The organism is Burkholderia sp. MSMB1498, from assembly GCF_001526245.1.
GTDB classification, from domain to species: domain Bacteria; phylum Pseudomonadota; class Gammaproteobacteria; order Burkholderiales; family Burkholderiaceae; genus Burkholderia; species Burkholderia savannae.
The window spans coordinates 56,633-100,422 of record NZ_LOYJ01000017.1 but is presented as its reverse complement, the minus strand read 5'-3'; the positions used below and the strand labels follow the sequence as shown (position 1 = coordinate 100,422).

General features: G+C 70.0%; 33 protein-coding genes and 2 pseudogenes (1 of these 35 cut by a window edge). 17 read left to right on the top strand and 18 right to left on the bottom strand.

All coding sequences use genetic code 11. The features are described from left to right. Both WS91_RS04440 and WS91_RS04435 read right to left on the bottom strand, forming a co-directional pair. Positions 1 to 306, bottom strand: a pseudogene (locus tag WS91_RS04440) (EamA family transporter); the annotation flags it as partial. A gap of 508 nt (positions 307 to 814) precedes the next feature. Then, positions 815 to 1,405 (bottom strand): IMPACT family protein, encoded by a 591-nt coding sequence (locus tag WS91_RS04435; protein WP_059582229.1) that lies wholly within the window; start codon positions 1,403 to 1,405, stop codon positions 815 to 817. Positions 1,406 to 1,660: 255 nt separating this feature from the next. On the opposite strand from WS91_RS04435, the gene WS91_RS04430 reads away from it, so the two are divergent. Further along, complete coding sequence (locus WS91_RS04430; RefSeq protein WP_059582225.1) at positions 1,661 to 2,299, top strand: hypothetical protein; 639 nt, start codon at positions 1,661 to 1,663, stop codon at positions 2,297 to 2,299. 86 nt (positions 2,300 to 2,385) lie between these two features. On the opposite strand, the gene WS91_RS04425 is transcribed toward WS91_RS04430, so the two are convergent. The 7 genes from WS91_RS04425 to WS91_RS04390 all read right to left on the bottom strand — a co-directional run bounded on the left by WS91_RS04425 (position 2,386) and on the right by WS91_RS04390 (position 11,230). After that, positions 2,386 to 3,315, bottom strand: a complete 930-nt coding sequence (locus tag WS91_RS04425) for a DUF2894 domain-containing protein (RefSeq protein ID WP_059669821.1) — start codon at positions 3,313 to 3,315, stop codon at positions 2,386 to 2,388. Beyond that, entirely contained in the window at positions 3,308 to 3,955 is a 648-nt protein-coding gene (locus tag WS91_RS04420) for an OmpA family protein (protein WP_059582220.1), read from the bottom strand. Before WS91_RS04420 ends, WS91_RS04425 begins: the two co-directional genes overlap by 8 nt. Next, complete coding sequence (locus WS91_RS04415; RefSeq protein ID WP_059669816.1) at positions 3,952 to 6,528, bottom strand: DUF802 domain-containing protein; 2,577 nt, start codon at positions 6,526 to 6,528, stop codon at positions 3,952 to 3,954. The genes WS91_RS04420 and WS91_RS04415 overlap by 4 nt, the downstream gene beginning before the upstream one ends. A 10-nt stretch (positions 6,529 to 6,538) precedes the next feature. After that, the gene (locus WS91_RS04410; RefSeq protein WP_059669815.1) at positions 6,539 to 7,291 is read right to left on the bottom strand and encodes a DUF3348 domain-containing protein; all 753 of its coding nucleotides are present in this window, start codon (positions 7,289 to 7,291) and stop codon (positions 6,539 to 6,541) included. A 632-nt stretch (positions 7,292 to 7,923) separates the two neighbouring features. Continuing rightward, positions 7,924 to 8,910 (bottom strand): aldo/keto reductase, encoded by a 987-nt coding sequence (locus WS91_RS04400; protein WP_038747911.1) that lies wholly within the window; start codon positions 8,908 to 8,910, stop codon positions 7,924 to 7,926. Positions 8,911 to 8,962: 52 nt separating this feature from the next. Beyond that, positions 8,963 to 10,237: an MFS transporter gene (locus WS91_RS04395; RefSeq protein WP_059582203.1), complete on the bottom strand. Its 1,275-nt coding sequence runs from the start codon at positions 10,235 to 10,237 to the stop codon at positions 8,963 to 8,965. Positions 10,238 to 10,345: 108 nt separating this feature from the next. Further along, positions 10,346 to 11,230: an MBL fold metallo-hydrolase gene (locus WS91_RS04390; RefSeq protein WP_059669813.1), complete on the bottom strand. Its 885-nt coding sequence runs from the start codon at positions 11,228 to 11,230 to the stop codon at positions 10,346 to 10,348. Between the two features lie 115 nt (positions 11,231 to 11,345). On the opposite strand from WS91_RS04390, the gene WS91_RS04385 reads away from it, so the two are divergent. Further along, positions 11,346 to 12,284, top strand: a complete 939-nt coding sequence (locus WS91_RS04385; RefSeq protein ID WP_059669812.1) for a LysR substrate-binding domain-containing protein — start codon at positions 11,346 to 11,348, stop codon at positions 12,282 to 12,284. 193 nt (positions 12,285 to 12,477) lie between these two features. Next, on the top strand, positions 12,478 to 12,810 hold the full coding sequence (locus tag WS91_RS04380; RefSeq protein WP_038747902.1) for a DUF2322 family protein: 333 nt from the start codon (positions 12,478 to 12,480) through the stop codon (positions 12,808 to 12,810). 61 nt (positions 12,811 to 12,871) lie between these two features. Here the strand turns inward: WS91_RS04380 and WS91_RS04375 are convergent, their stop codons facing one another. Then, entirely contained in the window at positions 12,872 to 14,809 is a 1,938-nt protein-coding gene (locus WS91_RS04375) for a M66 family metalloprotease (RefSeq protein WP_231751971.1), read from the bottom strand. Positions 14,810 to 15,179: 370 nt separating this feature from the next. Here WS91_RS04375 and WS91_RS35470 point away from each other — a divergent pair, with 370 nt between their 5' ends. The 10 genes and pseudogenes from WS91_RS35470 (at position 15,180) to WS91_RS04320 (ending at position 27,476) form a co-directional block, all read left to right on the top strand. Further along, on the top strand, positions 15,180 to 15,443 hold the full coding sequence (locus WS91_RS35470; RefSeq protein WP_145986877.1) for a hypothetical protein: 264 nt from the start codon (positions 15,180 to 15,182) through the stop codon (positions 15,441 to 15,443). 1,252 nt (positions 15,444 to 16,695) lie between these two features. Then, entirely contained in the window at positions 16,696 to 17,853 is a 1,158-nt protein-coding gene (locus WS91_RS04370; protein ID WP_059582195.1) for an iron-containing alcohol dehydrogenase, read from the top strand. Between the two features lie 82 nt (positions 17,854 to 17,935). Then, complete coding sequence (locus tag WS91_RS04365) at positions 17,936 to 18,973, top strand: NADP-dependent oxidoreductase (protein ID WP_059582191.1); 1,038 nt, start codon at positions 17,936 to 17,938, stop codon at positions 18,971 to 18,973. A gap of 173 nt (positions 18,974 to 19,146) precedes the next feature. Next, the gene (locus WS91_RS36685; RefSeq protein ID WP_197422207.1) at positions 19,147 to 19,833 is read left to right on the top strand and encodes a putative quinol monooxygenase; all 687 of its coding nucleotides are present in this window, start codon (positions 19,147 to 19,149) and stop codon (positions 19,831 to 19,833) included. After that, positions 19,830 to 20,285 carry a (2Fe-2S)-binding protein gene (locus tag WS91_RS04355; protein ID WP_059582187.1) on the top strand — a complete coding sequence of 152 codons (456 nt, stop codon included), beginning with the start codon at positions 19,830 to 19,832 and terminating at the stop codon, positions 20,283 to 20,285. The genes WS91_RS36685 and WS91_RS04355 overlap by 4 nt, the downstream gene beginning before the upstream one ends. Position 20,286: 1 nt before the next feature. After that, on the top strand, positions 20,287 to 22,527 hold the full coding sequence (locus WS91_RS04350; RefSeq protein ID WP_059669811.1) for a xanthine dehydrogenase family protein molybdopterin-binding subunit: 2,241 nt from the start codon (positions 20,287 to 20,289) through the stop codon (positions 22,525 to 22,527). Positions 22,528 to 22,542: 15 nt separating this feature from the next. Beyond that, complete coding sequence (locus tag WS91_RS04345) at positions 22,543 to 23,841, top strand: c-type cytochrome (RefSeq protein WP_059669810.1); 1,299 nt, start codon at positions 22,543 to 22,545, stop codon at positions 23,839 to 23,841. 716 nt (positions 23,842 to 24,557) lie between these two features. Then, entirely contained in the window at positions 24,558 to 25,973 is a 1,416-nt protein-coding gene (locus WS91_RS04330) for a CoA transferase (protein WP_059669809.1), read from the top strand. A gap of 138 nt (positions 25,974 to 26,111) precedes the next feature. Next, positions 26,112 to 26,472 (top strand): annotated as a pseudogene (locus WS91_RS04325) (aspartate/glutamate racemase family protein); the annotation flags it as partial. 104 nt (positions 26,473 to 26,576) lie between these two features. Then, a complete protein-coding gene (locus WS91_RS04320) occupies positions 26,577 to 27,476 on the top strand; it encodes a LysR family transcriptional regulator (RefSeq protein ID WP_059669808.1) in 900 nt (299 codons plus the stop codon). On the opposite strand, the gene WS91_RS04315 is transcribed toward WS91_RS04320, so the two are convergent. The 4 genes from WS91_RS04315 to WS91_RS04295 all read right to left on the bottom strand — a co-directional run bounded on the left by WS91_RS04315 (position 27,382) and on the right by WS91_RS04295 (position 31,369). Further along, positions 27,382 to 27,807 (bottom strand): hypothetical protein, encoded by a 426-nt coding sequence (locus WS91_RS04315; RefSeq protein ID WP_156432282.1) that lies wholly within the window; start codon positions 27,805 to 27,807, stop codon positions 27,382 to 27,384. The two genes, WS91_RS04320 and WS91_RS04315, sit on opposite strands and share 95 nt — an antisense overlap. Positions 27,808 to 27,818: 11 nt before the next feature. Next, positions 27,819 to 28,631 (bottom strand): glycine betaine ABC transporter substrate-binding protein, encoded by an 813-nt coding sequence (locus WS91_RS04310; protein ID WP_059669806.1) that lies wholly within the window; start codon positions 28,629 to 28,631, stop codon positions 27,819 to 27,821. A 57-nt stretch (positions 28,632 to 28,688) separates the two neighbouring features. Beyond that, positions 28,689 to 29,702: a zinc-binding alcohol dehydrogenase family protein gene (locus WS91_RS04305; protein WP_059582170.1), complete on the bottom strand. Its 1,014-nt coding sequence runs from the start codon at positions 29,700 to 29,702 to the stop codon at positions 28,689 to 28,691. A gap of 695 nt (positions 29,703 to 30,397) precedes the next feature. Next, a complete protein-coding gene (locus WS91_RS04295; protein ID WP_197422206.1) occupies positions 30,398 to 31,369 on the bottom strand; it encodes a LysR family transcriptional regulator in 972 nt (323 codons plus the stop codon). 168 nt (positions 31,370 to 31,537) lie between these two features. On the opposite strand from WS91_RS04295, the gene WS91_RS04290 reads away from it, so the two are divergent. The 3 genes from WS91_RS04290 to WS91_RS04280 are packed head-to-tail and all read left to right on the top strand — an operon-like array spanning position 31,538 to position 35,274. Further along, entirely contained in the window at positions 31,538 to 32,857 is a 1,320-nt protein-coding gene (locus tag WS91_RS04290) for an MFS transporter (protein ID WP_038747872.1), read from the top strand. Positions 32,858 to 32,879: 22 nt separating this feature from the next. Further along, on the top strand, positions 32,880 to 34,226 hold the full coding sequence (locus WS91_RS04285; protein ID WP_059669804.1) for a Zn-dependent hydrolase: 1,347 nt from the start codon (positions 32,880 to 32,882) through the stop codon (positions 34,224 to 34,226). A 25-nt stretch (positions 34,227 to 34,251) separates the two neighbouring features. Continuing rightward, a complete protein-coding gene (locus WS91_RS04280; protein ID WP_038747866.1) occupies positions 34,252 to 35,274 on the top strand; it encodes a histone deacetylase family protein in 1,023 nt (340 codons plus the stop codon). Between the two features lie 476 nt (positions 35,275 to 35,750). Here WS91_RS04280 and WS91_RS04275 read toward each other — a convergent pair whose 3' ends face one another. The 4 genes from WS91_RS04275 to cobA all read right to left on the bottom strand — a co-directional run bounded on the left by WS91_RS04275 (position 35,751) and on the right by cobA (position 41,821). Further along, complete coding sequence (locus tag WS91_RS04275; RefSeq protein WP_059669803.1) at positions 35,751 to 37,928, bottom strand: hypothetical protein; 2,178 nt, start codon at positions 37,926 to 37,928, stop codon at positions 35,751 to 35,753. Between the two features lie 1,285 nt (positions 37,929 to 39,213). Next, complete coding sequence (locus tag WS91_RS04265) at positions 39,214 to 40,275, bottom strand: CmpA/NrtA family ABC transporter substrate-binding protein (RefSeq protein WP_059669801.1); 1,062 nt, start codon at positions 40,273 to 40,275, stop codon at positions 39,214 to 39,216. A 17-nt stretch (positions 40,276 to 40,292) separates the two neighbouring features. Further along, the gene (locus WS91_RS04260) at positions 40,293 to 40,889 is read right to left on the bottom strand and encodes an ANTAR domain-containing response regulator (protein WP_038747855.1); all 597 of its coding nucleotides are present in this window, start codon (positions 40,887 to 40,889) and stop codon (positions 40,293 to 40,295) included. Positions 40,890 to 40,993: 104 nt separating this feature from the next. Beyond that, complete coding sequence (gene cobA, locus WS91_RS04255) at positions 40,994 to 41,821, bottom strand: uroporphyrinogen-III C-methyltransferase (RefSeq protein ID WP_038747853.1); 828 nt, start codon at positions 41,819 to 41,821, stop codon at positions 40,994 to 40,996. Between the two features lie 793 nt (positions 41,822 to 42,614). On the opposite strand from cobA, the gene WS91_RS04250 reads away from it, so the two are divergent. Further along, positions 42,615 to 43,790 carry the 5' portion of an MFS transporter gene (locus WS91_RS04250; protein ID WP_059582147.1) on the top strand. 150 nt of this gene lie beyond the right edge of the window, so only the first 1,176 of its 1,326 coding nucleotides appear in the window; it begins with the start codon at positions 42,615 to 42,617; the stop codon falls past the right edge of the window.

The window sequence follows — 43,790 nt, the reverse complement described above, 5'->3', positions numbered from 1 at the left end:
CGGCGTCGCGAGGCCGAGCATCAGCAGCGCGGGGCCCGCGACGCCGCCTGCCGCGACCGCGCCCGCGAGCCATGGAAGCTCGGCGGGCGGCACTCGCGACTGCTCGGCCTGCGACGCGTCGGCGCCGCGCGCGAGCCGGCGAATCAATATGAACGTCGCGAGGCCGATGCCGCTGCCGAGATAGAAGAGGCCTGCGACCATGAACGGCGTGAGCGAGCCGAGCAGCGTCTTCGCGAGCGGCGTGGTGGCGCCGAACAGCGCGGCGGCGAGGAGTGCGGTGAAAGCCGCGTTCATGCGTGCGGACATGGGCGTGGCGCGGGCGGCGCGGATCGACGTGAAAAAGTGACGCCACGATAGCGCAAACCGGGGGCGGCGGCCATTCGTTTCGTGGCGGGCGGGAACGTCGGCGGGGGCGTTGGCCGGATCGATCCCGCCGTCGTGCGATCGATTCTGACGGGACGACGGACTGAGGAGCGGATGGGGCGGCGAATCGGCCGAGCGGTGATTCGGCAAATCGTTGGGCTGGCAGGCTGGTGGATCGGTGGATCGGCGAGTTGGCGGGGGCGCAGGGCGACGAGGCGACGAGGCGACAACAGCGGCAACAGCGGCAACAGCGGCAACAGCCGTCGCCGAATGTCCGCTTCGAATCGTCGACTGCGCGTTCCGTGCTCGCCGACGCCCCTGGCTGACCGCTGCGGCGCAAAAATGCCGCGTGGCGCGGCACGGCACGGGATGCGCCGCGCATCCATCCGGCGCAAGCCCATCGCCGGCACCCGTCGCATCGCCCGGCGTTCCGTGCGCGGCCTCGCGCTCGTCAGTCGACTGAAGGAAACCCGGCGCGCCCTTGCGTCAGATCGAACAACGTGTCGCGCGCCGCGCCGAGCGCATTCGCGGGCAGCCGGATCACGAGCTTCACCGTCATGCCGTACGCGCTGTCGACGAGGTCGTGGCCTTCCTGCTCGATCCAGCGGCGCACGCGCGCTTCGTCCGGATAGCCGGTCTCGATCGCGAGCCGCGCGTACGCGATGCGCTCGATGCGCTCGGCGTCGAGGAGCGCGGCGGCGATCGCGTCGGTGTACGCGCGCACGAGGCCGCCCGCGCCGAGCTTCACGCCGCCGAAGTAGCGGACGACCGCGCCGAGCACGCCGTCGAGATCGTGATGGCGCAGCACTTCGAGAATCGGCCGGCCGGCGGTGCCGGACGGCTCGCCGTCGTCCGACATCCCGGACTGGCCGCCCGCGAGCAGCGCCCAGCAGACGTGCGTCGCGCCCGGATGCTCGGTGCGCAGCCGCTGCAACTCGGCCATCGCCGCGTCGCGGCCCTCGACCGGGATCGCGTATGCGATGAACCGGCTCTTGCGGATCTCGAGTTCCCGAATGTAAGTGGTGGCGAGTGAGTAAGTCATGTTCGGGATGCCGTTGAATCCAGAAAAATCGATGAAGCCGGGAACGTTGCGCCCCGATCGGCGTTGACCGAGACGAATGCGTTCGGGGCCGATTCGCCTGCATGGCGTCTGCCCGCGCCGCGCATGACGAAACGGAAGAACGGGAGAATTTTACAGTGGCGAGCATCGAGGCATTTCGCGGCCGCGAACGCAACGCGGACTACTTGCCGTATCGCCCGCGCCTTCGGCGCGAGCAAGTCGAGATGGCGTCGCTCGATGTCGAGTCCGGACAAGCCGGCGAACCAGGTGCCCCGGCTCGGCGGCGCATTTCTCTGGCGGCAGGTGTATAACGCGGTGTCGAGCGGCGCGTCGGCGATCAAGATCGCGATGTTCGACGAAGTCAACGAGGGGACGGCGATCTTCAAGGCGGCCGGCAAGCGAGGCGATGCGCCCGACCAGGGATATTGGCTGACGCTCGATGCCGACGGGCGCGCGCTCCCGAGCGACTGGTATCTGCGATTCGCTTACGAGGCGGGGCGCGTGGTGCGCGGCGAATCGCCCGCGACCGACGTGGTGCCGGCCAATCCCGGGCCGCAGGCGGCCGGCGTGCCCGCGTGCGGCGCGCTCGGGCCGAACCAGGGGCTTGCCGTGGGGCCGGCGCTCGTGTCGTGCGACGGCCGGTTCAAGCTCGTGCTCCAGAGCGACGGAAATCTCGTCACCTACCAAGGCGGCGCGGCGGTGTGGAGCAACGGCGTGTCGTCGCAGATCGCCGCGCGGGTCGTGATGCAGGCGGACGGCAATCTCGTCGAATACGACACCGCGGGGCGGCCGCTCTGGAACAGCGGCACCGCCGGCCGTGCCGGCGCATACGCGCAGTTGCAGAGCGACGGCCGGTTCGTGGTGACGGGCGGGTAGCGTTCCGGGGGGGCGCGCGGCCGGCGCCGCGCTGCGGCGCGGTTTGCGCGGCTCGTGCGGCTCGCGCGGCGCGCCGAAACGCGGCGTTACCGCGATTTCCTTCGCGCGCCCTTCTTCGTGGCGGCGCTTCCGGCGCGCGCCGCGTCGCCGCTCGCGGCGTCGTCGTCGCCGTTCATCTGCTCGAGCCACGACAACGCATCGACATACGAGAGGAACTGCCGCAGATACTCGGGCGACAGCTCGCGCATCAGCGACAGCGACCGGTGCACGAGGCTGCTCGAATTGAGCGGTCCGGCGTTCTTCGGCACTTGTTCGAGCGAGGCGAGCAACTGGCTGTCCGCGCTGACCTTCGACCAGGTTTGCCGGAAGTAGTCGAGCATGTCCGGTTCCGCGCGAAGGGCGCGGCGGTTGCGGTTCGCGGCGTCATTGGCGTCATTGGCGCCGGCGGACGGGCCGCCCGCGTTCGGGCGCGCCTGGCCGCCGATGTAGTCGAGCAGTGCGGCGAGCGGCCCGCGTGCGGGTGCGGGCGGCGCAGGCGTCGGCGTCGATGCGGGCATCGACGCCGATTCCAATGCCGGCGTCAACGCTGGAGCCGAAGCCGAAGCCGAAGCCGAAGCCGAAGCCGAAGCCGAAGCCGAAGCCGAAGCCGAAGCCGGAGCCGGAGCCGGAGCCGAAGCCGGAGCCGGAGCCGGAGCCGGAGCCGGAGCCGACGCCGAAGCCGAAGCCGAAGCCGAAGCCGATGCAGAAGCCGATGCAGAAGCCGATGCCGATTCCAATGCCGACGCCGCGTCTTCGGCCGCATCGGCGGCCGAAGACGCGCGCCGAAGATCGTCCGCGTACGCATCGATCAGCGCCGACAGCCGCGCATCCAGAATCCGGCGCGCGTCGCCGGTGTGGTCGGCCGCGCGCCGCCGCAGCGCATCGATGAAGCGAAAGCGCATGGGGTCGAGCCGATCCGCGCCGCGCGTGCGCCATGCGTCGAGCGTTTCTTGCGCGCGGGCCGCAGCGTCATTCATGGCGTTCACCGTCGCCGGCCGTCGGCCGCGGAACCGGTGCGATCTCGACGCGCCGGTTCTTCGCGCGCCCCGTATCGTCCGAGTTCGGGCTCACGGGCTGCTCGGAGCCGAACGCCGCCGCGAACACCGACGCCGCCGGCACGCCTTCGTCGATGAACGCGCGCGTCACCGTCAGCGCGCGCTTGGCCGACAGCTCCCAGTTGTCCGCGAAGCGGCGATTGCCCGCGCGCACCTGGAGGTCGTCCGCGAAGCCGCTCACCATCAGGATCTCGTGATTCGCGCTGAGGTAAGCCGCGAGCGGCCCGGCGAGGCTCTTCAGCAGATCGCGGCCGGCCGGCTGCAGCTCGTCGGAGTTCAGCGCGAACAGCACGCTGCCGCTGATGCCGATGCGTCCGTTGACGAGCGTCACGCGTCCCGCCGCGAGCGGGCCCGCCAGCGCCTGTTCGAGCGTCTTGCGGCGCTGCGTTTCCATCTGCCGTTGCCTGACCTCGGCGTCGAGCTTCGACGACAGCTCGAGCTGCACGCCGATCACGCCGACGAGAATCAGCACGAACGCGCCGAGCAGCACCGACATCAGGTCGCCGAACGCGGCCCAGATCGGCGCGGTCTGTTCGAGGCCGCCGTCGATTTCGTCGCTCATGCCGCTTCGGCTCCGACGGATGCCTGCCGGCCGGCGACGCGCTGCAGGTCTTCGATGATCTGCTTCTGCGACAGCATGCTCAGGTCGATGATTTCACGCGCCTGCGCGACGTAATAGGCGAGTTGCTCGTCACTGCGCGCGAGCGACTTGTCGAGCGCGGCTTCGATGCGCTGCAGATGCGCGACGAGCGTGTCGTTCGATTCGCCGAACGACTGGACGGCCGCGCCGAACGCTTCGCCGAGGCTCGCGACTTCGACCGCGCTGCCCGTCACCTGCGCGGCGACGGCGCCGAGCCTGCCGGTTTCGGCGTCGATCCGCTCGGTGAATTGTGCGCCGACGCGTTGCAACAGGTCGGCGCTCGTCGCGACGAGTGCGTCGACGGCCGTGCGCTGCTCGGTCGACGCGTGGTTGACCGCATCGAGAAGGGTTTCGAGCGTGGCGAGCAGCCGGCTTCGCTCCTCGAGCATCGCGGTGTCGCGGACCATGCTGTCGGAGAGCTTCTGACGCAGCTCGGCGACGACTTCGGCCGCGGCCTTCGGCGCTTCCGACGCGGCCTGCACGAGCCGGGAGATCTCGGCGATCGTGTCGCGCGCATGCGCTTGCGTTTGGGCGGAGATGTCGCGTGAGGTTTGCGCGAGCGCGTCGCAGATTTCCTGTTGCCGGTTCGCGGCGTGCGCGCTCGTTTGTTCCCATTCGGTGCCGAGCTTCGCGGCCATCGTTGCGAGCGAATCGGTCCACGTCGTCAGGCGCTGTTGATCGCGCGATTCGAGCGTCGTCTGCAAGTTCGAATGCGATTCGCTCATCGTGCGCAGCAGCGCAGCGGTATGTTGCTCGAACGCGGCGGCTTGAGCGGAGATGTCGCGTGCGGTTTGCGTGAGCGCGTCGCAGATTTCCTGTTGCCGGTTCGCGGCGTGCGCGCTCGTTTGTTCCCATTCGGTGCCGAGCTTCGCGGCCATCGTTGCGAGCGAATCGGTCCACGTCGTCAGGCGTTGTTGATCGCGCGATTCGAGCGTCGTCTGCAAGTTCGAATGCGATTCGCTCATCGTGCGCAGCAGCGCAGCGGTATGTTGCTCGAACGCGGCGGCTTGAGCGGAGATGTCGCGCGAGGTTTGCGTGAGCGCGTCGCAGATTTCCTGTTGCCGGTTCGCGGCGTGCACGCTCGTTTGCTCCCATTCGGTGCCGAGCTTCGCGGCCATCGTTGCGAGCGAATCGGTCCACGCGGCCAGGCGCAGCTCGTCGCGCGACGCCAGATCCTTCTGCAGATCCGCATGCGATTGGCCCACCGTGCGCAGCAGCGCGGCCGAGTGCTGCTCGAACGTCGCGGCGGCCGCGTCGAGCGCCTGCCGGTTGCGCTCGGCCAGCGTCTCGTTGGCCCGCTCCTGACGCGACAGCGCGTCGTTCCACGCCGCGGACACGCTGCCCGCCGTCGCGTCGAGGCGCGCCGAGACGCCGTCGAGCAGGCCCGCCGAGCGTTGCTCGAACGATTCGACGAAGCGGTCCGCCGAGCCGTGCAGGCGCTGCGCGAGCGCGTCGCTCGAGCGCTGATGTTCGTCGAGCGCGTTGCGCCAGACGTTCGCGACGTTCGTCGCCGTCGCGTCGAAGCCGGCCGACAGCCCGTCGAGCTGCCGCTGGACAGCCTGCGCGACGGCGTCGTGCAGCGCGGTCGTCTCGCGTGCGAGCGCCGCCATCGTGGTTTCCATGACGGGCTGCAACGCCGAGCCGGCCACGCGCGCGCTCTCGGCGGCGCTGTCCTTCAGCGACTGCCCGACCGACGACGCGAGGCGCGCATACGTCTCTTCCGCCTTGCCGAGAAACGCTTGCTGGCCGGCGATCTGCCGCTCGGCCGACGCAATGCCTTGCTGCTCGAGCGTCGTCATCATCGTCTGCAGCCGATCGACCAGCGTGGGCATCATGTCGGCCTGCCGCTGCAGCAGCCTGAAGGTCTCGTCGCGCTGATGGGCGTGCGAGTGCACGCGCAGCGTCGTCGCGATCTTCGCGTCGAGCGCCTGCGCGGCCTGGAGCCGCTCGCGCCGGCAAAGCGCGGACAGGAGGCCCAGCATCGCGGACGCGGACACGCCGGCGATCGAGGTGCCGAACGCGAATCCGAGCCCCTTGACGGGCGCGGCGAGCGACGCGCGGATCGCGTGCAGGTCCGTCGCGCTCTCGAGCGCGGCGCCGGTGCCCCGGAGCGTCATGACCATGCCGAGGAGCGTGCCCAGCATGCCGAGCAGCACGAGCAGGCCGACCAGATACGGCGTCAGCGCGGGGCCCGGCAGCGCGGCGCGCTCGCCTTCGACGCGCAGGCGCACCGCGTGGCGCAGGCTTGGATGCAGCCGTTCGAGCCACGCCCGCAATTCGGACGGCGGCTCGGACAGGTCCGCGACCGCGTGCGCGAGCGTGGACGTGGCCTGCTGATAGCGGCGCAGTTCGAGCGCGCCGGCAAGATAGCAGGCGGCGATCACGATGGTCACGGCGAGCGCGAGCGGATTCGACGCGGCATAGCCCGCGCCGATCCAGCAGACCGCGGCGAGACCGGCGAAAAAGAAAACGAGATGAACGTGATGTCTGGACATGGGGGCCCGGTTAGCTGGCGCGAAGGGCGGCGAGCAGCCCTTCGACCGGTTGAAAACGAACTTCCAGCTCGGTGAGCAGCACGCTTTGCATATCCTTGCGGAACGCGTCGAGCCACGCGCCCGGCGTGGCCGCGGCGGCGTTCACGGCGGCGTTGGCTTCGGCGTTGGCAAGGCGTTGCTGCTCGGCCCGGCGCAGGCGCTCGAAATACGCGCCGAGCAGCTTCGGCACGCACGCGAGCAGGCTCCGCTCGCGCACGGCGAGCGCGCGCTCCATCGTCGCGTCGAGCACCGCGAGCCGGGCGAGGGCGGGCGTGCGGGCGGCCATCGTCTGCCGCAGGCGGCCGCGCAGGTCGCCGATGTCGATCTCCATCGCCTGCTGCATCGACAGGTAGTCGTGGCGAAAAAGCGTGAAATCGGCGGGCGCGTCCGCCGCCGCGTCGCGGGCGGCGGACGGCGCGACGCTGTCGCGTCCGGCGGCGAGCGCGCCCGTGCGGGCGATCGCTTTCGCGAGCGACGCGCGCACGCGCGCGCATTGGCCGCTTGCGTTGTCGCCGTCGCCGTCGGCGCGCGCGCCGGCCGCCGCGGCGGGCGGACTCATGCCGAGCGCCGACGACAGCGCGATCGCGTCGGTCCACGCGAGCCATTGGCTCAGCCGGTCCGACAGCGACTGCCTGGATTCCGGCACGTCGGCGTCCGCCAGGCGAGCAAGCAAGCGGATCAGCGCCGGTCCGCCGAGCGCTCCATGTTGCGGGGCTTGCACCATGCCACGAGTGTCAGTTTCGAAAAAAGGCAGCAGTTTACACGTTGGCGAGGGGCGGGCCGCCACTTCTTGGCGATCGGCGAGGCCGACGGGCGTCGATGCCTGATGCCGCGGGCGGGCGGATCATCGTGTCGGGCCGCGCGCAAACGCGCGCGATCGCGCGTGGGGAAGCCGGTTCTCAGCCGGGCGCGCGAGCGAAGGTGGGTGTGGTCCGCCTGCCGGCGCGCCCGTTGTCGACGGTATTTCGGCTGCATTTCGGCTGCATTTTCGCGGCATTCGGCTGCAACTCGCCGAAGACGCGGCTTGCGCGCGGCGGTCTGGATGCGGTCGGCGTTCTCGATGCGCGCTCGGTGTTCGCGCGCACGACGCCCGTCGACCGCTTCGGCGCGACGCGGATCTCGACGCGGGCGACTGCGCGCCAACCGTTGGGCGTCAGCGCCGTTCGTGTCCGGCGGACGTTCGCCGGGCGGGCCGGCAGCAACCGCTCGCGCGCATGCACGCCCGGGGATTGCGCGCTTGCGCGCCCGAGCGATCACGGATCGCGGCGCATGCGTCATCGAACGCGATCGCTCGGCGGCGGCGCGGCAAGCGCGGACGCACCGCGTGTTCGCGCGGACGTTGCGCGCCGCGCACGCTCAATGCCGATCGATCAGCGTCGCCCGTTCGTTCGAGTACCGGTTGCCGTGCACCGTGACGCCCGCGAGCGCGCGCTCGATCTCGCGAAGATCCTCCGGCGTCAGCTCGATCGCCGCCGCGTCGACGTTCTCATCCAGACGATGCAGCTTGCTCGTGCCGGGAATCGGAACGATCCACGGCCTTTGAGCCAGAAGCCACGCGAGCGCGATCTGGGCGGGCGTCGCGTGCTTGCGCCGCGCGATCTGGTCGAGCCGGGCGACGACGCCGAGGTTCGACTCGCGCACGCCGGGCGCGAAGCGGGGAGACGCGCGGCGGGGATCGTCGCGCCCGAACGTCGTGCTTGCGGTGATCGCGCCCGTCAGAAAGCCCTTGCCGAGCGGGCTGAAGGAAACGAAGCCGATGCCGAGCGCGTCGAGCGTCGGCAGGATCGCCGTCTCGGGCTCGCGCCACCACAGCGAGAACTCGCTTTGCAGCGCGGCGACGGGCTGCACCGCGTGCGCGCGCCGGATCGTCTGCGCGCCGGCTTCCGACAACCCGAAATGCCGGACCTTGCCTTGCCGGATGAGATCCTGCACGGTTCCCGCGACGTCCTCGATCGGCACGTCCGGGTCGACGCGATGCTGGTAGAAGAGATCGATGTAGTCGGTCCGCAGGCGCGTCAGGGCGGCGTCGGCGACCGCCCGGATGCGCGCCGGACGGCTGTCCGGGCGCGCGCGAAGCTCGCCGTCGCGAAATCCGAACTTCGTCGCGATCACGACCTCGCGGCGAAACGGCGCGAGCGCCTCGCCGACGAGCGTCTCGTTGGTGTGCGGGCCGTAGGCCTCGGCGGTGTCGAAGAACGTCACGCCGCGCTCGAACGCCGCCCGCACGATTCCGATCGCGTCCTGCCTGCCGGGCGCCGGCCCGTAGGCCGCGCTCAACCCCATGCAGCCGAAGCCTATCGCCGACACTTCCAGGCCGCCAGCGCCGAGTTTGCGTTTTTCCATTTCCGTCTCCTTGGGCCCGCCGGGCGGGCCCGGCCGCTGATCGGCCGCTTCGTCATGCGCAACGCGCGGCCGCGGCGCGAGCGTGCTTCGTCACGCGCGTGATGCAGATGAGGCTGATGACCGCGGCGCCGCACACGTAGAAGCCGGGCGCGATCTTCGAGCCGGTCGACGCGATCAGGTAGGTGATGAGAAACGGCGTGAAGCCGCCGAACGTCGCCGCGGTGAAGTCGTGCGCGATCGACACGCCCACCGTGCGGATCGACGGCGGAAACAGGTCGCACAGCAGCGCGGGCATCGGCGCCTGATACGACGTCATCAGCAGGCCGAGAACGAACTGGCTGATCAGAAGCGACGCGATCCCCGGATGCGACACGACGAACTCGAACGCCGGGATCACGATCAGCGCGATCAGGATCGCGCCGGTGCGCATCACGCGCAGCCGCCCGAATCGGTCCGACAGGCGGCCGAACACCGGCGAGAACGCGGCTTGAACCACGCCCGTCAGGATGGTCGCGGCGAACGCGCTCGTCTGCGGCAGGCCGAGCGTGCGCACCGCATAGGTCGGAAGATAGTAGGCGAGCGCATATGACGACACCGACACGAGCACGAACGTGCCGATCGATAGCACGCAGAGCGCCGGATGCTCGCGGATCGCTTCGCGCACCGGCGTCGCGTGTCGCGGCGCGATCGTCTTGTCGTTGACCTCGGGGACGTTGCGCCGCATGTACACGGCGACCGGAATGATCGCGAGCCCGATGAAGAACGGGATGCGCCAGCCCCAGTGCAGGATCTGCTCCGAGGTCAGCGACGCCGAGATGACGACGCCCGTCAGCCCCGCGAACACCGACGTCAAGCCTTGCGCCGCGATCTGGAAGCTCGAGTAGAATCCCCGATCCGCGGCGGGCGCGCGCTGCACGATGAACGTGATGCCCGAGCCGTATTCGCCGCCCGAGGAAAAACCCTGAACGAGCCGGGCGATCACCATCACGGCCGTCGCGGCGCCGCCGATCGACGAATAGGTCGGCGTCAGCGCGATCATCGCCGTGCCGAGTCCCATCAGCGTCACCGTGAGCGTGAGCGCGGCCTTCGCGCTCACCCGGTCCGCGTACGAACTGAGCACGAGCGCGCCGAGCGGCTTCACGAGATACGAGCCGCCGAACGTGCCGACGGTCGCGAGCAGCGAGACGAGCGGATCGGAATGCGGAAAGAAGAGCTTCGAGATCGTGACCGAGAAGTACAGGTACGCGAACAGGTCATACCATTCGAGCGTCGTGCCGATGACGGCGGCGGCGATCGCCTTTTTTTCGACGGGCCGGATGGACGCCATGTCTGCCTCGCAGGCGGAGGGCCGAACGTATTGCTCTAGCATATTCACGAAATGCCCCGAAGGTGGATGGCGGCGATGCGGGCGGCCCGCGCCGCCGCCGGTCGGCGGTTAGTCGAGCTTGCTCGCCTGAGGTCCGGATACCGGAATCTCCATGCGATCCGAGCCGAAGAAGATGTTGCCGCTGTAGATCCGGCTCATCTCGACGATGACGCGCTCGCGCACGCCCGGCTTGTCGAACTGCTCCGTCACGTGCGAGATGACGAGATTCTTCGCGTTCGCCTGCCGGGCCGCCTGCGCCACCTCGAGATGGCCGGCCGTGAAAGCGGCGAACGTCCTGCTGGGCGCGGTGCCGCTCAGGTAGTGGCACATGTGCACGAGCACGTCGCAATCCTTCGCGAGCCGATCGAGCGCCGGGCACGGGCCGGTGTCGCCCGAATACACGATCGACTGGCCGTCGTGATCGATTCGATAGCCGTACGAAACGAGATGGGGCGCGAAGTGATTCACGGCAACGGCCTGCACGGTCCATTCGTTTTCAGTAACCGTCGCGAGCGGCGACAGCTCCGTGACGACCGGCTGCGGCCGCGCGCGCGCGCCTTCGCCGCCGCGCGCGCGATACACGTCGATGCTCGCCTGGTTCTCCGTGCGCGAAACGAGATCCGGGCCGAAAGCGCCGTCGTCGCCGAACAGGCGATCGGTGATTTTCCGCAGCGGCGGCGGCCCGTACACCTTCAGCTCCGGGATTCTGCCCGCGCCCTGATCCCACCGCGTGAGCAGAAGCCGCGGGTAGTCGCCCATGTGATCGTAGTGGTGATGGCTGAAGAACGCATGCGAGATGCGCGTCGCGGAAACGCCGAGTTCGAGCAGGCGATGGTGCGAGCCGAATCCGTGATCGAACACGATGTAGTCGCCGCCCGCTTCGACGAGATAGCCCGAGCACATCCGGCTGGTTGAGGGCGTGGGCGTGCCGGTGCCCAAGAGCCACAGTTTCATCTGACCTCCAAGTCACGAGTCATGGTGCGTGCCGCACCTGTGAGCCCGATACTAGTTCGGCCATATAACTCGGCGTTGAAATATACTGAACGCGCGATAACCAAATGGAAACGCCATGCGAAGCCGGGACGAGCAGCTGTTGGCCGCGTTGACGCAGCGGCTGAAAGCGCGGCACTTCGTGCTGCTGTCGTCGATTCATCGCCATCGCACGCTGCGCAAGGTGGCCGACGAGATGAACCTCAGCCAGCCGGCGATCACGAAGGCGTTGCAGGAACTGGAGGAGATCGTCGGCGCGGCGCTCTTCGAGCGGACCGCGCGAGGGCTCGTGCCGACGCCGGCCGCCGACATGCTCGTGTCGCGAAGCGCCGCCTTCCTGGCGGATCTGCGCAATCTCGCGGGCGATCTCACGGCGATCGAGGACGGCTTTCACGGCGTCGTGAGGATCGGCGTCATCCATTTCATTGCGTACGGCATCCTGACGAAAGCGATGGATGCGCTGCGGGAGCGCGGATTCAACTATCGCTTCGCGGTGCGCGACGGCGACACCGATACGGTGGTCGGCATGCTGCGGCGTCACGAGATCGACTGCGCGATCGCGCGGCTCACGCACGAAAGCGCCGGCGAGATCGAGCAGGAGGTCCTCTACGTTCAGCAGCCCGTACTGCTTTCGAGCCGCGGCTACCGCGCTCCGAAGGGCCGGGGCGCGACGATCGACGCGGTCGCCGGCGCGCAATGGGTCCTGCCGCCGAAGGCCACGCCGACGCGGCGCGCGTTCGACGAGATGCTCGTCAGGCGCGGCGTCCTGATCGGCGAGCCGCTCGTCGAAACGACGTCGGTGACGGTCATCGAGGCCGTGCTGGCCGCGAACGACGAAGCCGTCACGATGCTGCCGCGCGACCTGGCGGAGGAAGTCGCGCACGGCGGCGCGTGCCGCATCCTGCCGATCGATCTCGATTTCGCGCTGCCGGCCGTGTGCCTCGTCACGCGGCAGGACATGGCGGGCGACCGGACGCTCGACGCGCTCAAGCGCGCGATCCGGGCGGCCGCGGCGTAGCGGCGCGGCGGCGCGAACGACGTGTTCCGGATGCTTTGCGGATGGGGGCGACGCGCATCGGGGCGACGTCGGCGAGCTGCCCGCCGATGAGCCGCTCTCGCGCCGCGTATGCCGCGTATGCGTCATGCATGCGCACGCGATCGGCTAAGATACGCCCCGCCGAACTTTTCCCCGACCATACGGAGTGACAGCAGTGATTCAGCCGACCCGCGCATTCAAGGACAACCTCGCCCAATTGCCCGCCATCGACGGCATCGAGCGCATCGATCTCGTCGACGCGAAGGGCGCGGTGGTGGCGAGCATCGAGAACAAGCCGGGCAAGCAGGGCTCGCTGGCCGTGTATCACTATCTGCGCGAGACGTTCGGCGCGCTCGACGCCGACGCCGCCGAGCACGGCCTCGCGGTGTTCGCCGAGCACACCGCCGATGCGCGCGACCGTCCGGGCGCGCATCCGAACGTCGACCGGCTGCTCGCGATCGCGGCGGGCGGCGAGGCGCTGCGCATCGACGTCGTCGCGCGAGCCTGAACGGTGCGCCGCGCGCCCGGGCTTCGCGTCGGGCCGCGCCGCGCGCCCGAGCGCCGCGACGTCACCGGCTGAGCAGCACGGTCGGATTCGCGGGCATGCCGTTCCACACCGTCGGCGTGTCGAGCAGCTCGATCTTGCCGATGGGCTGGTCGCCCGGCACGTTGATCGCCCACACGCGCAAGCTGCTGCCGCTGAGCGGATTGGCCGCGTTGGCGTTGTCGACGGTGGGCGTCCACCACGCACGGAATCCGCCCTGCAGCACGCGATACGCGCGGCTGCCGTCCGCATACGTGACGCGCAGCGTGTAGTCGCAGCCGCTGCCTTTGCAGTACCACGGATACGTGCCCTTATCGACGGTGATCGCCTGGCGGTCCGCCGCGGAGGTCGGATCGAACGTCGCGATCAGGTTCCCCGTGTACGTGAACGGCGGATAGATGTACGACGCGCCCGCCGAACCGGCCTTGCTGAAGCTCACGATGATCGTGTGCACCGGCACGCCGGTTCGCACGGGCAGATTCTGGTTGACGCCGTAGAGCCCCTTGCCGTCGGTCGTCGGCGTGTACGGCGCGCGCGCCTGCGCGGCCGCGTCCCACTTGCTGTAGCCGCTGGGCGAAGCGGGATCGATCAGCACGCGCGATTCGATCCATGCCTGCATCCGGCCCGTGTTGTAGTCCGAGAACGTCGCGAACTTGTAGCCGCTCGATTGATCGCCGGCGCCGCTTTGCATGGGGTCCTGCTTGTAGCAGCGGCCCTGCGCGTCGACCTGATGCGAGCTCGCGCACTTCGCATGGCTCGACGCGGTGGCGGGCACGAGCACGTCGAGGAACTCGCGGCGGTTCGGGTCGTAGCCCCACGCCGATCCGTTCAGGCTGCCGCCCGCGTACGGATAGGCGCCCTTCGCATATTCGTCTCCCGCGTGGCCGAGGCCGAACGCGTGCCCCTGTTCGTGAATGAAGATGCCGGTGTAACGATGATCGCCGACCGACGCGCCCGAGCCGACGCCGCCCAGTCCGCCGCCGAGGTTCGCGAACTTCCCGCTCGAATTCAGCGCGAGCAGCGGCGCGTAGTACTGATCGTTGAGTGCGCCGTCGCCGTTCGCGGTGCGCATGCTCGAAATCAGCGTGAGCATCGCGCTCATCACGCCGTAGCCGTCCTTCTGCTGATCGAGCGCGGTGACCGCATAGGCGGGCTGAGCCGCGCCGGCGCGGTCGGCGCGCGGACCGACGACGACCGTCGCGAGGCTGAAGCGCCCGGCCGGGTGCGTGCGGACCTTCACGTCCGACGTCGGCCATTTCGCGGAGATCTCCTGCTGCGTGGCGGCGTCGGGCGCCTGCGTCGCGGACAGCGGCGGCGAATTGGCGTCGTCGGCGCCGAACAGATAGAACGGCAGGATCGTCAGTTGCACGTCGGCGTCGGTGCCGAACACCGGGGCCTGCGCGACGCTCGGCGTGTAGTTGGCCGCCGACACGCTGAACGAGACGCCCGGCACCATCCACGCGGCGGGCACGACGGCGCTCCAGCGGTCGCCCGCATACGCGCGGCCGTTGGACTCGGTCGGCGGCAGCGCGGACGGCGGGTTCAGCGCTAGCGCGCCGAGCTTCGCGCCGTTGCGCCACGCTTGCAGGACGGGCTGCGCGGCGTCCGCCTGGCCGATGGCGACCAATGCGAGCGCGTCGCGCCCGCCGATCAGGCGAAGCCTCGTGCTGGCATTCGGGAGCGCCCAGCTCAAGCCGCCGCTCGGCACCACGTGAGTCTGCGCGAATTCCAGCTTGTCGATCGAGATCTGCCCGATCGACGTGCTGCTGGAAGGCGGCGTGGGCGTGACGCCCGGCGTATTGACGGCCGTTTCGGGGGCGTTCGTCGTCGCGGGCGCGGCGGGCGCGGCGGCGCCGTTCGCATTCGACGCATCGGAGGAGCCGTCGCCTCCGCACGCGGCGAGCAGCAGGGCGGAAAGCGAAGCGGCGAGGGCGGCTCGCGACGTGATGCGAGTGGTCGTCATGTGCGTTGTGTCGTTGTTGGAAAAGGGGTGGTGGAGCGTGTGCGGCGGATCGGCCGTCGGTCGGGCCGGGGCCGGGACGGCGGTCTTCTCGCGCGTGTCGTTTCTCGTTTCTCGAATCGATTCGATTCGGCCCGGCTCGGCTCGTTTCGAAGCGCCGCCGTCACCGCGGCATCGGCACCGGATGCGCGGACGCGGCGTCGATCGGGAAGGCTGAAGCGTGCCGTGACGTCGGCGCGGGCGTGTTCTTCATTTGCTCTGTACTCCGGATGACATGCGGAACGTGAAATCCTGCGCATGATAAACGCAACGCATCGTGAAGATATTGACGCGTCGTGCATGTCGTCGCTCGGTGCTCCTCGCTCGGTGCCCGATGGTCGTCGCGGATGTCGAAAACGGGGCGCGCCGTTCAGACATGTTCGGCATGTCCAAGCATGGCCTGCGGCGAGCGTGCGATGCGCGCATTCGACGAAGCCCGCGTCGCAGCGCATGGCGCATGAGCGATTGCGCGTCGGTCGGCACGGTTTCGTCGCGCGCCGTGGCGATCATCGTGGGCGATCGGATTCGAACGAGATCGCGCAGGCGCCTGGTCATGGCGCGCCGGCTAATCGGCGGCGATCTGTGCGATGGCGAATGATCGATTGCCGGGCGCGGTGTGCGCCGTGAATCTCGAGCGCGTCGTTTCCGCGAGCAAGCGGCGGCGGCCGCATCGAGCGTGATTGCCGATTCTTGGATCGATGCGCGGGATCGTTCGGACGACTTGTCGGCGTGGGCGTCGAATGCGGGAGACGGCGGGCGGTTCGGCTCGAATGGTCGGTGCGCGAGCGCCGTTTTTCACGCGGGCGGCGCGCACCCGAGCGACGCGCGTGGTCCGCCGCGGCAGCGGCGAGATGGGCCGCTCATTGGCCGCTCATGGGCGCGACTCGGCCGCGGCCGCGCGGGCTTCCGCGACATCCGATGCCGCTCTAGACGACCGGTCTAATTGTGCTATGATGCGCGCCATGATCTTTCGCTCGACTGCGCACGTGCGCCGCGCGTCCTGAACGCCGCGACGCGAGGCCGATCGCGCTTCCGCACTGGGTTTTGGCGGGCTGGCTCGAGCGAAATGCTCGCGGCGGAGGACATCCCGAAAGAGGTGCTCCGCCGCTGCCTCGATTTGACGGAGGCTTTGTAGGAAGCGTTCGGCGGAGCGCGGCCCGGCGCCTGTTCGGGCGGCTGCCTCGCGCGTCGCGCGCGCGGCTGGCCGGCCGGGGCGGGCGCGGTGCACTCGAGGCGCGCGCAGGCGCAACGGGCCGAACACTCGGCACGGCGACGATCCGGAGCGCAAACGTGCGTTGCGGCGAAGTTCGGCGCGAAGATGGCGGGTATCCCGGCGACGATGCGGAGTGTGTTGACGCGCGGCTTCGACGCTGGCCGCGAATCGTCGCGCGTTACGCGGCCAGCGTCGAAGCCTCGCGCGCTGATGGTTCGCTCGGGCGGATCGCACGCCGGTGCGCGGCGTGCCTGCGGTGCTGCGTTGGCAGGCTGTTGAAAAGCCGGCTTGCGAGGTGCTCGCACGTGGTTTTCGGGGATGGTCTCACACCCCTTGCCCGAGTCGCACGAGCGGTTTGTCGTGCGTTCCGAGAGGTCGACAAGTTGTGTTTTGCCGCCCCCTCGCGGAAAGAATTTCAACGGCGCGCCAGGCACGGCGGCCCGGCGATGGCGACGCGGCATCGAAACGATGCCGCGCAGCTGGAGGCCGCTTGAAGCCGTGGCGGCGGCGACGTCGCCGCGCATGGATGTGCCGCAGCCGAGTCGTCGATCGGCCGGGCATCGAAGCAAGGCGCGCATGAGCGTGCCTTCTTTTGAGTCCGTTTATAGACGACTGGTCTACTTTTGATGGAGCAAACATGCAGAATTTCGATTTCTACAATCCGACCCGGATCGTCTTCGGCGAGAACACCGTTGCGCGGCTGAACGAGCTGCTGCCGGCCGCGGCCCGCGTGCTCGTGCTGTACGGCGGCGAGAGCGCGCGCAGCAACGGCACGCTCGACGAGGTCCGCGCCGCGCTCGGCGCGCGCGACGTGCGCGAGTTCGGCGGGATCGAGCCGAATCCGACCTACGAGACGCTGATGAAGGCGGTCGAGCTGGTGCGGCGCGAGCGCGTCGATTTTCTGCTCGCGGTCGGCGGCGGATCGGTGATCGACGGCACGAAGTTCGTCGCGGCCGCCGTGCCGTTCGCGGGCGATCCGTGGAGCATCCTCGAGACGCACGGCGCGAACGTCGCGGCCGCGCTGCCGTTCGGCAGCGTGCTGACGTTGCCCGCCACCGGCTCGGAGATGAACAGCGGCGCGGTCGTCACGCGCCGCGCGACGCACGCGAAGCTCGCGTTCCGCCACCCGCTCGTGTTCCCGAAATTCTCGATCCTCGATCCGACGAAGACGTACACGCTGCCGCCGCGGCAAGTCGCGAACGGCGTCGTCGACGCGTTCACGCACATCGTCGAGCAGTATCTGACGTATCCGGCCGACGGCCTCGCGCAGGACCGCTTCGCCGAGGGCCTCTTGCAGACGCTGATCGAGATCGGCCCGAAGGCGATTGCCGAGCCGCACGACTACGCGATCCGCGCGAACCTGATGTGGGTCGCGACGCTCGCGCTGAACGGTCTGATCGGCGCGGGCGTGCCGCAGGACTGGGCGACGCACATGGTCGGCCACGAACTCACCGCGCGCTACGACATCGATCACGCGCGCACGCTCGCCGTCGTGCTGCCGTCGATGCTCCAGGTGCGGCGCGACGCGAAGCGTGCGAAGCTGTTGCAGTACGCGGCGCGCGTGTGGAACATCGTCGACGGCGCCGAGGACGAGCGCATCGACGCGGCGATCGAGCGCACGCGCGCGTTCTTCGAGAGCCTCGACGTGAAGACTCGCCTTGCCGACTACGGCGTGGGCGCCGACGCGATCGACGGTCTCGTCGCGCAGCTCGATGCGCACGGCATGACGCAGCTCGGCGAGCGCAGGGACGTCACGCTCGACGTGAGCCGCCGCGTGCTCGAGGCAAGCCTGTGATTCCAAGCCGCTTCGAATCGTCGAAGCTCGGCGGCGTGCGCCGCACGCCAATGCCCCTCGTTTCATTTCAATGGAGATTCCTATGCCGCAAAGCCAGACGACGAACCGCAGGATCGTTCTGAATTCGCGCCCGAAAGGCGCGCCCACGCCCGAGAATTTCCGCGTCGAGACGACGGCGGTGCCGACGCCCGCTCAGGGCGAGGTGCTGCTGCGCACGGTGTGGCTATCGCTCGATCCGTACATGCGCGGCCGCATGAGCGACGCGCCTTCGTATGCGCCGCCCGTCGAGATCGGCGGCGTGATGGTGGGCGGGACGGTGAGCCGCGTCGTCTCGTCGACCGTGCCCGCGTTTCGCGAAGGCGACCTCGTGCTGTCGAACGCCGGCTGGCAGGATTACGCGCTGTCCGACGGCGCTGACCTGATGCCGCTCGCCGGCATCGCGCATCCGTCGCAGGCGCTCGGCGTGCTCGGGATGCCCGGCTTCACCGCTTACTTCGGATTGCTGGAGATCGGCCGGCCGAAGGCGGGCGAGACGGTCGTCGTCGCGGCGGCGAGCGGCGCGGTCGGCTCGGTCGTCGGGCAGATCGCGAAGCTGAAGGGCTGCCGGGTCGTCGGCATCGCGGGCGGCGCCGACAAGTGCCGCTACGTGACGCAGACGCTCGGCTTCGACGCGTGCGTCGACCATCGCGCTCCGGATGTGGCCGAGCAGCTCGCGGCCGCGTGCCCGAACGGCATCGACGTGTATTTCGAGAACGTCGGCGGCGCGGTGTTCGACGCGGTGCTGCCGCTGCTGAACGATCGCGCGCGCGTGCCCGTCTGCGGGCTGATCGCCCACTACAACGACAGCGCGCTGCCGCCGGGGCCGAATCGTTTGCCGCTGCTGATGTCGAGCGTGCTGCGCAAGCGGATCAGCATGCAGGGCTTCATCATCCTCGATCACTACGCGGACGTTTATCCGGCATTCCTGAAGGAAATGGGCGAGTGGGTCGCGCAGGGCAAGGTGCAGCTTCGCGAGGACGTCGTCGACGGGCTCGAGGCGGCGCCGCAGACGCTGATCGGACTGCTCGGCGGGAAGAACTTCGGCAAGGTCGTCGTGCGCGTGGGGCCCGACGCGCCGTGAGTTCGGCCGCGCGAGCGCCGGGATGAAGGTTCGGCGCTCGCGTTCGAGCCGCCGCCTCGGATGTCGTGCGGATTCATGCGATGCCGAGGCGTGCGGAGGCGCGCAGAGGCGTGCATAGGCGTGCGGGGAGGCGAATCGCCGGACCGCGGTCCGGATTGGCATCGAGAACGATCATGGCGCGCGGTGTCCTTGCAAGCCTGATCCCGACGCCCCAGCGCATCGGCGCGGCGGCGGGATTGCGCCGGACCGCGGCCGCGACGCGCGCCGAACCGGGCAATCGCCGCTGCGATCTGTTTCGTCAGGCCGACGGCGTGCCGGGTCTTCATATGCTCGGGATCGACGGCGACGAGGCCGCGCCCGAAGCGCGCCGCGCGAGCGCGCATTCCGTCGCGTATCGGAAGAGGGCGGCTGAATGGCTGGCGCAGCCGCCCGCCGTGACGGCGCTGACGGCCGTAGCAGCCGTGAGTCGGCGGCCCGGCGCGACAACCCCGTGCGAACCGTGTTGCGGCGGGCAGGCGGCGCTCGTCGCGATCGCCTTGCGCGGGCCGCAGCGCCGGTATCCGAGCGGCATCGGAGTCGAGCCGCCACGCATGCCTGCCGTCGGCGCGGCGCGTGGAAGGCCGCGGTTTTTCCGCGTTTGCCGGCCCTCGCTCGTCGCTGCGCAGGATGTCGCCCCGCGCGATGCGCCGATCCGGTCGAGCCGACATGCGGGCGTGCGCCGCACCGTTTTCGTGCGTTGTCGTGCCGATCCGTCGCGCTTGCACGGGCCGAGACTGCAGCAATTTCGCAATAGGTTCAATATGCGCGAGTTGCTGCTCGCCATTCGAAATCCCCACTCGTCATTGCCGGAGTCCGCATGACCGACTTGAACATCAACGGCGCGACCCATGCGGTCGACGCCCCCGCCGACATGCCGCTCCTCTGGGTGCTGCGCGATCTCGTCGGCCTGACCGGCACGAAATTCGGCTGCGGCATCGCGCAATGCGGCGCGTGCACCGTGCATCTCGACGGCGTCGCGGTGCGCTCGTGCGTGCTGCCCGTCGCCTCGGTCGGCGGCAGGAAAATCACGACGATCGAAGCGGTCGGCGCGACGCCGGCGGGGCAGAAGGTCCAGCAGGCGTGGCGCGAGCTCGACGTCGTCCAGTGCGGCTATTGCCAGTCCGGCCAGGTGATGGCGGCCGCGGCGCTGCTCGCGTCGAACCCGAACCCGACCGACGCGGACATCGACGCGGCGATGACGGGCAACCTCTGCCGCTGCGGCACGTACAACCGGATACGCGCGGCGATCAAGCACGCGGCGAAGGGGGCCTGACATGTCGCGCGGACTGATCGAAGCAGGCAGGGCGCACGCGGCCGAGGCGGCGCGCGGCGCGGGCGTGTCGCGGCGCGATTTCCTGAAATACGGGATGACGCTCGGCGCGGCGGCGGGCGGCGGCCTGCTGCTCGGCTTCAGCGTGCCCGCCGCGGGCGGCGACGCCCGCCGCTCGGTGATCGGCGGCGACGCGATCGAGACGCCCCGAAACGGCGTGTTCGCGCCGAACGCGTTCGTGCAGATCGACCGCACGGGCACGGTCACGCTCGTGATGCCGAAGGTCGAGATGGGCCAGGGCGTCTACACGTCGATTCCGATGCTGATCGCCGAGGAGCTCGAGGTGCCGCTCGCGAGCGTGACGCTCGACCACGCGCCGCCGAACGCGAAGCTGTTTCTCGATCCGCTGCTCGGCGGCCAGCTGACGGGCGGCTCGACGTCGATCCGCTATGCGTGGGAGCCGATGCGCCGCGCGGGCGCGGCCGCGCGCACGCTGCTCGTCGCGGCGGCGGCGCGGCAGTGGAAGGTCGATCCGGCGTCGTGCCGCGCGCAAGGCGGCGAAGTGCTGCATCCGGCCAGCGGGCGGCGCGCGTCGTACGGGCAGCTCGCCGACGCGGCCGCGAAGCTGCCCGTGCCGAAGGACGTCGCGCTGAAGCAGCCCGAGGACTTCAAGCTGATCGGCAAGCCCGTCAAGCGGCTCGATTCGCCGGAGAAAATCGACGGCACCGCGCAGTTCGGGCTCGACGTGCGCGTGCCGGGCATGCTGTACGCGGTGATCGTCAACAGCCCGGTGTTCGGCGGCAAGGTCGCGCACGTCGACGATCGCGCCGCGAAGCAGGTGCCGGGCGTGCGGCAGGTGGTCGTCGCGGACGACGCGGTCGCGGTCGTCGGCGATCACACGTGGGCCGCGAAGCGCGGCGCGTCGGCGCTGCAGGTTCAATGGAACGAAGGCGCGGGCGCGCGCGTGTCGATGTGCGACATCGTCGCCGATCTCGCGCGCGCGGCCGACAGCGGCAAGGGCGCGGTCGCGCGCAAGGACGGCGACGTCGAGCATGCGTTTTCGAACGCGAAGACGCGCGTCGACGCGGTCTACGAGCAGCCGTTCCTCGCGCACGCGACGATGGAGCCCGTGAACTGCACGGTGCACGTGCGCCCGGACGGCTGCGAGCTCTGGACGGGCACGCAGGTGCCGACGCGCGCGGTCGACGCGGCCGCGAGCGTGACCGGCCTGCCGGCCGACAAGATCGTGCTGCACAACCATCTGTTGGGCGGCGGCTTCGGCCGGCGGCTCGAGACCGACATGGTGCGGCAGGCGGTCAAGATCGCGAAGCAGGTGAGCGCGCCGGTGAAGGTGGTCTGGACTCGCGAGGAGGACATCCGTCACGACATGTACCGGCCGTACTACTACGACCGCATTTCGGCGGGGCTCGACGCGAACGGCAAGCCGGTCGCGTGGCGGCACCGGATCGTCGGCTCGTCGATTCTCGCGCGCTTCGCGCCGCCCGCGGTCAAGGACGGCGTCGATCCGGACGCGGTCGAGGTCGCCGCCGAATTGCCGTACGACCTGCCGAACCAGCTCGTCGACTACGTGCGCCAGGAGCCGCGCCACGTGCCGACCGCGTTCTGGCGCGGCGTCGGGCCGACGCGCGGCACGTTCGTCGTCGAGAGCTTCATCGACGAGCTCGCCGCGCAGACGAAGACCGATCCCGTCGCCTACCGCCGCGCGCTGCTCGGCAAGTCGCCGCGCGCGCGCAACGTGCTCGACGTCGCCGCGAAGGCGGCGGGCTGGGGCGCGTCGCTGCCGAAGGGGCAGGGGCGCGGCGTATCGGTGATGCATGCGTTCGGCAGCTTCTTCTCGATGGTCGCGGACGTATCCGTCGACGACGGCGAGGTGAGCGTGAAGCGCATCGTGTGCGCGGTCGACTGCGGGATGGTGGTGAATCCGGACACGATCGAGGCGCAGGTGCAGGGCGGCATCATCTTCGGGATCACGGGCGCGCTGTACGGCGAGATCACGATCGAGGACGGCCGCGTCGAGCAGGGCAACTTCACCGACTACCGGATGCTGCGGATCGATCAGACGCCGCAAATCGACGTGCACATCGTGAAGAGCGGCGAAGCGCCGGGCGGGATCGGCGAGCCGGGCACGGCGGCGCTCGGCGCCGCGCTCACGAACGCGATCCATGCGGCGACGGGCAAGCGCCTGCGCAAGCTGCCGGTCGGCAGCCAGCTGAAAACCGCCTGAACGCCGAGGACTCCGATGATTCGTACTGGAAACAAGTTCAAGCGCGCCGCGCAGGCGCTCGGCGCGATGCTCGCGGCGCTCGCGGTGAGCACGGGCGCGCGCGCCGCCTCGCCCGACGACGCGCTTGTCGCGCGCGGCGCGTACCTCGCGAAGGCGGGCGACTGCATCGCGTGCCATACGGCCGCGCGCGGCAAGCCGTTCGCGGGCGGCCTGCCGATGGAAACGCCGATGGGCGCGATCTATGCGACCAACATCACGCCGGACCCGGAAACGGGGATCGGCGGCTACAGCGAGACGGACTTCGCGCGCGCGTTGCGCGAGGGCGTCGCGAAGGACGGCCACAACCTGTATCCGGCGATGCCTTATCCGTCGTATGCGAAGCTCGCCGACGGCGACGTGAAGGCGCTCTACGCGTATTTCATGCATGGCGTCGAACCGGTGAAGCAGGCGAATCGCGCGCCGGACATTCCGTGGCCGCTCGACATGCGCTGGCCGCTGAAGATCTGGAACGCGGTGTTTCTCGACGCGGGCGCGTATCGCGACAAGCCGGGCAAGGACGCGGCGTGGAATCGCGGCGCGTACCTCGTGCAGGGGCTCGGTCACTGCGGCTCGTGCCACACGCCGCGCGGCGTCGGCTTCCAGGAGAAGGCGCTCGACGAGAGCGGGCCGGCGTATCTGTCCGGCGCGCTGATCGACAACTGGTTCGCGTCGAACCTGACGGGCGAGCACAACGTCGGGCTCGGCCGATGGACCGAAGCGGACCTCGCGCAGTTCCTGAAGACGGGCGCGAACCGGCATGCGAGCGCGTTCGGCTCGATGACGAGCGTGATCAATCACAGCACGCAGGCGCTGAGCGAGGCGGATCTGGCCGCGATCGCGCGCTATCTGAAATCGCTGCCGGCGGCGGGCGGCACGGGCGCGCCGCCTTATCGCCACGACGCGGCCGCGACGCAGGCGCTGCTCGCGCGGCCGGCCGACGATGCGGGCGCGAAGGTGTACGCCGCGTACTGCATGCACTGCCACGGCGTCGACGGCCACGCGTTCGCGCCGCTGCTCGCGCCGCTCGCCGGCAATCCGAACGTGCTCGAGTCGAACGCGGCGTCGCTGATCAACGTCACGCTGAACGGCACCGACGATCTCGTGATCGACGGGCTGCCGGCCGCCTATCCGATGCCGAAGTTCGCGCACGTGCTGACCGACCGGCAGATCGCCGACGTGCTGACGTTCATGCGCGCCGGCTGGAACAACGGCGCGCCCGCGGTGCGCCCGGCCGACGTCGCGAAGCTGAGGAAGGCGACGCAGGCGTCGCGCTGACGGCGGCGGCGCGGATCGCGAAGCGCGGCGAATGTGCGCGCTGTGCCCCGGTTCGGCGAGGGCCGGCGCGCGCCGTTCGCCGCGTGGCGCGCGTGGGGCGAGCGCTTGGGGCGCGTCGCCGCAGGCCGGCGACGCGACGCGCGCGGAGTGCGGCGGCGGACCCGTCGCCGGTTCGCCGCAACGGGCGCTCATCGTCGAAGACGAAACGATGCGCGCACGGGGTGCGCCGAAAGGGCCGCGACGCGCGCGCCGGTTCAAGCGAACGAGCAAAGCGGACGAGTAATGCGGATATAAAGTCAACGTAAAGCGCAGCGCCGCGCGTTCGTCGTCCTGATTCGGGGAGTCGACATCGAAGTTCAGATCGCCGAAAAAATGGAAATCGATTAGGCGAATCGGAATTCGATGTGCATTTCAATATCGCGCCGCGGAAGACGCATGACGCATTGCCATGATCGATGCGGCGCGATTCGCGTGCCCGCCTGGGAGCGGCGGCGGGCGTCGCCGCTTTCGCCGCATCGGCCCGGAAGCGGGAATCCCGCGCCCGGAGCCCGCGGGCCCGAATAGGGACGCTCGATCGCCCGACGGCCGCACATCCGGATTCGTTTTAAAAGAAGATGCCGACGAATTAAAAAATAACTTGATTCCCGGAATCAACGTTGACACTCGATATTCGCCGGCAATAATCTTGCCGTGATCTCTTCAAATCGGGGAAGTCAATGTCCGATCTCTCTTCGTCGTCGCAATCCGAACAATCCGGCCGTGCGCGCACCGCCGCGTATTTGCACGAAATCTGGCGGGCCGCGAACGGCGATCTCGCCGCCCTGCATGCGTTGAATTTCAGCGGCACGGGCGTGCTGCCGTCGGCGTTTCCGGTCACCGATTTCGCATCGGCCGCGATCGGCGCGGCGAGCGTCGCGGTCGCCGAACTCGTGCATCGCGCGACCGGCAAGCTGCCCGGCGTGCGCGTGGATCGCCGCCGTGCGTCGCTGTGGTTCGGCGTGTCGCTGCGGCCGCGCGGCTGGGACATGCCGCCGCCGTGGGATGCGATCGCGGGCGACTATCGCACGGCCGACGGCTGGATCAGGCTGCACACGAACGCGCCGCACCATCGCGCCGCCGCGCTCGCGGTGCTCGGCGCGCCGCCCGACAAGGCGGCGGTCGCGCACGCGGCCGGGCAGTGGCGTAGCGACGCGCTCGAGTCGGCCGTCGTCGAGCAGGGCGGATGCGCGGCCGCGATGCGCACGCAGGACGAATGGGCGCGACATCCGCAGGGGCTTGCAGTGCGCGCGGAGCCGCTGCTGATTCACGACGGCGTCGCGGTCGAAGGCAAGCGGCCGGCGTGGTCGCCGTCCGCCGAGCGGCCGCTGCGGGGCGTGCGCGTGCTCGATCTCACACGCATTCTGGCGGGCCCCGTTGCGACGCGCTTTCTCGCGGGCTTCGGCGCGCAGGTGCTGCGCATCGATCCGATCGGCTGGGACGAGCCGAACACGGTGCCCGAAGTCGTGCTCGGCAAGCGCTGTGCCCGCGCCGATCTGAAATCGGGCGACGGGCGCGCGCTGCTGCGCCGCCTGATCGGCGAGGCCGACGTGATGGTCCACGGCTACCGGCCCGATGCGCTCGACCGGCTCGGCTTCGATGCGGACGAACGGCGGCGGATCAATCCGGGCCTCGTCGACGTATCGCTCGACGCCTATGGCTGGAGCGGGCCGTGGCGCGGCCGCCGCGGCTTCGACAGCCTGGTGCAGACGAGCGCGGGCATCGTCGCGACGGGCATGCGCGAGGCCGGCGCCGAGCGGCCGGTGCCGCTGCCCGTGCAGGCGCTCGATCACGGCGCCGGCTATCTGCTCGCGACGGCCGCGATTCGCGGTCTCGCGCGACGGTTGGCGACAGGCGCCGGAACGAGGACGCGCGCGTCGCTCGCGCGAACGGCAGTGCTGCTCGCATCGGGTGGCTTGCAGGAAGCCGACAGGCCGGCGATCGCGCGCGAGACGGCGGGCGATCTGGCCGATTGGGTCGAGGAGACGAGTTGGGGGCCGGCGCAGCGCGTACGGGCGCCGTCCGAGGTCGAAGGCGCGCCGGTGCAATGGCCGCATCCGGCGCGCGCGCTCGGTTGGTCGCCCGCCGAGTGGTAGCGGGCGCGGCCGTCACGGCCGCATCGGGGCATGCGCATGGATCAGGCCGTCGTGGCGAGCGGTGGCGGCACGGGGATCGGTGTCGCGACCGCGCGGCGTTTCGCGCGGCAGCGGGCACGCGTGGCGATCGTCGGCCGCCGCGCCGACGGGCTCGCGCGCGTCGCCGGGCTGATCGGCGACGCGCTTCACGATGGAGCAGGATTTCTATCGCGAGCGGATGGCGTCGCTTCACGGCATCGACGTGATCGTGCCGGGCGAGCGGGAGCGGGCCGTCGTCCACGACGTGATCTACGACGAGCTCTGTCACGGCGTCGCGCGCGATGAATCGCGCGCCGCCTACCGGCGGATCATCGACGCGTTGCAGGCGGCGGGCGCCGAAGCCGTGATCCTCGGCTGCACGGAAATCACGCTGCTGATCAAGCCAGCCGATTCGGCGCTGCCGGTGTTCGACACGACCGCGCTGCACGCGCTCGCGGCGGTCGAGCTGGCGGCCGGCTGAACGGCGCGCGCAAGCCGCCGCTCGACCGCCGCACGCGTTCGCAGTACCCTTGCAGCCCGTTGCGCGCCTTTGCGCGCGTCGCTCGCCCCGACGCGCCTCCCCCGATGATCCGACTCGACGACCTCGCCGTATTCGTGCTCGCCGCCGACAACGGCAGCCTGTCCGCCGCCGCGCGGCTTCTCGACGTCGCGCCGGCCGTCGCCAGCGCGGCGGTCAAGCGGCTCGAAAGCGAGCTCGACGTGCGCCTGCTCGCGCGCACGACGCGCAGCCTGCGCCTCACGCCGGACGGCGAGCGCTATCTCGCGTACGCGCGCAACGCGCTCGCCGAACTGCGCGCCGGCAAGGACGTGCTCGCGCGCGGCCGTCAGGAAGTGGGCGGCGACCTGACGCTGTCGATGCCGTCCGATTTCGGCCGCAACGTGCTGTCCGGCTGGCTCGACGAGTTTCTCGCGCTGTATCCGGCCGTGTCGCTGCACGTGCGGATCGGCGACCGGATCGTCAACCTGTTCCGTCAGCCGGTCGACGCGGTGCTGCGCTACGGTGTTCCCGACGATTCGTCGCTGATCGCGGCACCGCTCGCGCCCGACAACCGGCGCGTGTTGTGCGCATCGCCCGCTTATTTCGCGCGGCACGGCAAGCCGGCGACGCCGGACGATCTGCGCGGCCACAACTGCCTGCGCTTCGCGCTGAGCGAGCGCACGCACGACCAATGGACGTTCCATTCGGACGACGCCGCGCACACGGTCAAGGTGACGGGCAGCCGGGCTGCCGACGACGGCGAGCTCGTGCGTCGCTGGGCGGTCGGCGGGTACGGGATTGCGTACAAGTCGCGCCTCGACGTGCTCGACGATCTGCGCGCGGGGCGTCTCGAGCCCGCGCTCGACGCGTGGACGACCGAGCCGACGCCGCTCAATCTCGTCTATACGCACCGGCTCGCGCTGTCGCCGACGCTCGCCGCGCTGCGCGACTTTCTGCGGGCGCGGATCGCTGCGTACCTCGCTTAGCGCGGCGTCGCGTGGCGCGCAGCGAGATCGCGCCGTGCGGCGCTGATTGGCATGGAGCAGCGATTGGCGCGCCTGTCCGCATCGGCCGGAGCAGGTCGATGCCGGGCGAAGCGGGGCGGTGCCGAACAGCATCGAACGGCCCGAACGGCGAGAACGGCGCGAATAGCGCGAATGGCCTGAACAGCCCGCACAGCCCGCACAGCCCGAGCAGCCCGAGCAGCCCGAACAGCCCGAACAGCCCGAACAGCCCGAACAGCCCGAACAGCCCGAACAGCCCGAACAGCACGAACAGCACGAACAGCACGAACAGCACGAACAGCACGAACAGCACGCTCAGTCCGATCAACGCGACACGGCCCCACCCGACACACGTGCCGCAAGCTCGCGCAGATACCGCTCGCCCGCTTCGCGCGGGCTGAGCCCGTCGCGCGAAATCAGATGATCGAGCCGCGTGAGCCCGGCGTTGCCCGGGCGCAGCTGCCGCAGCGCGTCGACGGCGGCGGCGGGCAGCCGCTCGCGCGCCGATTTGCGCAGCACGAGCGTCGCCGCGTCGGCGCCGCGCAGCAGCCCGCGCGGCTCGCGCAGTTCGCGTATCGCGTGACGCCAGTGCAGGTATTGCGGCCGCCACAGCGGCACGACGACCCACGCGCGTCTTGCCGCCGCCTCTTCGAACGCGTCGACGCACTGTTCGAGTGTGCCGTTCGCGAAGCGATAGCCGTGCGCGTCGAGATCGTACGCGGCGAAGATCTCGCGCGAGAAGCGCGAGATGCCCGCGCCCGGGCCGATGCCCTGGATGAGCGGCGTCATCCGCTCGACGACGTTGGCGCGCGTCAGGTCCGCGACGCTCGACACCGCGTCGGCCGGCACGTAGTCGGGCACGCCCCACAGCGCGTACGGCGCGTACATCGCGGACAAGGGCTCGAACGCGTCGGCGATCGCGTCGAAATACGCGCCGTGGCTGCCGGGCAGCCACGCGGCGCACAGCATGTCGGCCGTGCCGTCGCGCAGCAGCTCGAACGCGCCTTCGTGCGGCCGCCTGATTTCGTCGACGCGCACGCCGTGACGCGCGAGCGCCGCGATCACGATGCCCGCCGCCGCGTGATGAAAGGACAAATCGATCGTCGCGAGCGTGACGACCGGGGAAGTTCGGGTCAAGGCGATCTCCGGAGAAAAAGGCGGCGGCGCGGCGGGCCGGCCGCGCCGCCCGGCGGATCAGAAGCCTTCGAGCACGATCTTGCCGCGCGCGCGATGGCTTTCGATGAACGCGTGCGCGCGCTTCAGGTTCGCCGCATTGATCGCGCCGAAGTGTTCGCTGAACGTCGTGCGCAGCGTGCCCGCGTCGACGAGCGCCGCGACGCGATCGAGCAGCGCGTGCTGCTGGAGCTGGTCGCTCGTGCCGAACATCGAGCGCGTGAACATGAACTCCCAGTGCAGCGACGCGCTCTTCGCCTTCAGCTTGCGGAAATCGAGCAGCGCCGGATCGTCGATTAGCGCGAGCTTGCCTTGCGGCTCGAGCGCGTCGACGATCTGATCGAAGTGACGATCGGTCTGGTTCAGGCTCGCGACGTAGTCCACCCGGCCGATGCCGATTCGCTCGAGCTCGGCGGCGAGCGGCTTCGAATGGTCGATCACGTGATGCGCGCCGAGCTCGCGGGCCCACGCGGCCGTCTCGTCGCGCGACGCGGTGCCGATCACGGTGACGCCCGTCAGGCGGCGCGCGAGCTGCACGAGGATCGAGCCGACGCCGCCCGCCGCGCCGACGACGAGCAGCCGCTTGCCGGCCGCGGCGGGGCCCTCGGGGATCTGCAGGCGGTCGAACAGCAGCTCCCACGCGGTGATCGCGGTGAGCGGCAGCGCGGCCGCGTGCGCGAAGTCGAGCGAGCCCGGCATCCTGCCGACGATCCGCTCGTCGACGACGTGCAGCTCGCTGTTGGTGCCCGGGCGCGTCAGCGAGCCCGCGTACCACACGCGGTCGCCCGGCTTGAACAGCGACGCCGCGCTGCCGACGGCCAGCACGACGCCCGCCGCGTCCCAGCCGAGCACGGTCGGCTGGCCGGCTTCGGGCGGCCGGCCGGCGCGCACCTTGACGTCGACGGGATTGACCGACACCGCGCGGACTTCGACGAGCAGGTCGCGCGGGCCCGGCTGCGGGGCGGGCAGCTCGATGTCGACGAGCGAATCGGCGGCGTCGATCGGGAGGTTCTGGTAGAAGGCGATGGCTTTCATGGCGGTTCGAATCGGCGAAAAGTGAAAGGGAGCGCCGGCCGCCGCGCGCAGCGAATGCGCGCGCCGCGATGTTCGGGGCGGCGGGCGGCGCGGAGGAGGGGCGCCGGCGTCGTTGACCGTCGTTGTCAGCGGTCGTCGCGGCGCATCCGGGCGCGTTCGGTCGGCTCCGGCTGCGATGATGCGGCGCACGGCGGGCGCGTCACAGCCGGCGGGCGCGATTTCAGTTTCAACGCTGCGATGAAAATGGCCTGACGCGCGGCGCGCGGCCGCCGTTCGGCGAATGCCGATGGCGTGCGCCGCTTCGAGCGTGCGCCGCCTTGGCTTCGCGCCGATGCGTGGGCGCGGACGCGTTCATCTGCGCATCGCGCAGCGGGCCCGCCTCGAACGAACCGGCCATCGGCGGAACCTCGGCGGACCCTCCGCGGACGTTCATCGCGTTGCAACGGGCGGTGGAAACGGATCGTGCGCCGGCCAGCCGGCCGGCGTGCGCCTGCGCCGCGAAACGCGAAATTGCCGGATCGTTCTCGTTCGATCGGCGCTCGTTCGGCGAACATCGCGCGGTTGCATCGCCCGATCGCGTGCGATGCAACGCAATGCGCCGCCGCTCTTGCATCATCTGGCGCGCGACGTTCCCGCCCCGGCGCGTTCCGAGCCTCGCGCGGCCGGCCGAACCCGAGCGCGATCCGTCGCGCCGCTCAATGCAGCATCCCCAGCCGTTCCGCCATCGGATACCGCTGCACGTAGCGCTGAAACGCGTCGATGAACACTTTCTCGGCCGCGTTCATCCGGCGCTCGCGGTTCCACATCAGGAAGATCTCGACGTCGAGCAGGCCTTCTTCGGGCGGCAGGCGCCAGAGCCGCTGGCGTGCGATATCGTCGCGCACGATGTGCTCGGGCAGGCAGCCGATGCCGTAGCCGGCGAACACGAGGCGGCGGATTTCGTCGAGGCTCGCCGACGTCGCGACGATGCGCCCGGTGAAGCCGCGCTGGTCGCGAAACACGGTGAGCGGCGCGAGCGCGTCGCCGATCTGGTCACTGGTGAACGAAACGAAATTCTCGGAGAGCAGATCCTCGATTTTCAACGCCTGCCGACCAAATAACTGGTGGTGACGTCCGCAAAACATTGCATAGCGTTGGCGCAAAAAACTGCGTAATTCTATTTTATCGACCGGCGTTCGGCATAATGCGAGTCCGCAAGTCGCGGTTTTTTGCAATACAGAAGAAAGAATATCCGCTGAGCGCATGACTTCGATATGCAGATCGACGCGCGGATAAGCGCGGCGGAATTCGGCGAGAAATTCGTCGTAGACGGGCGATTCGACGCGGCTCACGCACAGCAGGCGCACCGAGCCGGTCAGCTCGCCGCCGCGGTCGTCGAGCTCGTTGTCGAGCCGCGACATGTGGCCGTAGATGTCGGTGGCGATCCGGTAGACCTCTTCTCCGGCGCGGGTCGGCAGGAACTGCGCGCCGCGCCGCTGGATCAGCGTGCGGCCGAGCGAATCCTCGAGCCGCTTGAGCGCCTGGCTCACGGCCGGCTGCGTCAGGTGCAGCCGTGCGGCCGCGCGGCTGATGCTGCGCTCCTGCATGATCGCCAGATAGGTTCGCAGCAGATTCCAGTCGAGGCGGTCCATCAGGACGCGGGAAACATGGCTTCGAATATTCGACATTTATTTTTACCCCAGAGAAACGATTCTGCATCGTAAAACTGGATTAATGAAATTTATTCTTAAGATAATAACTTAGAATTTGACCGATTAATCCCGGTGCGCGATAAAACGCCCATTTGCCGAATCCGCGCGATTCGGCGACGCGTACATTTCTGCGAGGAGATCGCATTGAACCGGGGCTTCCCACCGAGCCTGCCCGCGCGCCAGCCGCGTCGCGCGGCCGGCGCCGCGTTCGTCGGCACGATGATCGAGTGGTACGACTTCTACATCTACGCGAACGCGGCCGCGCTGGTCTTCGGCGAGCTGTTCTTCCCGTCGCGCGACTCGTTCACGAGCACGATGGCGTCATTCGCGACGTTCGCGGTCGGCTTCTTCGCGCGGCCGCTCGGCGGGCTGCTTTTCGGCCACCTCGGCGACCGGATCGGGCGCAAGAAGGCGCTGATGGCGACGCTCGCGATGATGGGCGCGGCGACCGTCTGCGTCGGGCTGCTGCCGACCTACGAGCGCGTCGGCATGCTCGCGCCCGCGCTGCTCGTGCTGCTGCGAATCGTGCAGGGCGTCGCGGTCGGCGGCGAATGGGGCGGCGCGGTGCTGATGGCGGGCGAGCACGCGCCGCACGGGCGGCGCACGTTCTTCGCGTCGTTCGCGCAGCTCGGCAGCCCGGCCGGGCTCATCCTGTCGCTCGTCGCGTTTCGCGCGGTCGCGTCGATGGAGCACGACGCGTTCATGTCGTGGGGCTGGCGCCTGCCGTTTCTCGCGAGCATCGCGCTGCTCGCGGTGGGCGCGTTCGTGCGGCTGAAGGTCGACGAATCGCCGGAGTTCGTGCGCGAGAAGGCGATGGCGCGCACCGTTGCGCGGCCGATCGCCGAGGTGCTGCGCTCGTCGCCCGCGATGCTGTCGTTCTGCCTGTGCGCGAACACGATCGGCATCGCCGGGCTGTATTTCACGAACACGTTCATGATCGCGTTCACGACGCAGCACGTCGGCGTGACGAAATCGCTGATTCTCGATTGCCTGTTCATCGTCGCGATCATCCAGTTCGCGTCGCAGCCGATCGCCGCGTGGCTCGGCGGCAAGCTCGGCGACGCGCGCTTTCTGAAGCTCGCCGCGCTTTTCGCGATGGCGTCGCCGTATCCGATGTTCGCGCTCGTGCAGACGGGACGCCTCGCGCCGATGGTGATCGGCATCGCGCTCGCGACCGTGTTCCTCGCCGGCTTCTATTCGGTGATCGCGGGCTTCGTGAGCGGCGCGTTTCCGGCGCGCGTGCGCTATTCGGCGATCTCGATCTCGTACCAGATGTGCGGCGCGATCGCGGGCGGGCTGACGCCGCTCGCCGGCACCTGGCTCGCGCATCGCTTCGTCGGGCAGTGGTGGCCGCTCGCGGTGTTCTATACGTGCCTCGCGGCGTTGTCGCTGTTCGGCGTGATCGCGCTCGACGCGCGCAGGCAGCAGCGGGCCGACGTCGCGGACGCCGTGCTCATGCGCTGATTCGGAAAGGGAGGAGGCTGCGGTGTGGGAAATCGACGGTACGCGACTCTGGAACAGTCTGATGGATCTCGCGCGGATCGGCGGCACCGCGCGGGGCGGCGTGCGCCGGCTCGCGCTGACCGACGCCGATCGGCGCGGCCGCGAGCGCTTCGCGCAATGGTGCCGCGACGCGGGAATGACGGTGCGCGTCGATGCGATCGGCAATCTGTTCGCGCGGCGCGCCGGTGCGGATGACGCGCATCCGGCCGTGCTCGTCGGCAGCCATCTCGACACGCAGCCCGAAGGCGGGCGCTTCGACGGCGCGTACGGCGTGCTCGCCGGGCTCGAGCTCGTGCGCACGCTGAACGATCGCGGGATCGTCACCGACAAGCCGATCGAGATCGTGTCGTGGACCAACGAGGAGGGCGCGCGCTTCGCGCCGGCGATGCTCGGCTCGGCGGTGTTCGCGGGCGCGATGTCGCTCGACGCGGCGCTCGCGGTGCGCGATGCGCACGGCGTCGCGCTCGCCGACGCGCTCGACGCGTGCGGCTACCGCGATCCGCTGCGGGCCGCGTGGGCGCTCGGCCCGCATGCGCCGTGCGATCCGGAAGTGGCGCGCGTGCCGATGCGCGAGCGCGTGGATGCGTACTTCGAGGCGCACATCGAGCAGGGGCCGGTGCTGGAGCGAAACGGCACGGCGATCGGCGTCGTGACGGGCGGGCAAGCGATCCGCTGGCTCGACGCGACCGTGACGGGCGTCGCCGCGCACGCGGGCACGACGCCGATGCCGTACCGGAAGTGCGCGCTGTTCGCGAGCGCCGAGATCGCGCTCGCGCTCGAAGCGCTCGCCGCGCGCCGCGCGCCGGATGCGCTCGCGACGATCGGGCAGAGCGTGATCGAGAACGCGTCGCGCAACACGATCGCGGAGCGCGTCGCGTTCAGCGTCGATCTTCGTCATCCTGACGATGCGACGCTCGACGCGATCGAGCGCGAGCTGCGCGACGCGTGCGCGCACATCGCCGCGCGCCGCGGCGTGGCGGTCGACATCCGCTCGCATTGGTCGAGTCCCGCGACGCCGTTCGACCCCGCGTGCGTCGCGCTCGTCGAGGCGGCCGCGCGCCGCTGCGGTTACACGCACGAGCGGATCGTGAGCGGCGCCGGACACGACGCGATTCATCTCGCGCGCTGCGTGCCGGCGGCGATGGTGTTCATTCCGTGCGTCGGCGGGCTGTCGCACAACGCGGCCGAGCGCGCGCTGCCCGAGCACATCGCGGCGGGCGCGAACGTGCTGCTCGACGCGGTGCTCGCGCGCGCCGGCGTGCATGCGCAAACGGCTCGACCCGCGAGGCCGGCGCACGTGCGCGCCGACATCGCGGCGCAACTGCATTGACGATCGATCCGGGAACCGACCTCGCATGCTGACTTATTTTCATCCGGATCAGTTGAAGCACCGCCCGCTCACCTACCTGTCGCGCGGCAAGATGCGCGCGCCGCACGAAGTGCCCGAACGGGCCGCGCGGCTGCTCGACGCGGCGAACTCGCTCGGCTTCGACGTGCGCGCACCCGCGGACTTCGGCTCGGCGCCGCTCGCGGCCGTGCACAGCGCGCCGTATCTGCGCTTTCTCGCCGACGCGCATCGCGAATGGCGGCGCATTCCGGAGGATTGGGGGCCCGAGGTGATGTCGAACATTTACGTGCGCGAGCCGAATCCGCTGCGCGGCGTGCTCGCGCAGGCGGCGCGCTATCTCGCGGACGGCAGCTGCCCGATCGGCGAGCACACGTATCGGGCCGCGTACTGGTCCGCGCAGGATGCGCTCGCGGGCGCGGCGGCTCTTTGCGGCGGCGTGCGCGACGCGTACGCGCTCTGCCGTCCGCCCGGCCATCATGCGCGGCGCGACGCGGCGGGCGGCTTCTGTTATCTGAACAACGCGGCGATCGCCGCGCAGGCGCTGCGCGCGCGCTACGCGCGGGTCGCGATCCTCGACACCGACATGCATCACGGCCAGGGCATCCAGGCGCTGTTCTACGATCGCGACGACGTGCTGTACGTGTCGATTCACGGCGATCCGACGAACTTCTATCCGGCCGTCACGGGCTACGAGGAAGAGCGCGGAGCGGGGCGCGGCGAGGGCTACAACGTGAATCTGCCGATGCCGCACGGATCGGCCGAATCGGTGTTCTTCGCGCAGCTCGAGCGTGCGAAGGCGATCGTCGAGCGCTTCGCGCCCGACGCGCTCGTGTTCGCGCTCGGCTTCGACGTGTACCGGGACGATCCGCAATCGAAGGTCGCGGTGACGACCGAGGGCTTCGGCCGGCTCGGCGCGCTCGTCGGCGCGTTGCGCTTGCCGACGCTGATCGTGCAGGAAGGCGGCTATCACCTGGATACGCTCGCGCGCAACGCCGCGGCGTTCTTCGGGAGTTATCAGGCGGCGCGCTGAGCGCGCCCGCCGCAACGTCGGGACGGCGAAGTTTCCGTCGCCCGGGCGTTCGATGGGTTTCGTTGGTTCGGCACTAGTGGCTGACGAGGCTAGTGCGCCGCCCGCCATCTGGAGGTGGCCCTTGGATGCAGGCGGATTTTGCCGCGCGAGCGATCGCGCGGCTTTTCTCTTTTTGCGCCGCGCGTTCGCGCGGCTGTGTCGGCGAGGGCGTCCGGTCGTCGACGGAAAGGGCGCGCGGCGTGCGCTTTGCAATGGCGCTCGGCGCTAGGCGCGCGACAGGCTAGGCGTGGCGTGGCGGCGTTAAGCGCGCGATGGCGCGCGATGGCGTGCGATGGCCTGCGTCGCGCGCGCTCGCCGTACCGGCCGGCGTTTCGATCGGCACCGCGCCGGCGCCGCGCGAACCGGCGCGGCGAGCCGCGCTCGTTCGACGCGCGGCCGGCATCGAACCGTCGTCCCGCGATCGATGATTCGAGCGGTCAGGATGCCGCGCCGCTCATGCGGTTCGCCGCCGCGGCTTGCGTCGGGCCGCGCTGCGGCGTCGCGCCGCCGGCCGCGCGCGCGTCCCACCAGTACTTGCCCGCGCGCAAGTTCGGGTCCCGGATCGCCAGATACGTCGTGCTCCACAATTGCGCGGCGTTCGCCTCGGTGACGTCGGCGCTGCGCGTGCCGAACGCCTCCGCCTGGTATTGCCCGTTCGCGTACGACCACGACCACATCTCGGTCGAGCGCATGTCCTTCGCGTTCGAGATCACCTGCCAGATCTGCTGACGCGCCTGCGCGAGCAGCGTGCGCACGTCGCTCGGCAAATCGGTGCGCGCGAGCTGACGGTCGAGGCCCGCGACCCACATCGCCTGTTGCCACGACCAGATCACCGTGCCGTGATACGCGGAGCTCGTGAAGCGCGGCCAGAGCGTCGGGTCCGCGTACGCGGGGTTCGCGATCAGCATCCCGACGTCGGTCACGAGACCGGCCGGGAACGGCCGCATCACGTCGCTGACGATGCGCGCGAGCAACGGCGGCGCAGGATCGCCGAACAGCAGCACGAAGCCGCCGTCCGAGTGCATGATCGGGATCGGGTTGCCGTTCGCGTCGAGCGCGATCGCATCGAACTGCAGCGCGGCGTCCGGCACCGTGCCCGCCGGCACGCCCGCTTGCGGCGCGTACGCGGCGAGCTTCGCGCGCGCGTCGCTCGGCGTGACGGCGATCTGGAAGTACGGCGGCGCGGCGCGCTCCCAGACGGCCGCCGCCGCGCCCGCGTTCGCGAGGACGGCGCGCTGGTCGCCGCTCAGATACGGGTCGAGCAGCCCGCGCGCGAGGAAATTGGCGCACGCGCGCAGCGCGGCCGGCACGAGCGCGACGTTCACGTCGTACGGGTAGACGCCGCCCGCGAGGCCGTCGGTGCTGTCGCGCCAGTTGCCGACGATCTCGCCGGGGCGCAGCCGGATCAGGTTCGCGGCGAGCGCTTGCTGCGCGAACGGCTGCGCGGTCTGCACGACGCGCAGCAGGTTGCTCACGAAGCGGCTGCCGTTCGTGACGCCGTCGTCGCCCGTTTGCGCGAGATACGCGGCGGCGCGCGCCTGGCCGCGCGGGTCCTCGATCAGCCAGTCCGCCATGATCGGCGCGAGCATGTAGTCGCCGTCGATCATCTTGTAGTCGTAGGTCGGCGTCGGATCGTTCGGGCGGCCGTGCCTCAGATTGTCGATCAGCGCGAATTCGCCGATGCCTTCCTCGTGCGCGACCTTGCCGTCCGGCGACAGGCGGCTCAGCACCGAGCCGAGCCCGGCCTCGATCACGTCCGGCTGCAGCACGGGCATCAGCATGCGCACCGAGATCAGCGTGTCGCGGCCGAAGTAGGTGTCGTACTGCCACGAGCCCGCGAGCAGCTTGTCGCTGAAGCTCAGGAATTCGAACACGTTCTGGTTCAGCGGATCAGGGTTGACGGCCGACGTGAACAGATTCGCATGCGTGATCGGTTGCAGCGGCGTTTCGCCGCTGAACGCGTCGATGTGCAGACGCAGCGTCGGCGCGCCCGACGGCGACTGCAGCAGGAGCTTGCCGGCGCCGTCCGACGCCACCGAGCCGCCGTCGAGCACCGTGACGCGCAGCGCGTAGCCCGGCGCGCCGTCGACGCGATCGCGCTGCCACATCGCGACGTTGCCCGACACGGTCGGCGGCGCGACGATGTCGGCCGGCACGGTCGCGCCGCCGTTGTAGTCGCGCAGGAAGCGCACGGAGCTCAGCAGCGCCTGCCTGATCGACAGGCTGCTCGCGTCGGCCGACACGTCGACGCCGATTCCGTACAGCGTCCGGCCCGCCGCGTCCTGCGTGGTGGCGGGCGCGATCGGCGTGTCCTGGCTCCAGTTGACGGGCTGCGACGTATCGTCGAACCAGAGGCCCGCGCCGCTGTTGCCGGCCGGAAACACGACGAGCAGGCGAGGCTTCGCCGACGAGCGCATCAGCAGATGCGCGGCGATCTTGTCCTGTCGATAGAACGCGTTGATCTGGTTGCCGCGGTCGAGCCGGAACGCGAGCGCCGGGGCGGACGGATCGCCGCCTCCCGAAATGTCGTCGTGATCGGAGCAGCTCGCCAGAAAGGCAATGAAAAAGGCAATTAAACAGGTGAAGACTTTCCTCGTATCGAAATACGCCTTCATATCTCCTCCATTTGCTCGTGGGCAACGGAAATTGTGTCGATATGTCCGGTGACCGGATGTCGCCGGACAGACGAAAGGCACGGCTGAATGACGCTTGAATCGGGACGCGCGATGCGAGACGGCCGGATGCTCGCCGTGTCGTGCCGAATGCGGATTGCGCGCGGATTGCGTGCGCACGCCGCAACGTGCGGTTGCCGTGCGCGCGTCGCGCGCGTAGCCGGAGCCGCCCGGGCCGGCGCAAATGCCGCTGCGGCCGCCTGGCGCGAGCCGGGCGAGATGAGGATGTGACGCGGCGCGTCGATGCGCGCCGTGCCGGCCGAGTGCGACGCGAGCCCATCGCGCTTCGGCGGAAACGTTCGAACTTCGGCTACATCGCGTGCTGCGCGCTCGCTTCCACACGAATGCGTGGTACGTCAGCACCCGTGCATGCTAAACCATTCGTCACATGATTGGGGCGGGAGTGAACGTTGCTTTCGAATTTTCTATGTATCGAGTTGTTAATGATTCAAATGAAATCGCATTGAAAAATCATGATTCGTCAATCGATTCGGTCGAATTCGCATGGCAAAAGAACGCCGATTCGCGATCGCGGATTTCAGTGCGGGTGGGCCGTTCTGATCGATTCGTCGGCCGTCCTTCGTCCTTTGTCATCGCTTCGATTCGTCGACGTACCGCGCGACGGGTTGCCGCGCGCATTCGCAGTTGGCCCGTCGGCACCGGCTTCTTCGCGCGGTGCGACGAACGGCCGAAGCGATCTCGCGCGCGGCGTACGGAATTCGGCGCGCCTCGTCGATTCGCGCGCGCGGCGTGCGGCGTGTCGCGTGTCGCGTGTGGCATGTGGCGTGCGTCGCCGCGTGTCGTTTCGTTCGGCCGCGGCCGGACCGTTCGCGTGCGGGCGAGCCGCGGCGCGCATGGGTGCAATCCGCGCCGTGTGCGATGCGCGCGCGCTTGATCGTCGTCGTCGTGACAATCCGTACCACGTGATGAGCCAATTCGGAGGCGCGGATGCGACGAAGCCGCATCTGCTCGCCGCGTACATCGTGCGGGCGGCCCCGGCCGGCACGATCGCCGGCGTGGCGGCGCTATCGTGCAACTGATGTGCAACTGATGTGCGGCTGATGCGAATTGATCGGCCGGGCCGCCGCGAGGAGCAGCGGACTCTTCGCCGCGCGCATCGGCATCGATGCGCGGGCGAGTCGTCGACGAGGCGGCCGGCTCGCGTGCGTCGTGCAAACGTCGCGCAAACGTCGCGCGAGCCTGCCGCCGCGCGCGACGAAGCCCCCCGTCAGCCGACGCGCCGCGCTCCCGCGAGCGCGACCGCTTCGTCGTAGAGCGCCGTTTGCGCGACGCCGCTCGTGATTGCCGCGTCGTCGACGTCCGAGCGCAGCATGCCCCAGCGCCGGTATTGCGACAGGAACCACACGCCGTCGCTCGCCGCGGGCCGGTTCACCGTTCCGTGCCCGTAGAACCGGATCGGCGCGGGCGGCCGCGCGAACGGGCCCGCGCCGTAATCGCCGAGCAGCCGCGGCGCGATCTGCGCGACCGGCACGTCGATCGCGTCCGGCTCCGCGAGCCATTCGGCCGCCTGCCGCCGATGGTCCGCGTCGTCGAGCCATTCGCACGCGTCGAGCAGCGTGCGCACCAGCAGCCGCGCGGCATTCGGATACAGCGCGACGAATTCGCGCCGGCACGCGAGCGCCTTTTCCGGATGATCGAGCCAGACTTCGCTCGTCGCCGCGACCGTCCTGCCCGCGCCGCTCGCCTCGGCGACCGCGTTCCACGGCTCGCCGACGCACAGCCCGTCGAGCTCGCCCGCCGCGAGCGCGCCGACCATCTCCGGCGGCGGAATCACGACGCTGCGAATGTCGCGCAGCGGATCGACGCCGCGCGACGCGAGCCAGTGATACAGCCACATCGCGTGCGTGCCCGTCGGGAACGTCTGCGCGAACACGGGGCGGCGGCCGAGCGTCGCGAGCGCGGCCTTCAGGTCGCCCGACGCGCGGTAGGCGCCGGCGAGCCGGTTCGAGAACGTGATCGCCTGGCCGTTGCGGTTGAGCACCATCGGCACGGCCATGTCGGCGCGCGGCCCGCCGATGCCGAGCTGCACGCCGTAGACGAGCCCGTACAGCGCGTGCGCCGCGTCGAGCTCGCCCGACAGCAGCTTGTCGCGGATGCTGGCCCACGACGGCTGCCGGCACAGCTCGAGCGCGAGACCGTAGCGCTCGCCGAGCTCGAGCCGCTTCGCGACGACGAGCGGCGCCGCGTCGCTCAGCGCGACGAAGCCGATGCGCAGGCGGCGGCGTTCCGGTGCGTCGGGTGTCGCTGGGTTCATGCGCGCTGTGTTCATGCGTAGTGCACCTTCGATCAAGATTGCGAGTGCGCCGCGAGCAGCCGGCGGGCCGCCTCGACGATCCGGACGCCCTGATCCATCGCGCTGCGGCGCAGCGTCGCGTAGGCCTCCTGTTCGGACAGCTTGCGGCGGTCCATCAGCATGCGCTTCGCGCGATCGATCAGCTTGCGGTCGGCGAGTTCGCTCTCGACGTCGGCGAGCCGCTTGCGCAATTGCTCGTCGTGCGAGAAGCGCGCGAGCGCGACTTCGAGGATCGGCGCGAGCCGTTCGGCGGAGAGCCCCTCGATCAGATACGCGCTCACGCCCGCGCCGACCGCCGCGCGGATCAACTGCTGGTCGGCGTCGTGGCTGAACATCAGCACGGGGCGCGGCGCGGTCGCGTTCATCACCGCGAGCTGCTCGAGCGTGTCGCGCGACGGCGATTCGGTGTCGATGATCACGACGTCCGGCCGCTGCTCTTCGACGGCCGCGGGCAGCCGCGCGGGCGTCGCGACCTCGTCGAGCATCTCGTAGCCGAGGCGCGCGAGCGTGTCGCGCAGCTCGCCGAGCGGCTTGTCGGTGTCGGTGACGAGCAGCACGCGCAGCCTGGAGGAATGGTCAGTCGATTCCATGGATCGGATGGAGGAGGCGGGCGCGCTGCGGCGGCGCCCGCCCATGCGATTGTTTTTACCATACGCGCGCGGGCGGCGCGCAACCGCTGGCCGGCGCGCGCGGCTCAGGCCGCGTGCGAAACCTCGGGGCGTTCGAGCGTGCGCGCGGCGGCGTGCGTGCCGCGCGCGTCGTCCGAGCCCGCGTGCGCATTGCGCGCCGCGCATGCGCCGCCGGTCGCGAGCGCCTCGCCGATCGCGCGGCCGACGAAGATCACGGCCGGGCTGCCGAGGCCCGCCTCGGCGGCGCCGGCGGCGAGGCGGCCGAGCGTGCCGGCCCAGCGCCGCTCGGCCGGCGTGCCCGCCCACTGGACGACGGCGGCGGGCGTCGCTGCATCGAGCGTCGACAGCAGCCCCGCGGCGATCCGCTCGATGCGGCTCATCCCCATGTAGATCGCGAGCGTCGTGCCGGCTGCGGCGAGCCTCGCCCAGTCGGGCTCGCCGTGGTCCTGCAGGTGCGCGGTGACGAACGTCACGCCCTGACAGTGATCGCGGTGCGTGAGCGACACGCCGAGGCTCGCGGCGGCCGCGAAGCCCGACGAGATCCCATTGACGATCTCGACCGGCACGCGCGCCGCGCGCAACGCGGCGATCTCTTCGCCCGCGCGGCCGAACAGCAGCACGTCGCCGCCCTTGACGCGCACGACGTGCGCGCCGCGCAGCGCGTAGCGGCACATCAGCCGCTCGATGAACGCCTGCGGCGTCGACCGGCAGCCGCCGCGCTTGCCGACACGGATCACGCGCGCTTGCGGCGCGAGCGCGACGATGTCCGGATTGACGAGATCGTCGAGCAGCAGCACGTCGGCGGCCGCGAGCGCTTTCGCCGCCTTGAGCGTCAGCAGATCCAGATCGCCGGGGCCGGCGCCGAGCAGCGTGACCTTGCCCATCGTGTTCATCTTCGTATCCCCATGTCGCGCGGGCGGCGCGTGCGCGGCGAATGCGCGTTGCCCCAAAAAAGAACGGCGTCCTGCGCACCCCGCCGACGCAGCGGCCGGATGCGTGGGACACCGTTGTCCAAGTGGACCGTCCGTCGGCGGACGGTCCGAAAGAAGTCTCGCGATGCGGCACCGGCTCCGTTGCCGATGACGCTTCATGGTGAGCAATATTCGGGCCAGCGTCGGCGGCGCGCGCTTGGCGAAGCGGCGCGAGACGGCGCGCTTGCGCGCGTCGTCTCGCGCCGACGCGTCGCGTGCGGGGCGGCGTCGGGCGGGTTGCCGTCGCGCCCGCCCGACGCCAGCCCCGGCTGGGACGCAGCGCGCGACGCGAGCATCCGCGCAAAGCGCCGCACGCCGCTCATCGCTCATAGATCATCGCTCATCGCTCGCCGCGTCCGGACGCACGGCGTCGCGATCGACGCGCGAGGACGCCCGCCGCACCCGGCTGCGCACCGGCATGTCGCACGCCGACAGTGCTGCATCGCACCAGATCTGTGCTTCGCTGCATCACCGCGCATCGTCGGCGCGCGCCGCGAAACCCGGGCGTTTCGGCGCAATCCCGCGTCGCGTCTCGCTTCGCGTCGGCTGGCACGGCACTTGCCTAGCGATCGACGGGCGATTCAACGACGATTCGCCTCGCAGCATCGAATATCGATCCGCCCGGCGACGGGCTTTCTGGGCAACGGCGTCCTACGCATCCGGTCACTCGAGACCGGGTTCGCAGGACGCCGTTTTCGTTTGGTGAGACAACAAGATGTCCGACAAAGCCACCCGCATCGACCTGCTCGACTGGCGCACCGCGCCGATGCGCGCGTTCCATCTGACGTGGATCGCGTTCTTCGTGTGTTTCTTCGCATGGTTCGCGTGCGCGCCGCTGATGCCGCTCATCGCCCGCGAATTCAGACTGAGCGCCGATCAGGTCGCGAACGTCAGCATCGCGGCCGTCGCGGCGACGATCGCGGTGCGGCTCGTCGTCGGCCCGCTCTGCGACCGTTTCGGCCCGCGCCGCGTCTATGCGGGCCTGCTCGCGCTCGGCGCGATTCCGGTGTTCGCGGTGGCGTTCTCGCACGATTACCTGACGTTCCTGCTGTGCCGCTTGGGCATCGGCGCGATCGGCGCGAGCTTCGTGATCACGCAATACCACACGTCGGTGATGTTCGCGCCGAACGTCGTCGGCACCGCGAACGCGACGGCGGCCGGCTGGGGCAACGCGGGCGCGGGCGCGGCTCAGGCGGCGATGCCGCTGCTCGTGGCCGCCGCGCTGATGCTCGGCCTGCCCGACGCGTCCGCGTGGCGCGCGGCGCTCGCGGCGCCGGGCGTCGCGATGCTCGCGATGGCGTTCGTCTACTGGCGCTTCACGCAGGACTGCCCGCAGGGCGACTTCGCCGCGCTGCGCGCGCGCGGCGCGACGATCGACAGCGGCAAGAAGGGCGGCTTCGCGAGCTTCGCCGCCGCGTGCGCGAACTACCGCGTGTGGATGCTGTTCGTCACCTACGGCGCGTGCTTCGGCGTCGAAGTGTTCATGCACAACATCGCCGCGCTCTACTACGTCAATCACTTCCAGCTGTCGCTGAAGGACGCGGGCCTCGCCGCCGGCATCTTCGGCCTCCTCGCGCTCTTCGCGCGCGCGACGGGCGGCTGGCTGTCGGATCGCGTCGCCGCGCGCCGCGGGCTCGACGTGCGCGCGACGCTGCTGTTCACGCTGATCGTCGGCGAGGGGCTCGGGCTGCTGTGGTTCGCGCATGCGGGCAGCGTGGCGGCGGCCGTCGTCGCGATGGTCGCGTTCGGTCTCTTCACGCACATGGCCTGCGGCGCGACGTACGCGCTCGTGCCGTTCATCGATCGCCGCGCGCTCGGCGGCGTCGCGGGGATCGTCGGCGCGGGCGGCAACGTCGGCGCGGTCGCGGCAGGATTCCTGATGAAAGGCGTC

Bases quoted from the DNA above. Each gene is read 5' to 3' on its own strand.
- WS91_RS04435 (WP_059582229.1), bottom strand. From the start codon at position 1,405: ATGACTTACTCACTCGCCACCACTTACATTCGGGAACTCGAGATCCGC.
- WS91_RS04430 (WP_059582225.1), top strand. From the start codon at position 1,661: ATGTCGAGTCCGGACAAGCCGGCGAACCAGGTGCCCCGGCTCGGCGGC.
- WS91_RS04425 (WP_059669821.1), bottom strand. From the start codon at position 3,315: ATGAATGACGCTGCGGCCCGCGCGCAAGAAACGCTCGACGCATGGCGC.
- WS91_RS04420 (WP_059582220.1), bottom strand. From the start codon at position 3,955: ATGAGCGACGAAATCGACGGCGGCCTCGAACAGACCGCGCCGATCTGG.
- WS91_RS04415 (WP_059669816.1), bottom strand. From the start codon at position 6,528: ATGTCCAGACATCACGTTCATCTCGTTTTCTTTTTCGCCGGTCTCGCC.
- WS91_RS04410 (WP_059669815.1), bottom strand. From the start codon at position 7,291: ATGGTGCAAGCCCCGCAACATGGAGCGCTCGGCGGACCGGCGCTGATC.
- WS91_RS04400 (WP_038747911.1), bottom strand. From the start codon at position 8,910: ATGGAAAAACGCAAACTCGGCGCTGGCGGCCTGGAAGTGTCGGCGATA.
- WS91_RS04395 (WP_059582203.1), bottom strand. From the start codon at position 10,237: ATGGCGTCCATCCGGCCCGTCGAAAAAAAGGCGATCGCCGCCGCCGTC.
- WS91_RS04390 (WP_059669813.1), bottom strand. From the start codon at position 11,230: ATGAAACTGTGGCTCTTGGGCACCGGCACGCCCACGCCCTCAACCAGC.
- WS91_RS04385 (WP_059669812.1), top strand. From the start codon at position 11,346: ATGCGAAGCCGGGACGAGCAGCTGTTGGCCGCGTTGACGCAGCGGCTG.
- WS91_RS04375 (WP_231751971.1), bottom strand. From the start codon at position 14,809: ATGACGACCACTCGCATCACGTCGCGAGCCGCCCTCGCCGCTTCGCTT.
- WS91_RS35470 (WP_145986877.1), top strand. From the start codon at position 15,180: ATGGTCGTCGCGGATGTCGAAAACGGGGCGCGCCGTTCAGACATGTTC.
- WS91_RS04370 (WP_059582195.1), top strand. From the start codon at position 16,696: ATGCAGAATTTCGATTTCTACAATCCGACCCGGATCGTCTTCGGCGAG.
- WS91_RS04365 (WP_059582191.1), top strand. From the start codon at position 17,936: ATGCCGCAAAGCCAGACGACGAACCGCAGGATCGTTCTGAATTCGCGC.
- WS91_RS36685 (WP_197422207.1), top strand. From the start codon at position 19,147: ATGGCGCGCGGTGTCCTTGCAAGCCTGATCCCGACGCCCCAGCGCATC.
- WS91_RS04355 (WP_059582187.1), top strand. From the start codon at position 19,830: ATGACCGACTTGAACATCAACGGCGCGACCCATGCGGTCGACGCCCCC.
- WS91_RS04350 (WP_059669811.1), top strand. From the start codon at position 20,287: ATGTCGCGCGGACTGATCGAAGCAGGCAGGGCGCACGCGGCCGAGGCG.
- WS91_RS04345 (WP_059669810.1), top strand. From the start codon at position 22,543: ATGATTCGTACTGGAAACAAGTTCAAGCGCGCCGCGCAGGCGCTCGGC.
- WS91_RS04330 (WP_059669809.1), top strand. From the start codon at position 24,558: ATGTCCGATCTCTCTTCGTCGTCGCAATCCGAACAATCCGGCCGTGCG.
- WS91_RS04320 (WP_059669808.1), top strand. From the start codon at position 26,577: ATGATCCGACTCGACGACCTCGCCGTATTCGTGCTCGCCGCCGACAAC.
- WS91_RS04305 (WP_059582170.1), bottom strand. From the start codon at position 29,702: ATGAAAGCCATCGCCTTCTACCAGAACCTCCCGATCGACGCCGCCGAT.
- WS91_RS04295 (WP_197422206.1), bottom strand. From the start codon at position 31,369: ATGTCGAATATTCGAAGCCATGTTTCCCGCGTCCTGATGGACCGCCTC.
- WS91_RS04280 (WP_038747866.1), top strand. From the start codon at position 34,252: ATGCTGACTTATTTTCATCCGGATCAGTTGAAGCACCGCCCGCTCACC.
- WS91_RS04275 (WP_059669803.1), bottom strand. From the start codon at position 37,928: ATGAAGGCGTATTTCGATACGAGGAAAGTCTTCACCTGTTTAATTGCC.
- WS91_RS04265 (WP_059669801.1), bottom strand. From the start codon at position 40,275: ATGAACACAGCGCGCATGAACCCAGCGACACCCGACGCACCGGAACGC.
- WS91_RS04260 (WP_038747855.1), bottom strand. From the start codon at position 40,889: ATGGAATCGACTGACCATTCCTCCAGGCTGCGCGTGCTGCTCGTCACC.
- cobA (WP_038747853.1), bottom strand. From the start codon at position 41,821: ATGAACACGATGGGCAAGGTCACGCTGCTCGGCGCCGGCCCCGGCGAT.